General features: G+C 36.1%; 54 protein-coding genes and 1 riboswitch. Of the genes, 24 read left to right on the top strand and 30 right to left on the bottom strand.

The features are described 5' to 3' along the window. Positions 1-254: 254 nt before the first annotated feature. The 4 genes from ACODR7_RS00270 to dnaA all read right to left on the bottom strand — a co-directional run bounded on the left by ACODR7_RS00270 (position 255) and on the right by dnaA (position 5285). Positions 255-2057 (bottom strand): lytic polysaccharide monooxygenase, encoded by a 1803-nt coding sequence (locus ACODR7_RS00270; RefSeq protein WP_488836310.1) that lies wholly within the window; start codon positions 2055-2057, stop codon positions 255-257. 460 nt (positions 2058-2517) lie between these two features. Beyond that, positions 2518-3216 carry an SAM-dependent methyltransferase gene (locus tag ACODR7_RS00265; protein WP_488836309.1) on the bottom strand — a complete coding sequence of 233 codons (699 nt, stop codon included), beginning with the start codon at positions 3214-3216 and terminating at the stop codon, positions 2518-2520. 63 nt (positions 3217-3279) lie between these two features. After that, entirely contained in the window at positions 3280-3729 is a 450-nt protein-coding gene (locus ACODR7_RS00260) for a low molecular weight protein-tyrosine-phosphatase (RefSeq protein ID WP_488836307.1), read from the bottom strand. A 101-nt stretch (positions 3730-3830) separates the two neighbouring features. Continuing rightward, positions 3831-5285, bottom strand: a complete 1455-nt coding sequence (gene dnaA, locus ACODR7_RS00255) for a chromosomal replication initiator protein DnaA (protein WP_076594230.1) — start codon at positions 5283-5285, stop codon at positions 3831-3833. Positions 5286-5421: 136 nt separating this feature from the next. Between dnaA and ACODR7_RS00250 the strand changes: the two genes are divergently transcribed. The 5 genes from ACODR7_RS00250 to ACODR7_RS00230 all read left to right on the top strand — a co-directional run bounded on the left by ACODR7_RS00250 (position 5422) and on the right by ACODR7_RS00230 (position 10820). After that, positions 5422-5835 (top strand): acyl-CoA thioesterase, encoded by a 414-nt coding sequence (locus ACODR7_RS00250; protein WP_488836730.1) that lies wholly within the window; start codon positions 5422-5424, stop codon positions 5833-5835. A gap of 142 nt (positions 5836-5977) precedes the next feature. After that, on the top strand, positions 5978-6826 hold the full coding sequence (pheA, locus tag ACODR7_RS00245; RefSeq protein ID WP_488836305.1) for a prephenate dehydratase: 849 nt from the start codon (positions 5978-5980) through the stop codon (positions 6824-6826). Between the two features lie 383 nt (positions 6827-7209). Further along, complete coding sequence (locus tag ACODR7_RS00240; RefSeq protein WP_488836303.1) at positions 7210-7920, top strand: hypothetical protein; 711 nt, start codon at positions 7210-7212, stop codon at positions 7918-7920. Between the two features lie 111 nt (positions 7921-8031). Further along, positions 8032-10266 carry a DUF2339 domain-containing protein gene (locus tag ACODR7_RS00235; RefSeq protein ID WP_488836301.1) on the top strand — a complete coding sequence of 745 codons (2235 nt, stop codon included), beginning with the start codon at positions 8032-8034 and terminating at the stop codon, positions 10264-10266. A 116-nt stretch (positions 10267-10382) separates the two neighbouring features. Beyond that, a complete protein-coding gene (locus ACODR7_RS00230) occupies positions 10383-10820 on the top strand; it encodes a hypothetical protein (protein ID WP_488836299.1) in 438 nt (145 codons plus the stop codon). Positions 10821-10865: 45 nt separating this feature from the next. On the opposite strand, the gene ACODR7_RS00225 is transcribed toward ACODR7_RS00230, so the two are convergent. Further along, complete coding sequence (locus tag ACODR7_RS00225; RefSeq protein WP_488836297.1) at positions 10866-12143, bottom strand: replication-associated recombination protein A; 1278 nt, start codon at positions 12141-12143, stop codon at positions 10866-10868. Positions 12144-12243: 100 nt separating this feature from the next. Here ACODR7_RS00225 and yidD point away from each other — a divergent pair, with 100 nt between their 5' ends. Together yidD and lgt are read left to right on the top strand one after the other, a co-directional pair. Next, on the top strand, positions 12244-12492 hold the full coding sequence (gene yidD / locus ACODR7_RS00220; protein ID WP_062670874.1) for a membrane protein insertion efficiency factor YidD: 249 nt from the start codon (positions 12244-12246) through the stop codon (positions 12490-12492). Positions 12493-12945: 453 nt separating this feature from the next. Beyond that, positions 12946-13794: a prolipoprotein diacylglyceryl transferase gene (gene lgt / locus ACODR7_RS00215; protein WP_488836728.1), complete on the top strand. Its 849-nt coding sequence runs from the start codon at positions 12946-12948 to the stop codon at positions 13792-13794. 71 nt (positions 13795-13865) lie between these two features. Here the strand turns inward: lgt and ACODR7_RS00210 are convergent, their stop codons facing one another. After that, positions 13866-15383 (bottom strand): NAD(P)H-hydrate dehydratase, encoded by a 1518-nt coding sequence (locus ACODR7_RS00210; RefSeq protein ID WP_488836295.1) that lies wholly within the window; start codon positions 15381-15383, stop codon positions 13866-13868. Between the two features lie 247 nt (positions 15384-15630). Here ACODR7_RS00210 and mscL point away from each other — a divergent pair, with 247 nt between their 5' ends. Continuing rightward, positions 15631-16008, top strand: coding sequence for a large conductance mechanosensitive channel protein MscL (mscL, locus tag ACODR7_RS00205; RefSeq protein WP_488836293.1), 378 nt, complete (start codon positions 15631-15633; stop codon positions 16006-16008). 77 nt (positions 16009-16085) lie between these two features. Here the strand turns inward: mscL and ACODR7_RS00200 are convergent, their stop codons facing one another. Together ACODR7_RS00200 and ACODR7_RS00195 are read right to left on the bottom strand one after the other, a co-directional pair. Then, positions 16086-17045 carry a D-2-hydroxyacid dehydrogenase gene (locus ACODR7_RS00200; RefSeq protein WP_488836291.1) on the bottom strand — a complete coding sequence of 320 codons (960 nt, stop codon included), beginning with the start codon at positions 17043-17045 and terminating at the stop codon, positions 16086-16088. Between the two features lie 86 nt (positions 17046-17131). After that, positions 17132-17542: an LNS2 domain-containing protein gene (locus ACODR7_RS00195; RefSeq protein ID WP_002980498.1), complete on the bottom strand. Its 411-nt coding sequence runs from the start codon at positions 17540-17542 to the stop codon at positions 17132-17134. A 502-nt stretch (positions 17543-18044) separates the two neighbouring features. On the opposite strand from ACODR7_RS00195, the gene idi reads away from it, so the two are divergent. From idi to gcvT, 3 genes are read left to right on the top strand one after another with little or no spacing between them, the layout of a single operon-like run. Then, on the top strand, positions 18045-18554 hold the full coding sequence (idi, locus tag ACODR7_RS00190) for an isopentenyl-diphosphate Delta-isomerase (protein ID WP_110367290.1): 510 nt from the start codon (positions 18045-18047) through the stop codon (positions 18552-18554). Continuing rightward, entirely contained in the window at positions 18554-19027 is a 474-nt protein-coding gene (locus ACODR7_RS00185; RefSeq protein ID WP_076594219.1) for a hypothetical protein, read from the top strand. Before idi ends, ACODR7_RS00185 begins: the two co-directional genes overlap by 1 nt. A 9-nt stretch (positions 19028-19036) precedes the next feature. Beyond that, positions 19037-20113 (top strand): glycine cleavage system aminomethyltransferase GcvT, encoded by a 1077-nt coding sequence (gene gcvT, locus ACODR7_RS00180; RefSeq protein ID WP_488836288.1) that lies wholly within the window; start codon positions 19037-19039, stop codon positions 20111-20113. A 123-nt stretch (positions 20114-20236) separates the two neighbouring features. Here the strand turns inward: gcvT and ACODR7_RS00175 are convergent, their stop codons facing one another. Then, positions 20237-20593, bottom strand: coding sequence for an arsenate reductase family protein (locus ACODR7_RS00175; RefSeq protein WP_076594217.1), 357 nt, complete (start codon positions 20591-20593; stop codon positions 20237-20239). Between the two features lie 121 nt (positions 20594-20714). Here ACODR7_RS00175 and ACODR7_RS00170 point away from each other — a divergent pair, with 121 nt between their 5' ends. The 5 genes from ACODR7_RS00170 to ACODR7_RS00150 all read left to right on the top strand — a co-directional run bounded on the left by ACODR7_RS00170 (position 20715) and on the right by ACODR7_RS00150 (position 25673). Further along, the gene (locus tag ACODR7_RS00170; protein ID WP_047432118.1) at positions 20715-21182 is read left to right on the top strand and encodes an acyl-CoA thioesterase; all 468 of its coding nucleotides are present in this window, start codon (positions 20715-20717) and stop codon (positions 21180-21182) included. A gap of 139 nt (positions 21183-21321) precedes the next feature. Beyond that, positions 21322-21389: riboswitch (Fluoride riboswitch) on the top strand. Between the two features lie 31 nt (positions 21390-21420). Continuing rightward, entirely contained in the window at positions 21421-22728 is a 1308-nt protein-coding gene (locus ACODR7_RS00165; RefSeq protein WP_488836285.1) for a voltage-gated chloride channel family protein, read from the top strand. A 180-nt stretch (positions 22729-22908) separates the two neighbouring features. After that, positions 22909-23784, top strand: a complete 876-nt coding sequence (locus ACODR7_RS00160) for a LysR family transcriptional regulator (protein ID WP_488836283.1) — start codon at positions 22909-22911, stop codon at positions 23782-23784. Positions 23785-23913: 129 nt separating this feature from the next. After that, on the top strand, positions 23914-24849 hold the full coding sequence (locus ACODR7_RS00155; protein WP_488836282.1) for a YeiH family protein: 936 nt from the start codon (positions 23914-23916) through the stop codon (positions 24847-24849). 191 nt (positions 24850-25040) lie between these two features. Beyond that, positions 25041-25673 (top strand): hypothetical protein, encoded by a 633-nt coding sequence (locus ACODR7_RS00150; protein ID WP_488836280.1) that lies wholly within the window; start codon positions 25041-25043, stop codon positions 25671-25673. 111 nt (positions 25674-25784) lie between these two features. Here ACODR7_RS00150 and ACODR7_RS00145 read toward each other — a convergent pair whose 3' ends face one another. The 8 genes from ACODR7_RS00145 to ACODR7_RS00110 all read right to left on the bottom strand — a co-directional run bounded on the left by ACODR7_RS00145 (position 25785) and on the right by ACODR7_RS00110 (position 32069). Next, complete coding sequence (locus ACODR7_RS00145) at positions 25785-25967, bottom strand: hypothetical protein (RefSeq protein ID WP_089695591.1); 183 nt, start codon at positions 25965-25967, stop codon at positions 25785-25787. 168 nt (positions 25968-26135) lie between these two features. Beyond that, positions 26136-27377, bottom strand: coding sequence for an MFS transporter (locus ACODR7_RS00140; protein ID WP_488836278.1), 1242 nt, complete (start codon positions 27375-27377; stop codon positions 26136-26138). Positions 27378-27450: 73 nt separating this feature from the next. Beyond that, complete coding sequence (gene rny, locus ACODR7_RS00135; RefSeq protein WP_076597039.1) at positions 27451-29016, bottom strand: ribonuclease Y; 1566 nt, start codon at positions 29014-29016, stop codon at positions 27451-27453. Between the two features lie 233 nt (positions 29017-29249). Beyond that, positions 29250-29537 (bottom strand): cell division protein ZapA, encoded by a 288-nt coding sequence (locus tag ACODR7_RS00130; RefSeq protein ID WP_034695967.1) that lies wholly within the window; start codon positions 29535-29537, stop codon positions 29250-29252. Further along, positions 29537-29986 carry a hypothetical protein gene (locus ACODR7_RS00125; RefSeq protein WP_488836275.1) on the bottom strand — a complete coding sequence of 150 codons (450 nt, stop codon included), beginning with the start codon at positions 29984-29986 and terminating at the stop codon, positions 29537-29539. Before ACODR7_RS00125 ends, ACODR7_RS00130 begins: the two co-directional genes overlap by 1 nt. Further along, complete coding sequence (gene porT / locus ACODR7_RS00120) at positions 29979-30761, bottom strand: type IX secretion/gliding motility protein PorT/SprT (RefSeq protein ID WP_034695972.1); 783 nt, start codon at positions 30759-30761, stop codon at positions 29979-29981. Before porT ends, ACODR7_RS00125 begins: the two co-directional genes overlap by 8 nt. Before the next feature lie 3 nt (positions 30762-30764). After that, the gene (gene ubiE, locus ACODR7_RS00115) at positions 30765-31496 is read right to left on the bottom strand and encodes a bifunctional demethylmenaquinone methyltransferase/2-methoxy-6-polyprenyl-1,4-benzoquinol methylase UbiE (protein ID WP_488836273.1); all 732 of its coding nucleotides are present in this window, start codon (positions 31494-31496) and stop codon (positions 30765-30767) included. 3 nt (positions 31497-31499) lie between these two features. Next, a complete protein-coding gene (locus tag ACODR7_RS00110) occupies positions 31500-32069 on the bottom strand; it encodes a hypothetical protein (protein WP_114820567.1) in 570 nt (189 codons plus the stop codon). 101 nt (positions 32070-32170) lie between these two features. On the opposite strand from ACODR7_RS00110, the gene ACODR7_RS00105 reads away from it, so the two are divergent. Further along, complete coding sequence (locus ACODR7_RS00105; protein ID WP_488836271.1) at positions 32171-33244, top strand: 3-oxoacyl-ACP synthase III family protein; 1074 nt, start codon at positions 32171-32173, stop codon at positions 33242-33244. Between the two features lie 64 nt (positions 33245-33308). Next, the gene (locus ACODR7_RS00100; protein ID WP_488836269.1) at positions 33309-34514 is read left to right on the top strand and encodes a metallophosphoesterase; all 1206 of its coding nucleotides are present in this window, start codon (positions 33309-33311) and stop codon (positions 34512-34514) included. 99 nt (positions 34515-34613) lie between these two features. Here the strand turns inward: ACODR7_RS00100 and ACODR7_RS00095 are convergent, their stop codons facing one another. Both ACODR7_RS00095 and ACODR7_RS00090 read right to left on the bottom strand, forming a co-directional pair. Beyond that, positions 34614-35366 carry a polysaccharide deacetylase family protein gene (locus ACODR7_RS00095; RefSeq protein ID WP_488836267.1) on the bottom strand — a complete coding sequence of 251 codons (753 nt, stop codon included), beginning with the start codon at positions 35364-35366 and terminating at the stop codon, positions 34614-34616. A gap of 84 nt (positions 35367-35450) precedes the next feature. Continuing rightward, positions 35451-36416: an NAD-dependent epimerase/dehydratase family protein gene (locus ACODR7_RS00090; RefSeq protein WP_488836265.1), complete on the bottom strand. Its 966-nt coding sequence runs from the start codon at positions 36414-36416 to the stop codon at positions 35451-35453. A gap of 203 nt (positions 36417-36619) precedes the next feature. Here ACODR7_RS00090 and ggt point away from each other — a divergent pair, with 203 nt between their 5' ends. Both ggt and ACODR7_RS00080 read left to right on the top strand, forming a co-directional pair. Further along, positions 36620-38308: a gamma-glutamyltransferase gene (ggt, locus tag ACODR7_RS00085; RefSeq protein WP_488836263.1), complete on the top strand. Its 1689-nt coding sequence runs from the start codon at positions 36620-36622 to the stop codon at positions 38306-38308. A 170-nt stretch (positions 38309-38478) separates the two neighbouring features. Continuing rightward, complete coding sequence (locus ACODR7_RS00080; protein WP_488836262.1) at positions 38479-39759, top strand: dicarboxylate/amino acid:cation symporter; 1281 nt, start codon at positions 38479-38481, stop codon at positions 39757-39759. 119 nt (positions 39760-39878) lie between these two features. Here the strand turns inward: ACODR7_RS00080 and ACODR7_RS00075 are convergent, their stop codons facing one another. The 6 genes from ACODR7_RS00075 to gyrB form a co-directional block, all read right to left on the bottom strand. Next, positions 39879-40730 (bottom strand): diacylglycerol/lipid kinase family protein, encoded by an 852-nt coding sequence (locus ACODR7_RS00075; RefSeq protein ID WP_488836727.1) that lies wholly within the window; start codon positions 40728-40730, stop codon positions 39879-39881. A 43-nt stretch (positions 40731-40773) separates the two neighbouring features. Further along, complete coding sequence (locus ACODR7_RS00070) at positions 40774-41598, bottom strand: RsiV family protein (RefSeq protein ID WP_488836260.1); 825 nt, start codon at positions 41596-41598, stop codon at positions 40774-40776. A 92-nt stretch (positions 41599-41690) separates the two neighbouring features. After that, positions 41691-43625: a transglutaminase family protein gene (locus ACODR7_RS00065; protein WP_488836258.1), complete on the bottom strand. Its 1935-nt coding sequence runs from the start codon at positions 43623-43625 to the stop codon at positions 41691-41693. 2 nt (positions 43626-43627) lie between these two features. Further along, positions 43628-45520: a DUF3858 domain-containing protein gene (locus ACODR7_RS00060; protein ID WP_488836256.1), complete on the bottom strand. Its 1893-nt coding sequence runs from the start codon at positions 45518-45520 to the stop codon at positions 43628-43630. 399 nt (positions 45521-45919) lie between these two features. Beyond that, positions 45920-46342: a DUF5684 domain-containing protein gene (locus ACODR7_RS00055; RefSeq protein WP_488836254.1), complete on the bottom strand. Its 423-nt coding sequence runs from the start codon at positions 46340-46342 to the stop codon at positions 45920-45922. Positions 46343-46423: 81 nt separating this feature from the next. Next, positions 46424-48358: a DNA topoisomerase (ATP-hydrolyzing) subunit B gene (gene gyrB, locus ACODR7_RS00050; protein WP_047432174.1), complete on the bottom strand. Its 1935-nt coding sequence runs from the start codon at positions 48356-48358 to the stop codon at positions 46424-46426. A gap of 234 nt (positions 48359-48592) precedes the next feature. Here gyrB and ACODR7_RS00045 point away from each other — a divergent pair, with 234 nt between their 5' ends. From ACODR7_RS00045 to ACODR7_RS00035, 3 genes are read left to right on the top strand one after another with little or no spacing between them, the layout of a single operon-like run. After that, positions 48593-49936 (top strand): cytochrome ubiquinol oxidase subunit I, encoded by a 1344-nt coding sequence (locus tag ACODR7_RS00045; RefSeq protein WP_488836252.1) that lies wholly within the window; start codon positions 48593-48595, stop codon positions 49934-49936. Then, entirely contained in the window at positions 49933-50937 is a 1005-nt protein-coding gene (locus ACODR7_RS00040) for a cytochrome d ubiquinol oxidase subunit II (RefSeq protein WP_488836250.1), read from the top strand. The genes ACODR7_RS00045 and ACODR7_RS00040 overlap by 4 nt, the downstream gene beginning before the upstream one ends. 5 nt (positions 50938-50942) lie before the next feature. Then, positions 50943-51458, top strand: coding sequence for a ClbS/DfsB family four-helix bundle protein (locus tag ACODR7_RS00035; protein WP_488836249.1), 516 nt, complete (start codon positions 50943-50945; stop codon positions 51456-51458). A gap of 21 nt (positions 51459-51479) precedes the next feature. Here ACODR7_RS00035 and ACODR7_RS00030 read toward each other — a convergent pair whose 3' ends face one another. From ACODR7_RS00030 to ACODR7_RS00010, 5 genes are all read right to left on the bottom strand, one after another. After that, positions 51480-52835 (bottom strand): T9SS type A sorting domain-containing protein, encoded by a 1356-nt coding sequence (locus ACODR7_RS00030; protein WP_488836247.1) that lies wholly within the window; start codon positions 52833-52835, stop codon positions 51480-51482. Positions 52836-52957: 122 nt separating this feature from the next. Continuing rightward, a complete protein-coding gene (gene lysS / locus ACODR7_RS00025) occupies positions 52958-54655 on the bottom strand; it encodes a lysine--tRNA ligase (protein WP_488836245.1) in 1698 nt (565 codons plus the stop codon). Positions 54656-54937: 282 nt separating this feature from the next. Further along, entirely contained in the window at positions 54938-55867 is a 930-nt protein-coding gene (gene rlmF, locus ACODR7_RS00020) for a 23S rRNA (adenine(1618)-N(6))-methyltransferase RlmF (RefSeq protein ID WP_488836244.1), read from the bottom strand. Between the two features lie 3 nt (positions 55868-55870). Further along, the gene (locus ACODR7_RS00015) at positions 55871-56245 is read right to left on the bottom strand and encodes a c-type cytochrome (protein WP_488836242.1); all 375 of its coding nucleotides are present in this window, start codon (positions 56243-56245) and stop codon (positions 55871-55873) included. Beyond that, positions 56245-56463 carry a hypothetical protein gene (locus ACODR7_RS00010; protein WP_431608951.1) on the bottom strand — a complete coding sequence of 73 codons (219 nt, stop codon included), beginning with the start codon at positions 56461-56463 and terminating at the stop codon, positions 56245-56247. The genes ACODR7_RS00015 and ACODR7_RS00010 overlap by 1 nt, the downstream gene beginning before the upstream one ends. A gap of 198 nt (positions 56464-56661) precedes the next feature. Between ACODR7_RS00010 and ACODR7_RS00005 the strand changes: the two genes are divergently transcribed. After that, the gene (locus tag ACODR7_RS00005) at positions 56662-57114 is read left to right on the top strand and encodes a cupin domain-containing protein (RefSeq protein WP_488836240.1); all 453 of its coding nucleotides are present in this window, start codon (positions 56662-56664) and stop codon (positions 57112-57114) included. Positions 57115-57671 lie beyond the last annotated feature (557 nt).

Below are 57671 nucleotides of genomic sequence, written 5' to 3'. Positions count from 1 at the left end.
ACTGCATTATCAACATCTTATTCCGTTTCCAGTGTTTGTTTAAAATCAATAACAATGCAATAGTCTTGTTAACGGCTGTTAAATATTTTTGAAAAAAGAAATTGTCTCCTATGTTTGCAAAGTCAAACTATTTGCATTTTGCCATTCTGACGAAGGAAGAATCTTATTCACAATTTGTAATATGAGATTCTTCACTATATTTCATTTCATTCAGAATGACACTTTTGAGACCACCTTTTTGTTTATTCTTTTTACTATTTTCTGATGGTTTTGGTCATATTTCTTCCATCTTTATACTGGATCTTTATAAAATAGATTCCAGGCTGAAGACGGCTGATATTCATATTTTCTTTTCCCGGGTTCATAAAGCTAATGATCTGAATTCCCTGAGGAGTAATGACATCTGCTCTGCTTATTTTAGCATAAAGGCTTTCCGGTGCAAAATTGATCAAATGCTCAGATACTATGATTGAAAAATCATTTTCTTTACTGGCAAGAACTGATGTTTTACAACCCTGCCCTTCACTGCAGTCGCTTACAAGTTTCCAGACAGCATTACTTCCCGGCGCTTCTCCCGGATTCGCGTACCATTTGTTTTCCCAGATTTTACAGGCATTGAATACTTTTGTTCCTGCTGTTGAATACGTTTTTGCCGGATTATATTCCTGTGCACCACAATACGCAACCGGACCGCCTGATTCACAGCCAGGACCTTCTGTGCATACACTTACTTCCTCCCACACCATATTCGCTCCCGGAAGTTCTCCCGGATTTGCATACCATTTATTTTTCCATATTTTACAGGAGTAAAAAACTTTCGTTCCGGCTGTAGGATAAGCATTGGCAGCATTATACTGCTCTGCTCCGCAATAGGATTGGCCATTCCCTGGTAAAACTTTTTTTGTTCTGACTTTTAATTCATTACCCGCATCCGAAAGCTGATCGTTCATTGCAACAGATCTTACGGTATAGGTATATTCTGTGTCTTGTGATAATCCTGTCCGTAAAAAGCTTGTTTGCACAGTCTCTCCTACTTTGATTCCGTTTTCAAAGACCTGATAATTTTTAATTCCCTGTGTATGAGTGGATGCCATCCACATTAGGGAAACGGAGTTTTCGGTAACTCCCATTGAATGAAGGTTTGAGGGTGCTGTAGGTTTTTCAGGAATACCTTCACTGTTTGTCTTTACATTGAGTGGTGAACTTTTCGGTGAAGTAAGTCCGGAAGAGCCTTTTGCCTGTATTTCATATATATAAACTGTATTGGCAGTTAAACCTGTATCCTGAAAAGTAGGTGTACTTACCTGCTGAATATTTTGTCCGTTGCGGAAAACGTTATAGGACACTGCATCTGATTGTGCATTCCAGCTTATTTTAGCCGAAGAGCTTGTTACTCCTACTTGTGTTAATCCTGTAGGAGTAGCGGGTGCAGAAACTCCTGTTCCGGAGGTTACGTTCACATCAATTACATTATAGAATGCATTGGTGGTATCTGCTACATCCCAGACCGCTAAAATAATATGGTAGCCTGTACGGTTTGCAGGAACGGTAATCTGATGAGAAACATTGTCCTGTGGTGGTGTTCCATTATGCGTAACTGTACCTATAAGTTCAAGATCCTGACGGGAAAGCGGCTGATTGGGATTCCAGCCCTGCTTTGTCATATAATAATGCCATTTCGCTGTCGCATGATACGCCGAGTATTTCCAGATAAAGGCATTCACACCCGTGGAGATATTTGTTTTCTTCCATCTGTCGGCAGTCTGGATATCCAGTGTGGTGTCTCCTCCTATACTTCCATTAGCGGAGGCAATCTTTCCGTCGGCAGGGCCCAACGCAGGAAACCCTTTCGGAGCTTCCAAAGATCCCGGTTCATTAATGACAGATCCATAGATTCCAAAAGCTGCAGAATAACCGAGTGTGGCCTTGTCCAGGCTTCCCTGATATCCTCTTGAGGCAGGACTCAGTACATATCCGTGTGCGGACAGATGAATTAAAGATGGTACCAGCATAGCCAGCATCAGCAATACCGGAAAAAAAATTTTACGTGTCATCATATTTTAATATTTTGGTGTTGATTGGTTTGATCGCTTTTAAGCAAAACTGAATTTAAATGATCTGTAATTCAATAAATGCAAACGAAATTAACTTACATCATTAAAAATGATTAAATTATAATATGTATAATAAAAATTAAACGAAATAGAAAAATTATAATCAATATTATTTATTTTATTAAAAAATACAAATCCATAATGCATTATATCTAGATATAAAATTAGAAATTTTTATATTATAAAACCATATAAACTCCATGATATTTATCACTAATTATTGAAATATCATTATTTAAAACTCCTATTGAATAGCTGAAAGGGAGAGAAAATAGAAGTTTAGAAAGCATATTTACAACATTCAAACCTCATTTTAAATAAAACAAAGGCTGCGATCAATAATCACAGCCTTTTTCTAGTCTTCTAAAAAATGCCTATCTATTATAAGCTATAAGAGCAGATTCTACTTCCCAAGTACAAATACTGCGGGAATTTTATGAAGTTCCGGCTTTTGTTTCTGCCAGTCTTTTATGGTTTTTGTTTTGATAAACTCATGTTCCGGATCGTTGATATTGGCAGCGATACAAAGTTTTGTATTGGGTGACAAAAACTTACATAAATCCTCCAACAGCTGGTTATTTCTGTATGGTGTTTCCATGAAAATCTGCGAATATCCGGTTTTTTGAACAAGGCTTTCAAGGTTCATGATCTGTTTCTTTTTCTCCCCTTTATCAATAGGAAGATAGCCGTGAAAAGTAAATTCCTGCCCGTTGAATCCACTTGAGATCAAGGCAAGGATAATGGATGAAGGCCCTGAAATGGGAATCACTCTGATATTTTTCTCATGACACCATTTCACCATCAGATTTCCCGGGTCTGCAATACATGGCAACCCTGCTTCTGACAGCAGTCCGAAGTCCTGCCCTTTCAGCATCATCTCCTGAGCTTCCTTGATATCTGCGCTTTCCGTGTATTTATCCAACAAAAACAATTTCAGATCAGCCTGCTTTTTTTCCGGAGCAAAAAATTTAACGACCTTTCGGGCAGTTTTTTCATTTTCTACAAAGAAATAATCGGTCTGCATGATATAATCCTTCAGAACAGGTGAAAAATGGTTGATAGAAGTGTTTTCTGATAAATAAGCAGGGAGTAAAAAAAGCATTGTATTATTTTTAGTTCTTTCGTTGAGTGATGTTTAGGGAAATATTTTACATTTTCATGTTTATTATTTTGACAGCTGGCTTTTGATAGCTTCACATCCTTTATCCAAAAGTTGGAAAACCGCTTCAAAATCTTGCATATCTCCCCAATAAGGATCCGGAACCTCAGTATTTTTGTGATCTCCCAGTACTTCTAAAAACAAAGATACTTTCTGACGTTCTTCTTCATTTTTGGTTTTAGAAACAACATCATCCAACACATCAATATCCATACAGTAGATCTTATCAAAGGTTTCAAAATCTTTCCTGGTGATAGGTCTTGATTTTTGCTGCGATATATCTATATCATGATTAGCGGCAGTTTTAACAGCTCTTTTGTCCGGATGCTCACCTTCGTGCAAGGAAATGGTTCCGGCTGAATCTACCATATAATCCTCCGGCAGTTTTGCTTTCATAATTCCTTCTGCCAATGGGCTTCTGCATATATTCCCCAGACAAACCATTAATATTTTCATGTTCCGTTTTATTTAAAAAGAGTCTTTTGTTATAACAAAACTAAATAAAAAATGAAGAATACAACTATCCTTCATTTTAATTTATGTAAACTCACCCTTACTTATTGTTTGATTCTTTCAGTAAGATCTTTTACGTATTTCTTGATTTCTTTATCAATTTTCGAAACGTCTTTGATGGTATCACAAGCATACATTACTGTTGAGTGATCTTTTCCTCCCATTTCTTCACCGATTTTAGTAAATGTAGAATTGGTGAATTCTTTGGAGAAGTACATGGCAAGCTGTCTTGGTAATGCGATCTCTCTTTTTCTTGTTTTTGAAAGCAGCTGCTCTTTTTTGATTCCAAAATAATCACAAACCACTTCCTGAATGTAAGGAATATTGATCACCTTTTTCTGGTTAGCCGCAATTCTGTTGATGGTTTCCTTAAGCAACTCAAGACTAAGATCTCTCTTGTATACAGTAGAGTAAGCGATCACAGAGTTAATAACCCCGATAAGCTCTCTTACATTGGTTTTCGTTTCAACAGCAAGGAAGTCAAGCATATCATCGGGAAGAACGATTCCATCCCTACTTAGCTTATCCTCGATAATTTGTCTTCTTGTGGATAAATCAGGAGATTTTATTTCTGCAGAAAGTCCCCATTTGAAACGGGAAACAATTCTGTCCTGAATATCCATAATATCTGCAGGCGCTTTATCTGAGGTAAGGATAATCTGTTTTCCATTCTGATGCAGGTGATCAAAAATATGGAAGAAACTATCCTGAGTAGCAGATTTTCCAGACAGGAACTGAATATCATCAATAATCAGCACATCTACCATTTGATAGAAGTTCGCAAATTCAGTCTGTTTATGAGCTTTAGCAGCAGAGATAAACTGCTGGATAAATTTTTCAGAAGACAGATAAAGAACTACTTTATCTGGAAACTGATTTTTTACTTCAAGTCCAACAGCCTGTCCAAGGTGGGTTTTTCCAACTCCGTAACCTCCATATAAGAATAATGGGTTAAAAGCTGTTGCTCCAGGTCTTTTTGCAATGGATCTGGCTACAGTGGCTGCAAATTTATTGCTTTCTCCTTCCACATAACTATCAAATGAATAGTCAGGCTTCAGGTTAGAATCTATATTTACTTTTCTAATTCCAGGAACTACAAACGGATTTACAATATTAGCAGAGAATCCTTGTGGCATAGTTTCCTGTGTTTTTGGAGTAGGAACGCTTTGTCCTTTGATGTTCATGGTAACAGGTTTTTCTTCACCTTTTGGTCTGTTTTCCATCACAGAATACCATAATTTCACTCCTTTTCCAATATTTTTCTTCAGGGCAGCAGAAAGTAAGGACAGGTAATTGTCCTCTATATATTCCTTGTAAAAATCGCTCGGCACGATCAACGTAAGGTTGTTGGCCACCAGTGAAAGCGGCTGAACCTTATCGAATAGCATATCGAAAGATTTTTCAAGTTTTTTAAGGTCAGAATTGTCTTCAGCAGCGTTCAGGTTATCGCGCATAAACTGAAGGCATTTCTGCCATATCATCATTAAATTGTCATCCATTTTTTAAGCCCCGATTATTCTTTGTTTGTACTGTGTTTAGAAGGAAGACAAAGGTCCAATATTTTCTTTTCAAAAAAAAATATTGCAGGTATTGATTATTTAAAAATATATTTGTATGTATAATTTAACATCTAAAATGATACACACAACACACTCAATACGAGTACGTTACGCAGAGACAGACCCGATGAAATATGTATACTATGGCAATTACGCAACGTACTTCGAAGTAGCGAGAGTTGAGCTCTTCAGAAGCATAGGAATTTCATACGATGAAATTGAAAACCAAGGAATTTGGCTGCCTGTTTCGGACTACAAAATTAAATATATCCGACCTGCTTTGTACGATCAAAAATTAGAAATTCATACTTATGTAAAAAAAATTCCTGGGGTGAAATTTGAATTTGAATATGAAATTTACAATGAAGAACATATTAAAATCACTGAAGCTTCCACTACTCTATTCTTCTTAGATGCAAAAACCAACAAAATCATCAAGTGTCCGGATTTTCTGATGGAACTGATTGAGAAGAACTGGAAAGAAAAGTAGCAGGCTTTAGAGATTCGAGGGTTTAAAGTTCTGGATAAGCCACATCGCGTATCCCAGTAAACTTTAGACATACTTTGAACCTTATTTATGAATTAATTCGCACCTTTGTACCTTTATTTTAACCTCCTTTATATAATATATTATGAAGATTGCATTTTTGGGACCTCATGCCAGTTTTACCCAGCTTGCTGCAGCACAGCTTTTCCCTGATGACGAAATATTACCACAGGCCAGCATTCTGGATTGTTTTAATGCTGTTGAAAACGGAGAAGCAGTAAAGGCCGTTGTACCTTTGGAAAACTCTATTGAAGGAACCGTCTCTATGACGCTGGATTATTTATATAAAACTCCGTCTATTAAGATAGAAGCAGAAGCCGTAATGCCTATTGCCCATCACCTGATGATTCATCCGGAAAATTCTGTTGAGCATATGGAAAGAATATATTCTCACCCACAGGCTCTCGCACAGAGTTTTCATTTTCTGGACACTCATTATAAAGAAATTCCAAAACAGGACTTTTCCTCCACGGCAGCGGCGGCAAAATTTGTTTCTGAGAATCCCGAAACTCCAATTGCGGCAGTAGCCAATCAGTTTGCAGCCAATTTATATGGTTTGAAAATCATAAACCGAAATATTCAGGATTTTGAACAGAACCATACCCGATTTATTATCATTTCTAAGGAGCAGAATAAATACCAAAATGAAAAATTGGAAACACTGGGTGAAAAATCAGGAATGCTGATTACTCTTCCGGAAGATCATCCCGGTGGATTACATCAGGTTTTATCAGTTTTTGCATGGAGAAAGATGAATCTCAGTAAGATTGAATCCAGAACATTAAAAACAGGACTGGGAAATTACTTCTTCTTCATCAATGTTCAAGGGCCATGGAAAAAAGTCTTACATGAAAACGCCTTAAAAGAACTTGAATCTATCAATGCCAATGTAGATTTCCTTGGAAACTATAAGGAATTTCTTCTTGAAAGCTAGAAAAAATCCATAAATCCATAAATCCATAAATCCATAAAAAGCACTGCCTTAACAGCAGTGTTTTTTCATTCATACTAAACAAAAGAAATAAAATTCAAAAAACTTTTATAATAAATTATTTCACAAACAGTACATTCTGTCTGACTAAAAAAAATAACCCACACAACAGAGAGAATTATATTTTGTTAAAACACTGACAAACAGTTAATTATTTAGAAAACAAATATAATAAGTCGTAATCAAATTATACAGAAATATTAATCAAAATATAAACATATGTTTAAAAATATTGCACTATATTAATGTAAAAATTACAAATATCACAACATTGAGTGTAATTTTTATTGTATATTTGCTTAGCAACTAATTTAAAAATCTTGATCATGAAAACTAACCTTTACAGCTTAATGTTAGCATGTGCAGCGTTACCATTATTCTCACAGGTGGGTATCAATACAGCCAACCCATCTGCAACTCTAGATGTTAATGGAACTATGAAAGTTCGTGATATCCCAGCCGCCACAGCACTACCCGGATATCAGATTTTAGCTGTTAACCAGGGAACCACTCAGGTATTCTCAATAGATCCACCCATGTTAATTGCAGCTGCAGGAATCAACACGTCCGTATATTCTGCAAAAAAAACAACAGGTATAACGCTTTTGAATCTAGGAGTTTTACCTTCTGATTTTCAACCTGTAAGCTTTGTACAAACTGATAGAACTATAGGAAGTGCTGCTTTGTTTACCAATGCTGACGGTTCTTATAATATTCCATCCACTGGAGTATATGCTGTCGGGTTCGCATTCAGATATGGAACAGGATTACAAGCTTCTTTATTATCAGGAGCTCCTGGTATCGCAATTGCAAGAACCAGATCTGGAATAACAACTCTTATAGACACACGTCCGTTCAGCGGTGTTAATCTTGCATTAGCAGTTAACTTAACACTTTCCGATTCCAGTATTAATTCTTTGTATTCATTTCAAGCAGGTGACAAAGTATCTTTTGGACTTGTAGATTCCGGTGTTATTACTGCAGGATTATTAGGATCCAGTATCGCATCCTTCTACATTTATAAAGTATCAAACTAGTAAAACATATTGTTAGTTATCTATACCATTTAGCCCATCGTTTATACCACGATGGGTTAATTTTTTAAATAGCATACAAAACATTTCTTTATATTTGATAAAACTAATGAAATGAATGAATTTGTTGCGGTCATCATCTTTATAATTATCTTCATTATTTTCAATAATCTGAATACCAAAATCAGAAAATTGGAGAAGGAGATTTCAGATCTTAATCATAAAATCAACAATATCCCTCCGGCTCAGACTGAAGCAATCGCTAAGAAAACTTCAACGGAAGAGACATTTATCCCACAACAAGGAAAGCCTCAACAGGTTCATTATGAAAACATAAAACACGGTGAAGAAAGTGAAAAACTTCCAACAACAGGTCAAAAAGACCGGCTCACTCCTGTTTTTGATTTTTTAAAACAAAATGCACTTACCATTATTGGTATTTTCACACTTGTTCTCGGAATCGGTTATTTTGTAAAATATGCTATTGATAAAAACTGGATTGGTGAAGCAGCAAGAGCAGGAATTGGTTTTTGTACCGGGGCAGGAATTATCATAACCGGCCATTTTCTCAGAAAAAATTACCAGGCCTTTTCTTCCATCATTACAGGAGGCGGTGTTGCTGTTCTGTATTTCACAGCCACCATTGCCTTCCGTGAATACCATCTGTTTACCCAGAATACGGCATTTATCATCACGGCACTGATTACCGCAGCCTCTATCATTCTATCCTATTATTATAAAAGTGAAGTACTGATTATCTTTTCGCTCATAGGAGGTTTTGCAGCTCCTCTCATGATAAGCACAGGACAAAGTAACTATCTTTTCCTTTTTATTTATATTACTCTTTTAAATACGGGAATGCTGGCAGCCTCTTTTCTGCAGCACCGGAAAAGCGTGGGATGGACAGCTTATATCTTTACCACAGGTTATCTTCTATCCTGGACTCATGAAAGCCCTGAACTTTTAAGCATTACTTTTTATCTGATCAGTTATGCGATTTTCTACATTTTTGCCCTGCATGACTATTTCAAAAGAAATATACTTTCCCCCTCAGATATTTTAATACTTGCTCTCGCCAATTTTTCAAGTATTCTGGGGCTGCTTTATATTTTTGATACATTAAAATACGAACCTCCTATTATTTTCCCTCTTATCTTTACTGCTGTCAACTCTGTTCTGCTGTTTAGAGAATATAAACGGAAAGATTCCGGAGTTGCCTATTCTGTATTCGCAGGGCTTGTTACCAGTCTTATTACAATTGCAGTTGCTATTCAGTTTAAAACCCACCTCATTACCAGCATTTGGGCAATAGAAACTACTCTGCTTCTTTTTATCTGGAAAAAAACTAGTCAGAAGATTTTCAAAATTTTCTTTTACATCCTGTTTCCATTAGTGATGATCGCCCAGCTTGTAACCTGGACTGATTATTTTGGAACAAAAGACCTCAATATCATATTTAATCCTCCGTTTATCACCAGTTCGTTTACCATTGTTTCCATAATAATTAATTTGTATTTATTAAGGAACTTCTCCAAAGAGTCCAATGGAAAAGACAGTAACTTTTTTGAAGATCTTATTACGGTAATTAGCTATGGGGTTATCTACATTACTTTTCTTCTTGAGATTACGTATCATGTTTCAGAAATGCCCTGGTCAGCCGTTACCAGCACAGGACTTTTATTCAGTATTTATTATATTTTTGTTTTATTGCTTTTCAGAAAACTACTGAACATCAGAAACGACATCCAAAATATACTGATGTATCTGTTTTTTTTCCTGATTGTAATAAACACCTCTGTTTCTACGCTTCCCGTTGTGACGGCTATCTTAACAAAGACACTCCATTTAAGTTTTTATTTTCTTCATCTGCTTCAATGGATTCCTTTTATATATGTATGGTACAGGATTATTCCTTCTTCAGCATTCCACAAACAACAGGTTTCTTACTGGATGCTATCTTTAGCACTCATTATCTCTGTAAGTTGCGAACTTCATCATGCTTATATTTTAATGACCTCCAATGACCTTCCTCATTCTTACAAAGCAAGTGAACATTTCAATATTCTTTATCTTCCTATTATATGGACAATTCTTGCCAGCATCTTTATTTATACCGGCTTGAAAAAGAATATTCAGGAATATAACAAGATTGGCTTTGCATTGGTAGGCCTGATGGTATTAAAACTTTATGGTTACGATGTGTGGCAGATGGATAATATTTCAAGAATCAGCGCCTTTATTGTTCTCGGAATTATTTTATTACTAAGCTCTTTCACTTTTCAGCGCCTGAAAAACATGATCAGAAATATGGTGGATAAAAAAGATAAAAAGGAAGAAAGCAAAGACTAACAATCAGGGTAAAAGTTTTTATTCCTAAATAATATTTAAAACAATTCAATATTTTATTCAAATTTTATAAAAAATAACTATATTTATCACGTTTTTAACAGTTACATATTCCGATTATGAAAAAATTACTCTATTCTTTTTTACTCCTGTCCTCTGCTACTCTATTGGCCCAGCAAAAAAATCCTGCTGTGAAATTCGCAGTGGCAGATAACGCCATTGGTACAGTAGAATTATTCAATACAAAAAAGAACGCATTACAGGTTTTAAAAGTATACAATACTCCCTCAAGCTTTCCCCAAAGTTTAAAAAAATATGGTTCTGTTTTTACAAAAGGAGTTACCGAATATAAGTTCAAAAACGGAGAAAATATACTGGACAGAATGCCATTATCGTCCATCAATGCACAATACAATATTCCGGCAGACAATCCGGTATTTATTGAAGGATATGAATTTACGGATACCAACACTATGATCTATCCTGAAATCAAAAAAAGGACAGAAACAAAAGATTACAACGGTAAGAAAACATTATTTATTTATACTACCGAATAATTGAATACTATAAAAAAGGATGCTAAAAACAGCATCCTTTTTATTTTAATATTTATTGTTCCATTTTTTCTTGAGTTCCTCATAGATTTTCTTCTCCGTAGCATTATTTCCCGGTTCGTACAGCTTGACATTTCTTATTTCTTCCGGAAGAAAATCCTGTTCTACAAAGTTTCCTTCGTAGGAATGGGCATATTTATATTCTTTTCCATAATCCAGATCTTTCATTAGTTTAGTAGGCGCATTTCTCAAATGAAGCGGCACTGGCAGATTTCCTGTCTGTTTTACCAAAGCTAAAGCTTCATTGATAGCCATATATGCAGAATTACTTTTAGGTGAAACCGCAAGATACACCGCTGTTTCACTTAATATAATCCTTGCTTCAGGATTCCCGATTACATTAATCGCCTGAAAACAGTTGTTGGCAACCACCAAAGCATTGGGATTAGCCAAACCCACATCTTCAGCTGCCAAAATAAGCATTCTCCTTGCAATAAACTTAATATCTTCTCCTCCGGCAATCATTCTGGCCAGCCAATACACCGCTCCGTTCGGATCACCTCCACGCATAGATTTGATAAAGGCTGAAATGATATCATAATGCTGCTCTCCGTTCTTATCATAAAGAGCCATTGTCTCCTGAAGAACTTCCAGTACATCAGAATTAATAATTTCCGTTGTACCCGAATTTTTATATTGATTCAAAACCAGTTCTACAGAATTGATCAGTTTTCTGGCGTCACCACCTGAATATTGAATAAAAGCTTCTTTTTCAAGGATTTTAAAATCCGTTCCTTCATCTTTATTGTATCTTTCCGAAGCGATATCAATTAATTCCTCCAGCTTTTCATAGCTCAAAGCCTTTAAAATATAAACCTGACTTCTTGATAGGAGTGCCGAGACCACCTCAAAACTTGGATTCTCGGTAGTTGCTCCAATCAAAACAATCCATCCTTTCTCTACTGCATGTAATAATGAATCCTGCTGCGACTTATTAAACCGGTGAATCTCATCAATAAATAAGATAGGTGACTTCCCAGAGAACAGATTCTGTTTTTTGGCATCTTCAATTACATCCCTTACGTCTTTTACCCCGGAAGAAACTGCCGAAAGTTTATAAAACTTTCTCCCCGACTGTTCTGAGATAATTTCAGCCAGCGTAGTTTTTCCTGTTCCCGGAGGTCCCCATAAAATCAACGAATTCAAGGCATTATTTTCAATCATTTTTCTGATTGTTCCTTTATCGCCGGTAAGGTGTTCCTGCCCCAACACATCATTCAGGGTTTTAGGTCTTAATTTTTCAGCTAATGGAATATTTTGATTCAAAGTAATTCTTTTTTTAAGATCAATGTCCGGATTTCTGATCTCCGAAACTTATAACAAATTTAAACTAATTTTCATTTTTTTACCCTATTTTTGCATTGTTTTGAAACTTACATTCAATAAAATCATTACATTTCCGCTGGTAATTTTGATCAAATTTTACCAATGGTTCATCTCGCCCTTACTTCCTAAAAACTGCCGTTACGAACCTACCTGTTCTCATTATATGATTGAGTCTCTTCAGGTACATGGTGTTTTTAAAGGTTTCTGGCTGGGATTTAAAAGAATTTTAAGATGCCATCCTTGGGGAGGAAGCGGTTATGATCCTGTTCCACCCAAACATAAATGTTAATAATCAAACTATTAAATCAATAGAAAAATGAATACTATCTTTTTCAGAATTTATCTTGTGCTGTTTGCGTTCACAACGCAGCTTCTTTTTGCACAGGAATACCCTGGGGGTTTATCTGACGGAACTTTAGATATCAACGGAAGCAATGTTCCTGTAAAAATCTATTCTACTACAGAGATGGGAGACCTTACGGCTTTTCCGGACAGAGAATCAGATAAGAACCAGTCTTTTGTTGTCATCCTTAATGAATCTAGTTTTGAACCTGCTTATTATAATTATGGAGCTTCCACTTTAGCAAAGTACAAGGATTCAAAATATCAGTTTTTCGATAAAAATTTTAAACTGATTGATACTGGTGTTACCAAAGAAAACATCACCACTTTTAAATATGCAGTAAAATCTGTAAAACCCATCACAGATTCTGATAAAGTAGAACTTAAAACTTCCTTTAAAATATGGGATCCTTCAAAAGGTATTCACATTGGATCATTTACGCTTCACTTTTATAGTTTGATGTTTGTTTTTGCATTTGGTTTCGGGTATGTTTTAATGATGAGAATCTTTAAGATTGATAATGTGAATCAAAAATATCTGGAGCCTCTGTTCACATGGACATTGATCGGGACTATTCTGGGAGCAAGATTAGGACATGTTATCTTTTATCAGCCGGAATTATTTAAAGAAGATTTCTGGAGTGTATTCCTACCGATAAGCACAAAAAACGGTTTTAAATTTACTGGATTTTCGGGACTAGCGAGCCATGGAGCTACCATTGCTTTGATTTTCACTACGCTGTATTATTCATTTAAAATTATTAAGAAAAATCCTTTCTGGGTATATGACAGATTGGGTATTGTAGTCGCTTTAGGAGGAGCATTTGTAAGAATGGGGAACTTTTTCAACTCTGAAATTGTTGGTAAACCAGCTGATCCCAACTCTCCGTTTGCTCTTCTTTTCCCGCAGCAAAGCAGTGAGTATGGTCTTACTGTACCCCGCTATCCAAGCCAGTTATTTGAAGCGGCAGGATATGTTCTTCTCTTCATTTTACTATGGATATTGTACAGAAAAACAGATAAAAAATACCAGCAGGGATGGTTATTCGGTCTGTTTTTCATCATTCTTTGGGCGATCAGGTTCTTTGTTGAGTTCCTTAAAGAGCCGCAGGGAGATGAGTTTATCCAGATTGGCGGTCTGAATACAGGTCAGGTTCTTTCCATTCCTTTTATGATTGCAGGTGTTGTCATCATGATCGTTTCCAAGAAATTTAAGATCACTCAGGCAGAAAACGAGAAACCGGAATAAATGGCTTAAGCTGAAAAAATAAAAGGCAAATTTGTAGAAATACAGATTTGCCTTTTTTATTAGCTGTTTACTTACAGATTTCTCTCTGCTTTCCTGTTCAGTTCTTCAAAAACAGATCCAAAGGCATCAATGACATCAGTGGGCAGCATCGATTCTTTTGAATGTTTTTCTGAAGCAATATCGGCAGCTCTGCCATGCAGCCATACTCCCAGAATACAGGTTTCCTCTTCAGAATATTTCTGAGCCAGAAGAGAAGTAAGAATTCCGGTAAGAATATCTCCGCTTCCTCCTTTCGCAAGACCTGCATTTCCGGTTATATTATAGAATACTTTTCCCTCCGGAGTAACAACCTGGGTATGGTGGTCTTTGAGAACAATATAAAGATCAAGCTCTTTTGTCTTTTTCCTTGCCAGTTCAAGTCTTTTAAAAGAATTGTCTGTATTTCCGAAAAGTCTCTCAAACTCTTTCGGATGAGGGGTTATGATTGATTTCTTGGGAATCAGTTTCAAATTCTTCTGATCTTTTGAAATAATATTCAACGCATCTGCATCCAGAATCAACGGCTGAGAATAGTTTTTCAGAAAACTCAAAAAGCTTTTCTCTGTACCGGAATGAGTTCCTAATCCAGGGCCTGCACCACAGGTAACATCTTTGTCCATCTCAAAATTTGTGATAAAATGCTCCCCTCCTTGTATAAACATGGCTTCAGGACATGAGGTCTGCAAAATATTGTATCCGCATTCCGGAGCGAGTGTAAAGGTAAGCCCTGCCCCTGTTTTCAACGCTGATCGTGTTGCCAGCACTGCTGCTCCTATTTTTCCGTAGCTGCCTCCTATGATGGCTGCCTTACCATAACTGCTTTTATGAGAAAATTCCTGTCTCGGAATGAATATCGAACCAATCAGCTGATCATCAATTACAGAGTAATCAGAAACGGTTGTTTCTGCGTATGTTTTACTTAAATCAATATCCAGCAGTACTACTTTTCCTGTATATTTTCCGGTTTCAGGATGAAGAAAGGTTCTTTTCCAACATTGGAAAGTCAGCGTATAATCAGCTTTCAGAATAACAGAACTATCATCAAATATTCCATCTGCAGACAATCCTGAAGGGATATCGATGGATATTTTACTATTTTTTTTATTATTCAATTGTTCAACAAGCTTTTTATAATCTCCTTCCAATGGTCTGGATAATCCTGTTCCAAAAAGAGCATCTACAATAATTGTTTTCTCATCGAAATTATTGTGTTCACCCGGACTCAATTTTCTGACCGAAATTCCCGACAAATCGCGAAGTCTTTTCAGATTTACAGAAGCATCTTCTGAAAATTTCCTTTTGGAATCACCTACAAATACATCCACATCAAAACCTTTCAGATAAAGTATTCTTGCGACAGCCAGGCCATCACCTCCGTTATTTCCGTTACCACAGAATACAGCCAGTCTCTTATGGTTTTTACAGTGCTCCGAAATCCAATGAGCTGCAGCCATTGAAGCTCTTTCCATTAATTGAATAGAAGAAACAGGCTCATGGGAGATGGTAAACTGATCCCAGCTGCGTATCTGTTCTGCGGTGAAAATTTTCATAGGTAAAACAAACTTTTAAGCAAATTACAAAAGATTTTTTATTATGATATCACGTCATTAATAAAAATAAAAAGTCATCATTAATGAAATAATGTATTGATATAATATTGACATATTCATTAAAAACAGATGATAGAAATTCTGCATAAAATTCAATGTTTTGGGAACAAAAAACTATAAAAACGTAGTGTTTTTTACATTTTTTAATTATATTTTTGTGTTTATGCTAATTAAAAAAATATAAATTATGGGATTTGTAAAAGAATTTAAAGAGTTTGCCTTTAAGGGTAATGTTCTCGATCTTGCTGTCGGTGTGATCATTGGGGCAGCATTTGGTAAAATTGTTTCCTCTTTAGTGGAAGATGTAATCACTCCTCTGATACTCAACCCGGCATTAAAAGCAGCCGGTGCAGAAAACATTTCAAAACTTTCATGGAATGGTGTTGCTTACGGAAATTTTATTTCCGCAGTAATCAGTTTCCTTTGTATTGCGATGGTTCTTTTCTGGATCATTAAATTCGCCAATAAAGTAAACAAAAAAGAGGCTGCAGCTCCTGCCGGACCTACAGAAGATCAAAAATTACTGATGGAGATCAGAGATTTGCTGAAAAGCAAAAATATCTAGTCTGCAAACAACAGTTTAAAATAAAAAAGCACCTCGGTTAGTAGACCGAGGTGCTTTTATTTATGATCCATTTCAAATTATTGAATCTGTAAGATACTTGAAATCTGCTCTGCAAGGGAAAGCCCTATTCTATCCTGTGCTTCAAGAGTAGAGGCTCCTGTGTGCGGGGTAAGAGAGATTTTAGAATGAGTAAGAATTTCTTTGGATGGTGTTGGCTCATTAATGAAAACATCTAATCCGGCAAATCTTACTTTACCTGAGTCCAAAGCCTCAATTAAAGCCGCTTCATCGATAACTCCACCTCTTGAACAGTTTACAATAGCCACTCCGTCTTTCATGATTTCAAATTCATTCTTTCCAATCATGTAACCGTCCTTCTGTGCAGGAACGTGTAAAGTAATGAAATCTGAATGTTTTAAAACATCCTGTAACGGCTCTGTTTCTATATCAACATTGATGAACTGATTGTTGTAAAATTTCACTTTGATACTTGCTCTTCCGACATTATTATCAGCGGCAACCACTCTCATCCCAAGTCCTAAAGCAATTCTTGCCACTTCCTGGCCAATCCTTCCCATTCCTACAATTCCAATGGTTTTTCCTCTCAATTCGATACCTGCAGCATATGCTTTTTTAAGACCTGCAAATTCAGTATCCCCTGCAACAGGCATTCTTCTGTTCGAATCCTGAAGAAATCTTGCCCCGGAAAACAAATGGGCGAAAACAAGCTCCGCCACAGATTCCGAAGAAGCTGAAGGGGTATTGATCACATGGATTCCTTTTTCTCTTGCATAATCTACGTCAATATTATCCATACCAACACCTCCTCTCCCAATAATGTCGATGGACGGACATCCGTCAATAATATCTTTTCTTACCTGTGTAGCACTTCTTACCAATAATGTGCGGATTTTGTGCTCATTAATATAATCTACTAAAAACTCCTGTGGAACTTTTGTAGTGATCACTTCAAAGCCTTTTTCTGTCAATGCATCTATTCCAGATTGATCCAGGCCGTCGTTTGCTAAAACTTTCATAAAATATCAAGTATATTAAAAAATGAAAGATTTAAAAATTAAAGGAACAGGTTCGCATTTAATCTTTAAATCTTTGAATTATATTTTTATTCTCCGTCTTCTTTGAATACTTCAATGGTTACTTGTTTTTCTACCAAATCCGTAAATCTTCCTTTGTATCGTGTAGCTCTTACCAGGTGGTTGTCTATCCAGTGATAATTTCCTCCTCTTGGTTTTCCGCAAAGCACGCTATGGTATTTGAAGCCATGCTTATCCAGCCAGTCGATTGTAATTTGTTTCAGATTTTCGGTTCTTGAAGTAAAAAAGCAAATTTGATGTCCTTCGTCATACCATCTGTTGATCGTTTCCAGAGCGTCAGGATATGGTTCGCAGGTAACCATTCTTTCCGGCTCTTCATTGGGAACGTCATCAGTAATGGTTCCGTCGATATCTATTAAGTAATTTTTTATTCCATCCTTTAGAATAGGACTAATGTGTTCAATGTATTCTAATTCCATTACTAAATATTAAGTAACAAAGTTAGCGTTTTTACAATTATCAGGCATGTTAATCTTAGTTTAAGTTAAAATTTTACTATAGAAAATAGTATCCAGAGAATAATATCAATAATTTATTCGTTATTTCACGCAAAATAGTTAAAATTTTTCGTTTTTAATTTTTCTTAAAACACTTGAGTTTACTTAAGTAAGTTTAAATTTAAAATGATACCGCAGAAAAGTTTACACAAGATGAAAATCAAAGATTTTCACAAAACTTAGGTGTACTTGTTACGCATAAGGCTTGGTTCTGAAAACTTTTGTGCCTTTTGTGATTAAAATAATGAACATAAAGTTTAAACAACCTCAAAGTAAATCAGGATTGCAGATAAAACAAATCGGAGAATGATAATTTTACCCTTTACTTTTTGTGTTTCCTTTTATCTTGTTATCATTATTATAAAAAGCATGATGTTTATCTAAAAATTTCCAAAATACATTTATTACTCTTACATTTGTAGGAATGGAAGAATTTGTCGTTTTAGTAAACCCTGAAGATGAAGTTTTAGGACTGATGGAAAAACAGCAGGCTCACATCAATGGCCTGTTACACCGTGCTTTTTCTGTATTTCTTTTCAACAGTAAAGGAGAAATGCTTCTTCAGAAACGGGCGTCAGGAAAGTATCATTCTCCCAACCAATGGACCAATGCGGTTTGCTCACACCCGCGAGAAGGGGAAACTTATCAGGAAGGAGCAGTACGCAGACTGAAGGAAGAACTGGGAATTGAAGCAGAACTTTCAGAAAAATTCAATTTTATTTATAAAGCAGATGTAGGCGGTGGTCTGTGGGAACACGAGCTGGATCATGTGTTTGTGGGAAGTCATGAAGCTGATTTCAATTTAAATAAAGAAGAAGTGGAAGAAGTAAGATTCATTTCCATGGAAGAGCTGGACAAGGAAATTTCCGAACATCCTGAAAATTTTACGGAATGGTTTAAAATCATCCTCGAAGAATATAAACACCATTTTTAATGATGAAAAAAATATTGTTCTTTTCTGCTCTTTTGACAGGAAGTCTGTTTTTTGCCCAAAAAGCAGGTGTATTTGACACTCCGAATTACTCTATCAATGTTCCTGAAGGCTGGAAATCCACTAATGACAGTGAGATTATCAACATTTTCCCTACCAGCCAGATTGGAGCTATTACCATTTCGGAATATCATGACCTTCCCCTGCCCAAGGAAGAAGTAAAAAAATTCATTCTGGCCCTTTATCAATCCCATGATGAAGAGAAAAAAGTAAAAGAAAAGAAGAGCCAGAAAGGGTATACAGAATATTTCTATGAACATTTCGATGAAAAAGAGAAGCTGTTCTGGATCACCAAAGCTTTTCAGAAAGACAAAAACTTATATTTAGTTTCCATCAATTGTGGCCAGAAGTTCTGGAACGGAAACTATATGACCTTATTCAATGAGACTTTTAACAGTTTTAAAATAAAGAAATAAAAATTAAATATGAAGAAAACAGCCTTGTACGACAAACATGTTTCTTTGGGAGCTAAGATCGTACCTTTCGCAGGTTTTGAAATGCCTGTTCAATACTCAGGGGTTACAGAAGAGCACTTTGCCGTAAGAGAAAAAGCAGGATTATTTGATGTTTCCCACATGGGACAGTTTTTCATCGAAGGACCAGGTTCAAAAGATCTTTTGCAGTATGTAACTACTAATAATGTAGATGCACTTGAAAACGGAAAAGCACAGTATTCTTGTCTTCCGAACGAAAACGGAGGAATTGTAGATGACCTTATCGTTTACAAAATGGAAGATGACAAATATTTTGTGGTAGTAAATGCATCCAACATCGACAAAGACTGGAATCATATTTCAAAATACAACACTTTCGGAGCTAAAATGACCAACGCTTCTGATGAGATGTCTTTATTGGCAGTTCAGGGGCCTAAAGCTACTGAAATCCTTCAAAAGCTTACAGATGTAAACCTTTCAGAAATTCCTTACTACCACTTTACAGTAGGAACTGTGGCCGGAGAAAATAATGTGATCATTTCAAATACAGGATACACAGGAAGCGGAGGCTTTGAGATTTATTTCAACAATGCCAGTGCTGAAAAACTTTGGGATGCTGTAATGGAAGCTGGTAAAGAAGAAGGGATCATTCCTTGCGGATTGGCTGCCAGAGATACTTTAAGATTAGAAAAAGGATTCTGCCTGTACGGAAATGATATCGATGATACTACCTCTCCTATTGAAGCTGGTTTAGGATGGATCACTAAGTTTGATAAAGACTTCGTTTCTAAAGATGTTTTCGCAAAACAGAAAGAAGAAGGTATTACAAGAAAATTAGTTGGTTTTGAGCTTACAGATAAAGGAGTTCCAAGACACGACTATCCTGTAGTGGATGCAGAAGGAAATGTAATCGGAAAAGTAACTTCCGGAACACAGTCTCCAATGAAAAAAGTAGGTTTGGGCCTTGCTTATGTGGACAAACCTCACTTCAAATTAGGGTCTGAAATCTTTATTCAGGTAAGAAACAAGAACATTCCTGCAAAAGTGGTGAAAGCACCTTTTGTATAATTGAAAAAAATAACCAAAAGAGGCTGTGAACAAATCACAGCCTCTTTTGGGTTTATACCCAAACCTTATAGGTTTTAAAAACCTGTAAGGTTTATTATTTGCAAAATCAGTTTCCAGTTAAATTTATTCATTTACACCAAAGAACTTTTGCAATTCTTCCACATTCTTTTTATCATTTCCAACAAAAATCTCTTTGTCTGTTATAAAGACAGGTCTTTTAAGGAATGTATAGTGATCCAGCAATAATTCTTTAAAATCTTTTTCTGTCAATGATTTCACATCCAGCCCTCTCAATTTGATCTGAGTAGATTTTTTGCTGAACAATGCTTCGTATGATTTTGTTTTCTTATGCATTTCTGCCAATTCCTCTTTCGTGACAGGCTCTTTTTTTATTTCGCGAAGTTCCCAGTCTGTAAGATCAAATTGGGCTAAAATTTTTCTGCAGGTATCACAGGTGTTGAGATAAAATACTTTCTTCATTACTGTTTCTAAATCTGTTATTGGTTAAAATTCTCTTTCATTAAAAGTTTCGTCTATCAAAAGTAGGATTTAATCTAAAACTTTGGAAATTATTAAATAACTTTATTCAAATTTTATAAAGATGCAGAACAAGCCTATTACCTTTCAGTTTATTTCGGAACCTTCAGATGTTAATTACGGAGGAAATGTACATGGAGGAAGTGTCATGAAATGGATTGACCAGGCCGGTTATGCATGCGCGACAACCTGGAGCGGTAATTATTCTGTCACAGTATATGTAGGTGGAATCCGTTTTTATGATCCCATTAAAATTGGTGAAGTTGTAAAAGTAGACGCACAGGTGATCTATACCGGAACTTCAAGCATGCATATCGCCATCAATGTTTTTTCAAGAAATTTAAAACAGCCCAACTTCGAGAAGAAAACGCATTGTATAATCGTATTTGTTGCCGTAGATGAAAATGGAAAAAAGCTGCCTGTACCGAAATGGATACCGGAAACAGAAGAAGAGAAACAACAAGAAATATATGCAAAACGCCTGATGGAGCTGAGAACACAGATTGAAGATGAGATGAAGCCTTTTTTGTAAGGCGTGAGATGCGGAGTTTGGGTTTAAGAGTTAAATGTTCAAAGTTTAAGATTTAAAGTTTGTGGGTAATCAGCAGCCCGAAAACAACCAGCAACCAAGAAATTCTTTTTGAAAAACAAATTCTTCTTTTTATATTTGCACTATCAAAGGAAATGGTGTTCTTCCTTACCCAACCGCTTTACAAAAGCTGATGACGCCTGATTAAAAGATTATTAACAAATAACTAATCAGGAGTATTATGTCAAAAAATCAACGAACACTTGTTAAAAAAGCAGTTTTTCATACTCATTTTTTCTTCAGAAAATTTCCGGCGCTTCCTTATATTTTAAAATGGCTGTGTATCAGTATCATTATTGGTGCTTTGGTAGGAACAGCTTCTGCAGGGTTTCTTCAATCTTTAGAATGGGCAACTAATTTCAGAGAAAATCACCTCTGGCTGATTGCTTTACTTCCTGTTGCAGGATTTCTGATAGGACTTCTTTATTATTACTTCGGGAAAGATGTTGAGGCCGGAAACAATTTGCTGATTGATACAATCCATGAGCCTAAGGGAATCATTCCTTTCAAAATGGCACCTTTTGTTTATCTGGGGACAATTGCAACTCATTTTTTCGGAGGTTCAGCAGGCCGTGAAGGAACCGCACTTCAAATGGCAGGGGCTATTGCCGATCAGCTTACCAGACCTTTTAAACTTGACAGAAACGAAAGAAAAATATTGATTATTGCAGCTATTGCAGCTGGATTTGGTTCTGTTTTTGGAACACCACTGGCCGGCGCTGTTTTTGGTCTTGAGGTTTTTCTGATGGGAAGAATTCGCTACAATGCGATCTTTCCGGCATTTGCTTCTGCAATTCTGGCGGACTGGGCTACCAAACTCTGGAATGTGCAACATACCCATTATCATATTGATTTTATTCCTAAACTTGAGTTTTTACCAATTTTATATAGTATTCTGGCGGGAATAGCTTTTGGAATCAGCGCTGCTTCTTTCAGTAAAATCATCCACTGGATGGGTTCACTTTTCAAATCAAAAATCAAATATCCTCCGTTTCGTCCTGTTGTGGGAGGAACTATTATTGCACTTGCCGTTTTTGCAATGGGTACAACCCGCTATATTGGATTAGGAATCCCTGTGATTGCAGAATCTTTTGAAAAGCAGCTTCCGTTGTATGATTTTGCTTTAAAAATGATCTTTACCATTGTGACGCTTTCAGCCGGATTCAAAGGTGGGGAAGTTACTCCTTTGTTCTTTATCGGAGCTACATTAGGCAGTGCTTTGTCTCTGTTTATTCCTCTGCCTTTCGGATTATTGGCAGGAATGGGATTTGTAGCTGTATTTGCCGGAGCAACCAATACTCCATTGGCCTGTATGCTGATGGGAATTGAATTGTTCGGAGCAGAATCTGGTGTGTATGTAGCCATCGCCTGTGTAGTTTCTTATCTTCTCTCAGGACATAACAGTATTTATACAAAACAGAAGATTGGAGAGGCAAAAAACAGGAGGTTTGAAAACCAGCAGGACAGATCTATTTCGGATTTTTTATAAAGGTTTCGGGATGCGAAATGTGAGGTATGGATTTCGTATCCCGAAACCCTAAAACTCTCGAATTCTCCAACTCTCAAACTTAAAATCCCGAAGCTCATAATCCGCATCTCATTACTCTCAAATTCCCCAACTCCCCAACTCCCTCACTCCATTTCCAACTTTAATTCGTAATTTTACCCCATGTTCGATTACAGATTAAAAGTTTTCCACACGGTGGCTACCCGATTAAGCTTCACGAAGGCTTCAGAAGAGCTACACATCTCACAACCCGCTGTTACTAAGCATATTAAAGAGATTGAAACTCAGATAGGCGCTAAATTATTTGACCGTAAAGGAACTTCTATCCAACTGACTCAAAGCGGAAGAATTTTGTTTGAGCATGCAGAGAAGATCAGAAATATCTACCGTGACATGGAATTTGAGATCAGCCAGATCAGTCAGCAGCATAAAGGAAAATTGATTATCGGGGCAAGTACAACTGTAGCACAGTATATTTTACCGGAAATTTTAGCCAAATTCAATTCTTATTATAAAGATATTAAGATTGAACTTATTACAGGAAATACAGAAACAATCTCAACGCTTTTAAAAGAAGAAAAAATTGATGTAGGAATTATTGAAGGTGAATCACAGTCTTCTTATTTCGAGTATAAAACTTTTAAGCCCGATGAAATTGTTCTTGTCGCAAAGTCAGATCATCCTCTTGCTCATAAGACATTGCATTTAAAAGATCTCTATCAAGTGGATCTTATCTTCAGAGAGCAAGGTTCCGGGACTTTAGAGTTTATACAAAACAGACTCAGAGAAAAAGAAATTAATATCCATGAGCTGAATACCGTCATGCAGCTGGGAAGCAGTGAAAGCATTAAAAATTACCTTCTTCACTCGGAATGTATGGCATTTCTTTCCATCAGCACCATCCTGAATGAGCTTAAAAACAATATATTGACCGTTATTGATATTAAAAATTTCAGTATTGAAAGAGATTTTCATTTTATCTTACCTAAAGGAGACCAGTCTGAATTGATCAAACTTTTCCTGAGATTTGCAGAATGACAGGTGATAAGTGATAAGTGATAAGTGATAAGCAAAGATATAACTTTTAGTTATCCGACATAACGAAATACAATTTACTTTGTAATACTATTTTCCGGAATTTTGGTGCAGATTTTAAAAGTTCGCATTATGAAAGATTTCATTCAAAATGAAACGACACGGAAAGTTTTTTTTATTGTATTGGCAGTTTTATGTCTTACACCATTTATATCTTCACCTATAGCCCTGACTTTAGGATTTGTGCTGGCTGTTCTCATAGGAAATCCTTTTGAAAAACATCTGCATCATTATATCCATTTGCTGTTGCAGATTTCAATTGTTGGGCTGGGATTCGGGCTGAAACTGGATGAAGCACTTCACGCAGGAAAAACAGGTTTACTATTAACGGTTGTAAGTATTTTTACAGTCATGATTCTGGGGTATTTTCTGGGAAAAGTATTTAAACTGGAAAGACCTTTATCCTATCTTCTCTCTGCTGGAACAGCTATTTGTGGAGGGAGCGCTATTGCAGCAGTATCTCCTATTATTAAACCAAGCACCAAGCAGATCTCTCTTGCCCTGGCGATCGTCTTTACCCTAAATTCTATTGCATTATTCATTTACCCTGCCGTAGGACATCTTCTGAATCTTTCCCAGGAGCAGTTTGGACTTTGGTGTGCAGTAGGAATTCATGATACAAGTTCTGTAGTAGGTGCCGCCAGTAAGTATGGAGATGAAGCTTTGAAAATTGCAACTACTGTAAAACTGGCCCGTGCTTTATGGATCATACCTATCTCGTTGATTACCATGTTTATTTTTAAAAGTAAAGATTCCAAAATAAAGATTCCGTGGTTTATTGGTTATTTTATTGTAGCGATTCTTTTGAATACTTACTTCCCGTTTCTTGACCGTTTCAGTGCCTCCATTACAGTTTTGGCAAAATCAGGATTGAATCTGACCTTATTTTTCATTGGTTCTACCCTTTCTATTCAAACGTTGAGATCAATAGGATTAAAACCTTTATTAGTCGCAGTAATTCTATGGGTTGTTATCAGTACAGGAAGTCTGGTCTATATTATAGGATAATTATCTCTGTCGTTTATATTTTTTTCTTGATCTAGTTGTTTCGCTTCATGTACATCATTATTCAAAAAAAGCACCTATTAATAAATCATAGATAAGTGATGTATATTTGATGTATGTTTTTATTATTACGTTTTCGAAGGTATTATATAAATTCGCAATCAGAATGATTTTTATTTCTAAAAAAACAACAAATGAAAAAAACAATTGTAAACCTGTCATTTATATTACTACCTGGACTTGCCTTTTCACAGATAGGTATAAAGACAGCACAGCCTACAGAATCTGTAGATGTAGCCAGTGGAAATATCAGAATAAGGGATATCAATTCAAACATCAGTACTGATTCTACAGACAAATTGGTCGTTACAGATCCCAACGGGGTATTAAAAGTAAACAGCAGTTTATTTATTCCCAGCACTTCGGTAATAGGAAGTAAAACAACAAAAAGCTCTAATATTGCTGCGAACTTACAAGCAACTGTTATTTTTAATACCAATCCGCTTCTTAATAATTTTACTTATGCCTCAGCTACCGGTGTATATACAGCTTTAAAACAGGGATATTATCAAATTACAGCAACCGTAAACAAAGATATCAGTATGAATAATCCAACTGACGGATCATCGGCTGTTAGCCTATTAGTCAACAACATTGTCGTAAATATTATATTCAACGGATATCTTCCTGGAACACAATCAACTAATCAGAATTTCACCTATGTAGTATATTTAAACCCTGGTGATACTTTCAAACTTACTACTGATTACACCAGAACTTCTTCCATTACCTCAGCTCAGATTTCTGTAGTGGCTTTGGGGGGATAAGGAAATAATAAGATCCAGCCTAAACCTTTGAATAACAAAAGCCTTTTGAAACTCCAAAAGGCTTTTGCATATTAAATGTGGAAATGTTTATTTCGTATTGAAAATAATTTCTTAGATCTCCCCACAAGTATAAACCTGTGGACAGCCTATGTATATTGAGCAATAATCAGGACCAGTTACAGCACCAGAGCAGCTGCATCCGCAAAGAGATAAATCCGGCTTACCGCTTACTCCTCCAGTAATATTTTTCAAGTCTTGTTTTCTCAGTTTTTTAGCATTTTTCATAATGTTCATGTAGTTTAGTTTTGATTAAAAATAAAGTTTTAGTTACTTCCCAAAGTTAAACAAATATTAATTACTCGCAACAAAAATCAATATAAAAATTAATAAATTATTGATTATAACTTAATTATTACATCCAAAACAAGGATTATCAATATATTATTTATTAAACAATTTAAATTATTCTGTAAATTCAAGATCTCTGTCGTGGGTTTCTGAAATGGTAAGTGAAGAATAAAATGCCAGCCCGAATACTACCACTCCTACTATGGCAGCACTTTCCACCACCGCGAAATGACCTTTAAGGGAATCAAAAGCAAATATCATTACCGGCACCAATCCTCTTACCATATTGGGAACAGTGGTGGTTGCTGTATTTCTGATATTCGTTCCGAACTGTTCTGCCGCCAGGGTCACAAACATGGCCCAATATCCTGTTCCAAATCCCAGCCATACACAAAACAGGTAATATTTTGTTTCCGTATTGGTATTTCCGAATAACATGAATACCACTCCAATCAGGGTAAAAATCAGCATATAAAAGATGGCCATTTTCCTTGATTTTAAAGCATGGGAAATAAAACCACTCAAGAGATCACCCACAGAAATACCTATATAAGCCCACATAATTGCTTTTCCGGGGTTAATATCCTTTATTCCTAATTCAGGACCAAACTGATTGGCTAACACAGCCAGAATCCCTATGCAGTACCATGTAGGTAATCCTACCGCAATACATTTTAAATATCTTACCAACCGGTCTTTATTGGTAAAAAAAGATAGAAAATTCCCCTTGGAAACATTTTTATGTACAATATTTTTATAAATTCCGGATTCGGATACGCTGATTCTTAACAGCAAAAGTAAGATTCCCATTATTCCGCCAATGATGTAAGAGATATTCCAACCTCCGGCCAGTTCTACGGTAAGCTGGGCTACCACAGCCCCCATTAATCCGAACCCTGCAACAACCGAGGTTCCGATTGCCCTTAAGTTCTTCGGCAGACTTTCAGAAACCAACGTAATTCCCGCTCCAAGCTCTCCGGCAAGCCCTATACCTGCAATGAATCTTAACCCGGCATATTGGTACACCAAATGCTCTTTTGGAAAATAAGGAAGAAAGCCACAGGCGATGTTGGCTAATGAATACACTAAAATAGATCCAAAAAGAACAGAAAGTCTCCCTTTTTTATCTCCGAAAATCCCCCAGAAAACACCTCCTATGAGCAGCCCAACCATCTGGCAGTTCAGAATAAAGGTTCCGTCTGCATCAGGATTAAGCCCCAATGCCTTTAAACTGGGAATCCTAACAATTCCGAACAAAAGGAGGTCATAAATATCTACAAAATAGCCTAAGGCGGAAATAATAACGGGAATAGAAAAAATGTACTTCAGTTTTGAAGACAGGGACAGTTCTTGCATTTTTAAGTTTTGATAAAAATAAAAAACCTTTCAATTTCTTGAAAGGTTTTTATCAAATATCTTTTTCTGATTATTATCTGGCAATATTCACAGCTCTCGTTTCTCTGATTACTGTTACTTTTACCTGTCCCGGATACGTCAGTTCATTCTGGATTTTCTCGGAGATGTCGTAAGAAAGCTGAGAAGCTACTTCATCATTTACTTTTCCGCTCTCAACCATTACTCTCAGTTCTCTACCTGCCTGGATTGCGTAAGCACTGGATACTCCATCAAAGCTTAACGCAGCAGATTCAAGGTCTTTTAATCTCTGAATATAAGATTCCAATACCTGTCTTCTTGCTCCCGGTCTTGCTCCTGAGATCGCATCGGCTACCTGGATAATCGGAGATAATAATGACTTCATTTCAATTTCGTCGTGGTGAGCTCCAATCGCATTTACTACTTCTGGGTTTTCACCGTATTTCTCAGCCCACTGCATTCCTAAAAGAGCGTGTGGTAATTCTGATTCCTGCTCAGGAACTTTACCTATATCGTGTAAAAGACCTGCTCTTTTTGCCAGTTTTACGTTTAATCCTAGCTCAGCAGCCATTGTTGCAGCGATGTTGGCTACTTCTCTTGAGTGCTGCAGTAAATTTTGTCCGTAAGAAGAACGGTATTTCATTCTACCAACGATTTTGATCAGTTCAGGGTGCAATCCGTGGATTCCTAAATCAATGATCGTTCTCTTACCCACTTCAATGATTTCCTCCTCGATCTGTTTTCTTGTTTTTTCTACTACTTCTTCAATTCTTGCCGGGTGAATTCTACCATCGGTAACCAATCTGTGAAGGGACAGTCTTGCAATTTCTCTTCTTACAGGGTCAAAACATGAAAGAAGAATAGCTTCCGGAGTATCATCAACAATAATTTCTACTCCTGTTACTGCTTCTAAAGCACGAATATTTCTACCTTCTCTACCGATAATTCTACCTTTTACCTCATCAGACTCAATGTTGAAAACTGACACTGAATTTTCGATAGCCTGCTCGGTTCCAATTCTCTGAATCGTTTGAATAACAATTTTTCTTGCTTCATTCTTGGCATTCAGCTGAGCTTCTTCCATGATACTCTGAACATGTGCCTGCGCTCTTGTTTTCGCTTCTGCTCTCATGGTTTCCACTAATTCAGCTTTAGCTTCTTCAGCAGTATAATTAGAGATTTTTTCAAGTATTTCTACTTTCTTCGCAGTTGCGATATCCAATTCCTGCTGTTTTCTTTCCAGAATTTCGTTTTTCTTAGCGTAATCTGCAATCTGCTTATCTAAATCTTTTTCAAGTTTGCCCGTCTTGCTAAGTTCGTCATTCAGCTTGTGTTCCTTGTCTTTCGTTCTCTTTTCAACTTCCTGCATTTTCTTTTCGCGGGCTTGAATATCAGCATCATGCTGTGATTTCAGTTCCAGGAATTTTTCTTTAGCCTGAAGGTTCTTTTCTTTCTTTATGGATTCAGCTTGTACGTTAGCTTTTTCTATAAGGTTTTCGGCATTTTTCTTTGCATCATCTATGATGAATTTTGCTTTAGTATTCAGAGAACTTTTGGAAAAAAATATTCCCACTACAGCTCCAATTACTAAACAAACAACACCGACTATAACTTCTATCATAATTTATATTGAGTTTTAATTGTATTCATATCCTTTGTTAAATAAAAAAGCCCACAATAATCCAGAGATTGAGAGTAAACTCCTAATCAACACGATTTGAACTGATTTCCACTGTCTGTAATCCGGAAATCCGGCACGCCATTCGATGGACATTTGTTCGGTATTTGTTTAGCGTTGAGTTTACCTTTAATGTGTTAGAATTATTGTAGGCAGTAACTTTTCAGGAAAAAAATCTATTTCCCGATTTCATTCAACGACTGATTAATCTGCGTTAATCTTTCGTTGGTTGAATTAATATTTTTTTCGTAATTCAGAGAAACTACTTCTGCATTGGTTCCCAGTTTAAGGGCGCACATTGCCAAAGCATCCTGTTTATCTCTTACATCGAAATTTTGTTCAAAATCTTTAATCATATTCTCGATCTGCTTCCCTACTTTACGCAAAGTTTCTTCCTCTGCTGCCGGTACGTTCAGCGGATACACTCTTCCTGCAATGTTGACGGTTATTCTCCTTACCTCCATTATAATCCACTGTTTTGAAGCTGAGCAATACAGAAATCAATTTCTTTCACCAATCGGTTGATATGGTTTTTCATTAACCTATTGTGTTCAGGATTTCCTGATATTGCTGAATAAAGTTTTATATTTTTTTGTTCTTCTGCTAATACCTGATTCTTTCTTCTTTCCTCATCATACTTCTTCTTCAACTCTTGATGCTCAATATTTAATTCTTTTAAATTTTCCGTAAGATTTTTATAGTTCTTTTGCAGAGTCGAAATCTTTCTCTCTAATTCTGAAAAATTGTTTTCTAAATCTTGAAGCATTTCAGGTTTGTATATTCTAACTAAAAGCAAAAATAAAAAAATAATAACACTAACAAAAATAAAACACTCTATATTTTGATATAACAATAAAAAAGGAGGCGCCAGCGCACCTCCAGTGTATTTTTCTATACATAATTTTTTATTCAAATTTCAGAACGAACATTACCGCTCTTGTCTGCAGTGTAGAAATTGCAGATGACCAGTAAGGAGGTGTAGTAGCATTATCTGCCACTTTCTCATTGTTCATGAAGAATGTTCCTCTTACAGCAGGAGTCAGTTTAAATTTGTTGAAATAAAACTGAATTCCCATTTCTGCAGACCATGCAAAATTATGTGTTGTAGATCTGTAGATTCCCTGCATATTGTCATCTGTAGAACTTGAATTAGACTGAAGGTTTACAACATAGTTCACCCCTGCAGCAACGTAAGGTCTTGAATTGTACCATCTTTGACCATGAAGTTCCAGAAGTACCGGAATATCAATCAAGGTAGATTTAATTTCTCTTACTTTATCCTTTTCCTGTAAAGGGAATGGCATAAAAGGAGGATTGGTTAAAGATCCACCCGCATAAATGTCATTGGATTGAGTATTAAAAGTCAACTGTCTTTGTGCAAACTGTAACCCCGGCTCTACTCTTACATCAAGATAGTCATTCAGTCTCCATTTTGCAATAAGCCCGGCACCGAAACTATAACTTTCCTTAGAGGTAACAAGGTTTTCATTATCATTCATCCCATATTTCGGATGCAAAACAATGCGGTAATCCAGTCTGTTCCCGTTCAAATAAAAACCCCAACTGAATTTCTGTTCGTCGAAATCTTCCAACTTGTCCATTCTGTTTCGGGTTCTGAATTGCGCGTTCGCAAAAACGGCAACATTTACTGAGGTTAAAACCAGTGCTTTTAATAGAAATTTATTCATAGGTTACTTTGTTGCTTTATAAATTGTGGCTATACCTAAACTTAATTTTTTATATTCAACTTTCTTAAATCCCGTATCTAAAAGAATTTGCTTCATCTTCTCCCCGAAAGGAAAAGCATTTACAGAATCCGGAAGGTATGTATACGCCCTATTATCCTTAGAAACCAATCTGCCGATGGCAGGCAATATATTTTTGAAATAAAACATATACAATGGTCCCATGAAACCCTCAACCTTTGAAAACTCCAGTATATAAACACTCTTGTTATCTTTAACTACTCTTCTTAACTCTGCCAAACCTTTGGTAAGGTTTTCAAAATTCCTTACTCCAAATGCAACGGAAACAGCATCAAATCTATTGTCCTCGAAAGGTAAATTTTCTGCATCTCCTTTTTGCATGGAAATTTTGCCGTCTAATTTAAGTTTTTTTATTTTAATAACGCCAACATTCAGCATTTGTTGTGATAAATCTAATCCAACTACTTTAGAACCGGTTCCTTTTTCAATGGTAATTGCCAGATCTCCTGTTCCTGTAGCCACATCCAGCACTTCCTGCGGATTATCATTTTTCATCCATCTTACCAGTTTATTCCTCCACAAAACATCAATTTTCATGGATAAAACATGGTTCAGAAGGTCATACTTCGGTGCAATATTGTCGAACATATCCTCTACCTGGCTCTTTTTTGTAGCCTCTGAATTGTAGGGAGTTACTTTGGTGATATCTTTTGTCAAAACTTAAAACTTGTAATATTCTTTGTAATAATTTAGGTAATCCTGCTTTCTGAAGATTTTAGATCGTGATTCCACTTTCTGGATATTTTTGATCACTTTGTCATAATCTTCATCTACATTGTAATAAAAATCTTCTGTGTAAAGCTTATTGAAGCGTCTTGCTCCTCCGTAATAATCCTTTCCGTCAATAACAGTTTTATCAAGATGAGCCAGTAATGAATCCTTTTTAAGGTTATATCCATAATACTGATCATTTACATAGTAATCCTGATGAGTAATATTAATCAGACCACGAAGTTTATTCACTTCAAATGCCGAATCGTAAAGCATTTTTTTGTTCTGATCAAAAACCTGAATAGAGTTTTTCCCTTTATTCAGATCCACATGCACATACTGCCCCGCGGAAATAATTCCTTCAGATCCGTTATTGATCTTAAAGTAATACGTATTCGGGGTAGGATTATCTACCACATAATAATTCTTCTTGGCTAAAAAAAGGAAGTAGATCCCAAAGGCAACGATAAATGCCACAGCTGCAATAAGTAAGCCTTTTAAGGACGAGTTGTTTTTCATAGATTGTAAAGTACAATTTTTGCAAATTTAATAATATTTTTAATTCTCCGTTATTAATATTAATTATTAACTTTGCATCTTTAAAAAAATCATATAAACGAATGCCGAATACGATCATTATTGGCTCTGGATCTTATATTCCGAACAGAGTTATTGGTAGAGATTACTTCATGAATTCCGAGTTTTATACTGAAGACGGGGTAAAGATTGAAAAGCCTGTGGAAGAGACCATTGCGAAATTTGTAGAGATTACAGAAATCGAAAACAGGAGATTCATTGAGGATGATCTTTCCAACTCACAAATCGGTTATGAAGCTGCAAAAATCGCCCTTGAGGATGCAAAAGTAGACGGCGAAGAACTGGATTATATCATCTATGCAAGCAATTTCGGGGAAGTTACAGAACACGGATATGCTGATTTTATGCCTACAATGGCAGCCAGAGTGAAGAATAAACTGGGAATCAAAAACAGAAAATGCGTAACGTACGATATGCTTTTCGGATGTCCGGGATGGGTAGAAGCAATGATTTTGGCGGATAACCTTATTAAAGCTAAAGTAGCCAAAACAATTCTTGTTATCGGAGGAGAAACTTTAAGCAGAGTAACAGATCCACATGACAGAAACAGAATGATCTTTGCAGACGGCGCAGGAGCTGTAGTAGTAAAAGCAACGGATGAAGAGAATGTAGGGATTATTGCTCACAACACTATTTGTGACAACGGACCGGAATTAAACTATCTTGAAAACCAGCCTTCCATCAATAAAGAAGTAGATCAGAGACGTCTTTATGTAAGAATGTTAGGAAGAAAAATCTATGAGTACGCGCTTAAAAATGTACCGGTTGCGATTAAAGATACCATTACAGATGCAGACCTTTCTATTGAAGATATAGATAAAATCTTAATTCACCAGGCGAATGCCAAAATGGATTATGCAATGATTGAGAGACTTCACAGGCTTTATGATGTGAAAGAATATGATCATGCCATCTCTCCTATGACGATCCAGGATCTTGGAAACACGTCTGTAGCAACAATTCCTACCATGTATGATTTAATAATTAAAGGAAAAATGGAGGGTCAATCGTTTAAAGATAATGGTAACATTGTGATGACTTCGGTAGGTGCCGGAATGAACATCAATGCTATTGTTTATAGATTTCCTAAAAAGTAATATTTAAAACATTAAAAATATAAAGCACAGGGAAGTTTATTCTTTGTGCTTTTTTTATCAGAACATGCAAAAGAATTTTTTAATCATCGCCGGAATCTTCCTCTTTCTGGAAGTGTATATTTATCAGGCTATCAGAACACTTACCGATAATTCCTGGATCAGAATCGGATATTGGATCATATCTTTAATTGTGTATGGAATTTTCGCATATGAAGTTACCCACTACCAAAGATCAGACAAAAGCATGGTAAGGGCTCAGATCATGATTTCATTATTTTTGATTTTCATTCTTCCGAAAATTTTTGTGGTTCTGTTTTTATTAATTGATGATATTATCAGAACCGGAGGCTACCTGATAGGCTTTGCCAAACCATCGGAAAATTTCTTCCCGGAAAGACGAAAGTTCCTGAGCCTGGTTGGATTGGGAATGAGCGGTGTTCTGTCAGCTCTTTTTATCGATGGAATTACATTTGGAAAGTACAGACATAAAGTGAGAAGAGTAAGAGTTAATTTTGCTAACCTTCCGAAAAGCTTCAAAGGCTACAAAATCATTCAGATCTCTGATGTTCACAGCGGAAGTTTCTCTGATCCCGGCAAATTAGAGCATGCCATTGAGCTGATCAACGAACAAAATCCCGACCTTGTACTCTTTACCGGAGACATGGTAAATAACGTTGCGGACGAGTTTAAACCTTTTATCCCTTTGTTTTCAAAAATAAAGGCTAAAGATGGCAAATTTGCAGTATTGGGAAACCATGATTACGGAGATTACGTAACCTGGGAATCACCAGCTGCCAAAAAAGAAAATCTTGACACCTTAATTGGTTATGAAAAACAAGCAGGTTTTGATCTGCTGAGAAACGAACACAGAATCATCGAAAGAAACGGAGAAAAGTTATACATTCTAGGCGTTGAGAACTGGGGATTAAAACCCTTTCCTCAGTTTGGAAAAATTGATGATGCTTTAAAAAGCATACCTGAATCTGCCACTAAGATTTTAATGAGCCACGACCCTACCCACTTTGATTATGTGGTAAAAAAACATCCTGCCAATATCCACCTGACTCTTTCGGGACACACCCATGGAATGCAGTTTGGTCTGGATCTTAAAAACGTAAAATGGTCACCGGTACAATACAAATATCCAAAATGGGCAGATTTATACGAAAGTGAAGGAAAGCTGCTGTATGTCAACAGAGGATTCGGGGTATTGGGTTATCCGGGAAGAGTGGGTGTATTACCAGAGATTACACTTTTTGAGTTGAGTTAATAAGGGATGCCGGTTGTTTTGGTTCCTGGTTATCTACCATGTTAAACTCTCAAACACAAAATCCCTAATTCCGGCAACCTAATATCTGCCTACTAACACCTAAAAAATATAATCTTTCATACGGGAAGTAGCCATTTCCCTATTATTGAGAAAAGTGAGGAGGGCATCTAATTTGTCCTCCATTTTTTTGCCCGAAAATATGCTTCGGTAAAAAGGAATATCAAAACGGTATTTCCTGAAATCTGTAAACTGCCATGTGTTCAGATAGATCAGTACAAATTCTTCATTCTGCAAAGTTTCCAGCACCATATTCTGATAATACTTCATCGGCAGAATCTGAAATACAAAATCATTATAAGGCAGCTGACTGTATGGAGAGATACTTTCCGGAACAATACTCAATCCGTCCTCTTCTGTAATTTCGGTATCTCTTTTGAGTCTTTTGAAGGGGAAAAGAATATTGGCATTGTCGATATTGGAAACATAATTAAATTCCATAAGCTTCAAAATTTCCTGAGAAACTTTTACATCTTTCTGACGGATTCCCCTGATCTGTTTTTCCAAAAGATCCTGAATATTCTTCTTGGCATTTTCTATTTCTTTCGGATTTGACCCTTTATTGTAAAAAGCAATTTCATGCCCTTTGGATGAAATTGCTTTTATTAAATTCTGAAGTTTTTCGGTAAGAGAAACCTCTATAAAAAAACTTGATTTGACATCATGAATATCTAAAATTCTAAGAATCGCTTTGGTATTATCTTCTGTAATTTTCAGTCTCTCATCAGCAGTAATCTGGAAGCCGTTTTTCACTTCAGCTTCGATACATGTGATGTTAAAAGTCAATAATATCATTTAAATTAAAATTTATATAAATTCTATAAAATATTAAAAATCAGATGTTAAAACAATTATTAATTAAAGCGTTACTTTACATTATTAATCCTTACCTAATTTCACTCTCAGATTCTTGATCATATCTTTTGTCATTTCAGAAATCCCGAAATCATAAGTAAGATCCCAGTCTTTTTTAGCGACTGAATCATCAATAGAAGCCGGCCATGAATCTGCAATTGCCTGTCTGAAATCCGGCTTATAATCGATCGTAAAATCCGGAATTTCTTTTGTGATTTCTTCTGCCAGTTCTTTTGGAGTAAATGACATTCCACCCAAATTATAGGAAGAACGAACTGTTACACTTTCTTTGGGAGCATCCATTAATTTCAAAGTTGCGTTGATGGCATCATCCATATACAACATCGGCATTCCTGTATTCTCTGAAATGAAACTGGTATACTTTCCGTCTTCAATTGCTTTATAGAAAATCTCAACGGCATAGTCGGTAGTTCCACCTCCTGCCGGAGTTTTCCAGGAGATCAATCCAGGATATCTGATACTTCTTACATCTACACCATATTTGTCGAAATAGTATTCACACCACTTCTCCCCTGCCATTTTAGAGATCCCGTAAACAGTTGTTGGATTCAACACTACATCCTGTCCTACATCATGCTTTGGAATTCCTTTCCCAAATACAGCAATTGAACTTGGCCAGAAGATCTTTTTAAGAAGCCCTTCTTTTGCCATTTCACAAAAATGAAGCAATGGTTCAAGATTCAGTTTCCACGCAAAAATCGGCTGCTTTTCCGAAGTTCCGGATAAAAGCGATGCCAGATGGTACACTGTAGTAATATCGTAATCTTTGATCACCTGTCTTACCAATTGGGTGTTGGTAACATCCATTCTTTCATAGTGTCCGGCAGAAGTAATTCCTTCCTGCCATCTGTCCAATCCTGAAGCAACAACATTTTCCGCTCCGTGGATTTCAACAAGTCTGTTCGTCAATTCGGTACCAATTTGTCCCAAGGCACCTGTAATCAGTATTCTTTCCGTATAGGATTCCATTTTTCAGATTTTTTAGAATTCTACAAAAGTAAAAAAAACATGTCAACCATAATAAAAAAGGTGCATTTAAAAACATTTCTCTGCTAAAAAATACTGATAGCCAGTGAAAATTTTCCTGAACAATAGAAATAATCAAATGCAATCATCACAAGCTGACATTAACTTAAAATTCAATAATTTTGCTGTAAGAAAAAAACAATCATATGAAGAAGATTTTAATTGCTTCGATGCTTTTGGCGGCACAGCTCAGCTGGGCTCAATTTACTGACATCAATATCATCAAAGAAGTACAGGTAAAGAACAAAGGTGTTGTGGTCTCCGCACATCCATTAGCCAGTGAAGCCGGAGCCAAAATCTTAAAAATGGGCGGAAATGCATATGACGCTGTTACCGCAACACAATACGCCCTTGCTGTTGTGTATCCGCAAGCTGGAAATATCGGAGGAGGAGGATTTTTGGTAGGTGTGAAAAATAACGGTGAAAAATTTACACTGGATTACAGGGAAACGGCTCCGAAAAAAGCTTCCAGGGACATGTACATTGATAAAAAAGGAAAAGCAGATACAGATCTTTCCCAAAACGGAAGGCTGGCAGTAGGAATCCCGGGAAGCGTAGCAGGATTTTTTGCGACACTGAAATACTGCAAACTTCCTATGGAAAAAATTATCCAGCCTGCGATTGATCTTGCTGAAAAAGGATTTGCCATCACCGACAAGGAAGCAGACATGCTGAACAGCCAAAGGGAAAAATTCCAGAAACATAATAAATCTTCTATTCTCTTTGTAAAAGATACTCCATGGAAAGCAGGGGATCTTCTGGTTCAAAAAGATTTAGCAGAAACACTAAAGCTGATCCAAAAACTAGGTGCTAAAGGTTTCTACGAAGGAAAAACAGCTGATCTTCTGGTTGCTGAAATGAAAAGAGGCAACGGAATTATCACCCTGGAAGATCTTAAAAATTATAAAGTTGCTGAGAGAAAAGCACTGGAATTTGATTATAAAGGAAATAATGTTGTTACCATGCCTTTACCTTCAAGCGGTGGAGTTCTTCTTGCGCAAATGCTCAAAATGGCTGGTTTTGAAAATCTTGAAAAGTACCAGCAAAACTCTGCAAAAGCCGTTCAGATTATGACGGAAGCAGAACGAAGAGCATACGCAGACAGAGCAGAATATATGGGTGATCCGGATTTTATTCAGGATAAAACCTCTTATCTGATCTCGGATGAATATCTGAAAGGAAGATGGAAAAGCTTCAGTTTTGATAAGGCAACTCCAAGCGCAGAAGTCGGTAAGATTATAGAACAACCTAAAGAATCTATGCAGACTACTCATATTTCCGTATTGGATAAAGATGGAAATGCCGCTTCTGTAACCACCACACTTAATGGATACTATGGAAGTAAAGTTCTTGTTTCGGGAGCCGGATTCTTTTTAAATAATGAAATGGATGATTTCTCTATCAAACCAGGTGTACCGAATATGTTTGGAGCAGTAGGCGGTGAAGCCAATTCAATACAACCTAACAAGAGAATGCTTTCTTCTATGACTCCCACCATTATTCTTAAGAAAGGAAAGCCTTATATGGTAGTGGGAACACCGGGAGGAACTACAATCCCGACTTCAGTGTATCAATCCATTGTGAATGTGGTAGATTTTAAACTGAATGCGAATATGTCTGTCAATGCACCAAAATTCCACCACCAGTGGCTTCCGGAAACCATAACGGTTGAAAACAACTTTCCGGAAAGTACTATTTCTGAACTGAAAAGTAAAAATTACATCATCGAAAAGACAAAGTATATTGGAAAAACGGAAATGATTGTTCTTGATGAAAACGGAAATATCCATGCTGTTGCAGACGGCCGTGGAGATGATTCTGTTGCAGTGGAATAATTTATACAAACTAATAAAAACTGTGACTTGGGCTTCATTCTTTGAATGAAGCCCAAGCTTTTTTAAGCATTTTAGAAAACAAGCTCTACAGATTCTTTTCAGTGACTTTTGTCATGTTTCTAGATAAATTTTCTTAATTTTCCCTCTTAAAAAAACAAAACGACTGTTCTTTGAAAGCAAAAAAAATATACAATCAGCTTTATTTCCAGGTGATTATAGCCATTATTGCGGGTATTCTTCTTGGAAAATTTCATCCTGAACTAGGTGAAAAAATGAAACCGTTGGGAGACGGATTTATCAAATTGGTAAAAATGATTATCGCTCCGGTCATTTTCATTACGCTTACTTTGGGAATCGCCCACATGACCGATTTGAAAAAAGTGGGCAGAATTGCAATCAAAGCAATGATCTACTTTTTCACCTTTTCAACTCTGGCTCTTATCATCGGATTATTAGTAGGAAATATTCTACAGCCGGGTCATGGTTTACATATTGATCCTTCTACTCTTTCGGGTGATGTTTCACAGTATCAGGCAAAAGCGCATGAATCTACTCTTACGGGTTTCATTATGAATATTATTCCGGAGACATTATTCAGTCCGTTGGTGGGCGAAAATATCCTTCAGGTTCTTTTGGTGGCTATTTTAATGGGAGTTGCTTTGGTTTTAACAAAAGAAAAGAGCCAGAAAGTAACTGATTTTCTACAGGACCTGTCAACTCCGGTATTTAAAATTGTTCATATGCTGATGAAACTGGCCCCAATCGGAGCTTTTGGCGCAATGGCATTTACCATCGGAAAATATGGCCTTCATTCTGTTCTGAATCTTATATTCCTGGTAGGTACATTTTATATTACGTCTATCCTTTTTGTCGTTCTGGTATTGGGAGCAGTTTCATGGTATAACGGATTTAATATTTTTAAACTCCTTTTCTATCTTAAAGAAGAGCTTCTTCTGGTTTTGGGTACAAGCTCATCAGAGTCTGCTCTTCCCGGAATTATGGAAAAACTTGAAAAAGCTGGCTGTTCAAGGGCTATTGTAGGTCTTGTAGTTCCTACCGGATATTCTTTCAATCTTGACGGAACGAATATCTATATGACGCTGGCTTCTCTCTTTATTGCGCAGGCATTAAATATTCATCTTCCTATTGAAAAGCAACTGATGCTTCTTTTGGTGGCTATGTTAAGTTCAAAAGGGGCAGCTGGCGTTACAGGTGCAGGATTTGTTACCCTTGCAGCAACACTGGCCGTAGTTCCTGAAATTCCGATTGCAGGAATGACCTTAATTCTTGGAATTGATAAGTTCATGAGCGAATGCAGAGCTTTGACCAACGTAATTGGAAATTCCGTAGCTACTGTAGTAGTGGCCAACTGGGAAAAACAGCTTGATAAAAAACAGCTTCAATACTGCCTGGATCATCCTGCTGAAGTAGAGAAAAAGCTCGAAGTTTAGATAGGCTGCAGATAACAGGTTTTAGGTTGCAGGAATTGAATAAATAATGTCAATAGTCAATTTAGAAAATCAGAATATTCCTCAATCATTAACCAACCCAAAACTTTAAACCTTGAACTTTAAATCAAAATATTCAAACTCGCCGGCTGTACTTTAACATGAATTGGTGATTTGATCTTATTGAACTCACCATCAAGATGCCAGTTTTTGGTATTGACTTTAAAAGATATTTCAGAAACTGGAAGATAGGTAACATATTCATCATCTTTCAGTCTTTTGGTAAACATACGGAAAGCAAAAAGTGCAGAATAAGTTAACGGAAACTTTTTTACCAGAACCATATCGACCAAACCATCACTTTTACTGGCCTTCGGAGCAATATAGGCGTTGTTACCAAACTGGCGGGTATTGGCGATATTCATCATCAGATACCTTCCATTATACTGCTGATATTCATCATCAAAAAATTTCACCTTGATGGGTTTGTAATTGAAAAAGGTTTTCAGGGAAACTTTGATATAGTTTTTGAATCCACGGCTTGTTTTCTCAAACTCTTTAACCACTTTACCATCAAATCCCGTTCCCGATACATTAATGGAAAGCCTTTCGTTCACAGTAAATGTGTCAATCTTTCGGGAGTTTTTGGCTTTTATTTTTTCTAAAAGTTCATCCAGATTTTTACTGAATTGTGTTTCATTGGAAAATCCGTTTCCAGAACCTGCGGGAAAAATTGCCAGAATTTTATCTGTATAAATAAGATTTTTAGCCACCGTAGAAATAGTACCATCCCCTCCTATTGCCACAAAAATATCTACCTCTTCAAAATGAGACTTAATAAATTCCTCTGTTCCGGGAATAGATTCTGACACATAATACAATGGGTTATTAACCTTTGTTTTAAGTTCGTTTAAAAACGGCTGATAGTTTTTTTTGGCCGAAAAAGGATTGATAATAAAAGCAACGTTGTCCATTACCACAAAATTAAAAAATGCTTCCAAAACTGGAAGCATTAATTTATTTAATTTTCATTCTTTCTTTAAATTCTGTATTTAATGTACCTTTCAGGTCTTCCCATGAAACCGGAATTGTAATGTCTCCGGCGGCAAAAGCAGCAATTTCATAGGGGCTGTAGTGAAAATACAGGTTTTTATCATCAAAGTAAAAGTTATCAGATGCCGGAATTTTATCCACTAAAAGCATTTCAGAGTTCTTCACTTCTCCCTCTCCATCCATCGTACCGCTATTCATTTTATCAATATTTTTCATCAGAATGGCTTCAATTTTATTTTTAGGCATTGAAGTAATATCTTTCAATTCTAATTTTTTATTGTTTTTAAGGTCAAAAACCCTTTCGGAAAATCCGTAGTTATCATGTGCTCCTCCTTCATACCCGCTCCCCAAATACTGAATATGCATATAACCATTGGTATTAGAAACAAGATTCATATGTGAGCTTGAATACCAGTTTTGAGCATAAGTAACATCTGATGCCCAATCTTTATTATCATTTTTTACAGAATTGAAATAATTATTTTTTTCATTATCCAGATAAGCCTGAAGACCGGCTTTGGAAAAATCTTTAATCTTTTCATTCTGGAAATAGATGCTGTCTAACAGTTTTTTATCTTTTAAAGTAGGGAAAACAAGGAGTTTTGAAGTAAAGCTCACTTTTAAAGAGTCTGTAATTTTTGTAGAATCGTTGACTTTTACGGAGTCTACCACAAATTCTTCAGTGGCTTTGTTTTCTGTTTTTTCTGCTGATCCCGCTGTTTCATTTTTTTTACAGGCCGTAACTGCCAGGAAAGAAGATAATACTATAACAGCAATCGTATTTTTCATAATTCTATTTTTTTGGTATTAAATGCAAAAACCATTCAAAAGATGAATGGTTTTTGAAAAAGTTTTATTTTTTTTTAAAATCACGTTAAACATTACTTTTTTACAAGACTGATTACCTGATTTTCAAATTTCGAAGCAACACTCCAGATTTGCTTAAATGCAGGGTAATATTCTTTCGGATAATCTGAACTGCCAATTTTTGTAGTCGTAGTCACCTCCAGCATATTTCCTTTTTGTTCTACAGAATAGGTATATGCTATTTCTTTATCTTCAGTAACAATTCTTTTTTCTTTAGGCATTTCCTCTATCACGTATCCTTCAGGAATTTCAAGAGAGACTTTTTTTATCCTGGTTATAGGGGATCCGAAATCAATAGGATATTTTCTTACTTCAGTTTGATCAAATTCATTAGAATTTTTACTTAAAAACAACATCGGATTGATAATCATTTTCTTCCCAACTCTGTCAATAAGGTTAGATGAAGAGAATTTCATACTGCTTTCAAAATCTCCATTTTCCAGCACTTTTGAATTGATATCCGTGAAATCTATTGAGAAATTTTCCTTATACTGTTTTTTATATTTTTCTGCGTTATCATCGTAGTTATCTTTAGCATGCATTGCGTATGCGCCAGTATCTTTATCCGAATAGGTACCGGAAATACTTCCGTCATCATTGATCCTGGCATTCGCGGTAAGATAAGTATTACTGGATTTCAAATTGGACATTTGAATCTGCAGCGCTTTATCTTTCGTCACAAGAATTCCATATTGATTCCAGTTTTTAAGAGGTATTTCATCTAATGAAGACTGTTTAGAGGTAGCATCATAAATATGCAGCTGCTTATCTATATTAATTGCACACAAAACAAAGTTCATATTGGAAATATTAGGTGATACCAGATTGATCAATCCGTTCTCTACTGTAGAAATAACCAACGGATCTGCTTTAAGACCAGCTTCGCGAAGCATCATAACCAGAAAAAGATTGATTTCTGCAGCGTTCCCCGTTTTAGTTTCCAACAGCTTTTTAATTCCATCTTCGGTATAAATACCTTTATCTTTGTTCCAGGTAAAAGTCTTTTGAACATATGAAAAGATAGCATTTGCTTTTTCAAGGTCAGTTTTCATTTCCAAAACTCCTGCCGGCATATTTTCTTTTGCCAGTTTTGTTCTTTTTATTTCACCTCCAAAATCCTCACTATCGTACAATCTCTTTGCAATCTGATCCCATGAAGATGAATACAGTTTAAGCTCGCCGAAATTAGTAGAATTTAACTCAGCGCTGATTTTTGTTCTGAAATTTCTATCGTTTCTTACAAATTTTTCAGTTTTAAAACCATTCAGATTTTCATAAGCAAACCTAAAGGTTTTGTATTGAGCTCCGTACAGATATCTTTCTTCCATTTCTCTATACTTGGGGCTGATTCCTCCCGTATAGTTTACATTATAAGACATATTGATGGGCGTATCAAAAACATATTCCGTATTCAGTGAAGGAGTATCAGATTCTATCAATACTTCTGGAATCATAAATCGAAACGGAGATATTATTTCATATTGATATTCTATGACTGATCCGTTTTTCACGCTTGGAAAAGCAAATTTTGTTAAAGTAACATATTTATTCTCTTTACTTTTATATTGAGAACTTTTTTCCACTTTTACAGGAATCGTAGTTCCATTTTCAAGATTATAGGTAAAAGCTTTGAATTTCCCTAGTGATTCTCTGTTGGTTCCAACATTATAAATAGGAATTTCAAGATTCAACCAGTCTTCAGCTTTATCTTTATTATAAATCTTAACTCTGTAAAAATATCTTTTGTGCAGATTGCCTGTATTGGCATCCACCATAAAATAAGCAGATTTGTATAAAATTTCGGCCGGAGCATTTTCATCTAATAAAGATTTTGCTTTAGATAAATCTGCATCATTAAATTTAGGAGGATTCAGAAATTCATATTTCTTCTGAGCATTGATCAATATTGTATTAGCAGAGCAAAGAAGCAATACTATAATTTTTTTCATGGTTATATTTTTGTTATTAAAATTTTTGAGTTGTCCATATTCAGAATTTTCTTTCTGAAACTGATGTAATCATTGTACTTTTCTTTTGGATATAATCCCTTATTAATCTGCATCTTCCTGGTTACTTTTACCTGTCCCTCACTTGTAGCAAAACTTAGTTTATAAGATCCGAATTCAGAAGTGATGGTTGAGTTATCCGGAGTTTCATCCACTTTATAACCTAAAGGAAGGACAAACGCAATTTCGTATTCGTCCTCATAAGACATACCGACTTCAAAAGGAAGCTCGCGGCTTTCATCAGTTTTAAAGACAGCATCAGTAAAAATAGGCACAGATCTGAAAAGAAGGCTGTTTCCCGCTTTTTTGGAAAAATTATTGGTTTTAAAATCAATGTCATAGGTAATAACAGCATTATCTCTGTCATTATTAAAGTTTTTCATTTCAACTTTTTCAAAGTTTAAAACATCAAATATTCCTTTCAGTGCATCATTTTTTTCCTTAGGACTAAGATTGACAAATCTTAAATTATAATCATATTGGTTGCCTGTATAAGAAAAATTTCCTGTTCCAATTATGCTGTTATCTTCATTAAGGTTAACTCTCAATATTTGTTTTTCTTTGTTCTGTTCGGCTTTATAAACAGGGGTATTAATAAGCTCAATTCCTTTTGGAGTTACCGCAAGCACATTCCTGTCCGTAGTGCCGTAACTTAAATGATTAAAAGCAATTTGCTGAGAAGTATTTTCAAGCCAGATATTTCCCTTTTCCGTCGGAACCATCAGAATAATATGATTCCCGCCCATGGACGGAAATTCCGGATCAAAGGAAACCTGTGAACGACTGGAATTGATAATACAATAATGGGAAGGAATTCCTGCTTCGTTCAAAAGGATTTTCATATAGTTTGTGAGTCCTTTACAATCTCCGTATCCTTTTTTCTGAACTTCATCCGGCAACATGGGCTGCCAGCCTCCTATTCCTAATGAAACGGCTATATATCGGGTCTTGTTCTGCATGTACTGATAAATTTTCTTTACTTTATCTTCTACAGACCCTTGTAATTGTAAAGAAGCTACTTCAGCTTTAATGGCAGGAGTAGATGCTGAAACAGGTACCAAAAGATCATTGTAAATCCATGTCCCGAAATCTGTCCAGTTATTTAAAGTTCCCTGCTTTCCTGCCAGGCTGAATTTTGCTAAAGCAAAATTAACTGCAGGTAAAATTTTAACAGGCTGTGGAATCATAAAAGCATCATCTATAGCAGGTACATTTTTATACGAATAGGTTTTATCATTTGCACTACCGCTTTCTGTTACAGATGCATAATTATATTTTGAAGGATAAATCTTAGATCGAAGTTCGATTCCCGAAGTGTTAATGATTTTGAACTGTGCTTCTTCCAGAGATATCTTAGTAGAAGTAAACGGTACAAAATCCGGGATGAAAACAGTATCTTCATCTTCCGCTTCATACGAAAAATCAACAGTATAAGGGTATTGAACCGGCGTATATGAATAAACCAGTATCCTGTTATCAGAATAAAAAACACCCTGAGGATTGTTGGCTACATCTTTAAAATCAGATTTTGAAATACTTTTAATTTTTTTTCCGGCTTCATCATAAATCGTAACTTTTATGTTCGAAATACTTTTTGACTTATCATAAGAAATATAAGCTACTGCTTCACTATCACCATCTTTATTTAAAACTGTAGTTACCTTATTTTTCTGATATTTTATTTCATCAATTTTATGGATCTGGACTGTTGTAAAATCCTTTCGAATAACAACATCAGCATTTTTCTTTAAATTCTCCGGAATAGCAGAGGCAGGATAGCTCTGTGCGAAATATAATGAGGCAGTAGATAAAGCCCCAAAGACTAATATTTTCATCATAGTTATTAAGATTGTACAAAAATAATAAAATCCTAATAACTGTTAAAAAAATATAAAAGACTTCAACATATAAAGCCTCAACCTCATACTTAAAAAAGCATTATTATAAATATAACTATAATAAAATGAAAACGTTACATCTTTCCATTATTAAATTTTGAAAAGTTAAAAACAGGATATTTATACGCATTCTATATTGGGTGAAGGTTGTATCTATTCTGTCCTATGAAGGGATAAACTTCATCTTGTCTGCATTTCAAATTTAAAATAAATCACAATTCGTGCAATTTAAATAATGTAGAATTAATAATAAGAAGAAATACCATAAATTCTACAATTGAAAAATTATTTATAAAAAAGACTTCATTTCTGAAGTCTTTAAGCTTTTTGTGTTACTTTTTAATCATTTGGAACCAGTTTACTATCGTACTGATCGTTTCCAAGTCCTAATACAGGAATAAAAATAAATCCGAAAAGGAGAATCAGAATTGTGTATAGAGGAGTCTCTTTGGCAAAACCTTTGGCAAGCCTGTCATATACAACCCAGCATGCATAGATATTCACCAATGGAATAAAGAAAAGAATAATCCACCAAATTGGTTTTTTAACAATTTCCAGTAATACGATGGTATTATAAATAGGAATAAAGGCAGCCCAGGCATCTTGTCTTCCTGCTTTCTGGAAGATTTTGTACATGCAGTATCCATAGAATATATAGCAAAGTAAGCCGAAGAACATGGTTCCGATTCCTAATCCTGCAGCCACTGCTCCAGAAGCTGCATCCATCCCGTTGTAAGGATCTGTTTGTAAAAGAGTTAACATATTATTATTTTTTTGGTTTATCCAAATATAAAAAAAGCCTCTAAATAATTAGAAGCTTTTTTATTATATTTTTAAAAACGTTTATGCATCAATTTTTGCATATTTCGCATTTTTCTCGATGAACTCTCTTCTTGGCGGAACCTCATCTCCCATCAACATGGAGAAAATACTGTCTGCTTCCACTGCATTATCAATGGTTACCTGTTTCAGGATTCTATGCTCCGGATTAAGGGTAGTTTCCCAAAGCTGTTCAGGGTTCATTTCTCCAAGACCTTTGTAACGCTGTACTTCTACGCCTTTACCGTCCGGAGCCATTTCTAAAGTAAACTCTTCACGTTCTTTTTCATTATATGCATATACTTTTTTGTTTCCTTTCTTTAATAGGTATAAAGGAGGTTGGGCAATATAAATATATCCGTTCTCAATAAGTTCTTTCATATACCTGAAGAAGAAAGTAAGGATCAATGTAGAAATGTGAGATCCGTCAATATCGGCATCGGTCATGATAACGATCTTATGGTATCTTAGCTTAGCCATGTTCAATGCTTTACTATCTTCTTCTGTACCTACAGAAACTCCAAGAGCAGTGTAGATATTTCTGATTTCTTCATTGTCATAAACTTTATGAAGCATAGATTTTTCTACATTCAAAATTTTACCTCTCAATGGAAGGATAGCCTGGAAGTGTCTGTCTCTTCCCTGCTTAGCTGTTCCACCTGCGGAATCTCCCTCTACAAGGAAAATTTCAGATTCTGCCGGGTCTTTTGATGAACAGTCAGATAGTTTTCCAGGAAGACCAGAACCTCCCATCGGAGATTTTCTCTGAACCATCTCACGGGCTTTTTTAGCAGCCTGTCTTGCTTTTGCGGCCAAAACAACTTTCTGAACAATCAGCTTAGCTTCAGAAGGGTTTTCTTCAAGGAAATTGGTAAGCATTTCCCCAACAATTTTATCTACCGCTCCGGAAACTTCAGAGTTTCCTAGTTTTGTTTTAGTCTGTCCTTCAAACTGAGGTTCCATTACTTTTACAGAAATCACAGCTGTTAATCCTTCACGGAAATCATCTCCTGTAACTTCTACTTTCTCTTTCTGTGGAATCCCCAGATCATCAGCATATTTTTTAAGGGTTCTCGTCAAAGCACGTCTGAAACCTGCTAAGTGAGTTCCTCCCTCATGAGTGTTGATGTTGTTTACGTAAGAGTGAAGATTTTCGTTGAAAGAAGTATTGTAACGCATTGCTACTTCTACAGGAATATCATCTCTTTCTCCTTCCATGAAGATTACATGTTCCATGATAGACTCACGGTTTCCGTCAATGTAAGCAACGAATTCTTTTAATCCCCCTTCAGAATGAAAAACTTCTGAACGGAAAGATCCGTCTTCCAATTTTTCTCTTTCATCCGTTAATGTAATGGTAATTCCTTTATTAAGGTAAGAAAGCTCTCTTAAACGGCTTGCTAATGTATCGTAATTATAAATTAATTCTGTGAAGATGGAATCATCCGGCTGGAAAAACTGCTTGGTTCCTCTTTTTTCACTGTGACCAATCTCCTCAACACCTGTTTGAGCTTTTCCTCTTGAATAAATCTGCTGGTAAACGTTTCCGTCTCTGTAAACCGTAGTGATCATCTCGTTGGAAAGTGCATTCACACAAGAAACCCCAACTCCGTGCAGACCTCCTGAAACCTTATAAGAGTCTTTGTCAAACTTACCTCCGGCTCCAATTTTTGTCATTACAACTTCAAGGGCAGATTTCTGTTCTTTTTCGTGGAAATCAACCGGAATACCTCTACCGTTATCACTTACTTCAATTCCGTTTCCTTCCTTGATGCTAACGAAGATCGTGTCGCAGTATCCTGCCAATGCCTCGTCAATAGAGTTATCTACTACTTCATAAACCAAGTGGTGAAGTCCTCTGACTCCTACATCACCAATGTACATTGAAGGACGCATACGAACGTGCTCCATTCCTTCCAATGCCTGAATACTACTAGCTGTATATTGTTTTTGACTCATATTAAAAATTAAAAATCCTGCTATATGCAAAGACTTACAAATATCGTGATTTTTTTCGAGGTATGAAAGTTAAAAAGTGTCAAAAAAATGTAGAGTTTTCTTTAGAAAAACATAAGGATTGGTGAGCCGGTAAAAGAATCAAAATTAAAATGTATTGTTGAGATAGCAACTGTTGTAAATCATATTCAACATCAATAATTTATGCGTAAATTTATTTACTGAAAAGTTGATATTATGGATGATTTTATAGCAGCACGCGCTCAGATGGCACTTTCTCTGGGCTTTCATATCATATTCTCCTGTGTGGGTATGGTGATGCCTTTTCTGATGGCTTTTGCCCATTGGAAATATCTTAAAACCAATAATGAAGTATATAAAGGATTAACAAAAGCATGGAGCAAAGGGGTTGCCATCCTTTTTGCTACAGGAGCAGTTTCGGGAACGATGCTTTCCTTTGAACTGGGGCTTTTATGGCCTGGATTTATGAAACATGCCGGTCCTATTTTCGGAATGCCTTTCTCTCTGGAAGGAACAGCCTTTTTCATTGAAGCAATTGCTATCGGTTTCTTTTTATATGGCTGGGAAAGATTCAATAAATGGTTTCACTGGTTCTGCGGATTCCTTGTAGGAGTAAGCGGACTTGCTTCCGGAATTCTTGTGGTAGCAGCCAACTCGTGGATGAACTCTCCCACCGGTTTCGATTATATTAATGGACAGTATCTTAATATAGATCCTATCAAAGCGATGTTCAATGATGCGTGGTTTCCGCAGGCTCTTCACATGACGGTTGCGGCATTTTGTGCAACAGGATTTGCTGTAGCTGGAGTACATGCTTTTATGATTATGAGAAAAAGAAATGTTGAATTTCACACCAAAGCTTTTAGAATTGCCGTAGGTTTTGCTTTGATCGGTGCATTCGGAGCACCTTTAAGTGGCGATGTTGCTGCAAAATCGGTAGCAGAAAGACAACCTATCAAACTGGCGGCTATGGAAGCTCACTTTGAAACTGAAAAAGGGGCCTCATTTGTAATCGGGGGAATTCCTGATGAGGAAAAAGAAGAAGTGAAATATGCGGTAAAAATTCCAAAAGTGTTAAGTTTTCTGGTGAGCAATGATTTCAATGCTGAAGTAAAAGGTCTTAAAGATTTTCCGAGAGATGAATGGCCTCCGGTTGCAGTTGTTCATTATGCTTTTCAGATCATGATCTTCTTTGGAGTGGTGATGATTGGTATTGGCGCTATTTATTTGTATGCCTTCTTCTTCAAAAAAGAATGGCTGAGTAAAAACTGGTTATTAAAAACCTTTTTAATTGCAACACCTTTCGGATATATTGCTTTAGAAGCGGGATGGACAGTAACAGAAGTCGGAAGACAGCCTTGGATTATTTATGGAATCATGAGGACAGCAGACGCTGTAACTCCTATGCCGGGAATACAGTATTCATTCTATTTCTTTACTGTTATTTTCGTATCATTATCATTGATCCTTGTTTTCCTTTTAAAGAGACAGATTCAAATGGTACCGAAGCTTTACGATCCTACCGATGCTCAGTTTAACGATAAAAACAAAAAATCATGATTTACATTGTAATAGGTTTTCTCTGGCTATCCATCTGTCTTTATATTATTCTGGGCGGAGCTGATTTCGGAGCTGGAATTGTGGAGCTTTTCACCCATAAAAAAGCCCGCCATAAGACCCAGGAAATCATGTATGAATCTATTGCCCCTGTTTGGGAAGCCAATCATATGTGGCTTATCATTGCGATTGTAATTCTCTTCGTTGGTTTTCCTGAGATTTATACCACCATGTCTACCTACCTTCATATTCCTTTAGTACTGATGCTTTTGGGAATTATTGCAAGGGGAACAGCCTTTACCTTCAGACATTATGATGCTGTAAAGGATAACTGGCAGGTTTTATATACCCAGATTTTCTATTATGCGAGTCTTTTAACTCCTTTCTTTTTGGGATTAATTGCTGCTGCTACGGTTTCACATTCTATCAATCCTGATGCTGTAGGTTTTCTGGATTTGTATGTGTTCAGCTGGCTGAACTGGTTTGGAGTTTCCGTAGGTTTATTTACGGTAGCCCTTTGTGCTTATCTTGCTTCTATCTTTTCATTAAGAGAAACCCGTGATAAGGCCGATCTTTTGTTAATGATCAGAAAATCCAAGCAGACGATGATCTTTGTTGTGATAACCGGAATACTGGTATTCGTAACCGCTTATATTTCCGATATTCCACTTTTAATGTGGGTATTTTCAAAGCCTTTGGGTATTATGGCGATTGCTTTTGCCACCATTGCCTTGTTGCTTATTCTAAGAGCGATGAACCGTCAGAAACTGCTTCCGGTGCGTGCTTTGGCAGGATTCCAGATGGTGATGATTTTAGTAGCGGCAACGTATCAGCATAATCCGGATATTATTTTATTAGGAAACGGACAGCATCTTTCATTACTGGAACATATGGCTCCTGAGAAAACCATTGCGGCATTGGGATGGGCACTGATGCTGGGTTCATTATTTATTCTTCCGTTTTTATTTTATCTGATGGCTTCTTTCAGTAAGTTGAGAAAATAGTGAGTATGCAGGGTTATAAGCATAAGGCAGAACTTATTGAAGAGCTTAGGAAAAGATTCCGGCTTTACGATCAGGAATTTGATGATATTACAGAAAACGATAAAGATCTTGTTCAACCGGGAGTTGACAAAACGCCATCGCAAAATATCTCCTATCAGCTGGGCTGGACTCACCTACTCTTACAATGGGAATCTGACGAAAGCAAAGGATTAGAAGTAAAAACTCCCACTCCTGAATACAAATGGAATAATTTAAAAGGTCTCTACCAATCTTTTTATGATCAATATAGCTCTCATACCTTACAACAGCAAAGAGGACTTCTGCGAAATCAGGTTGATGAAATTATCAACTGGATAGAAAGCCTCAATGATGACACATTATTTACTCCCGGACAGAGAAAATGGGCAACTACACCCGCACTATGGCCGGTCTGGAAATGGATTCATATCAATACCATAGCTCCGTTTAAAAATTTCAGGGTACAGCTTCGGAAATGGAAAAAAGAAAAAGGTACAGAATAGTTCTGTACCTTTTTTATATAATTATTCCTTTATTAGCTTAGTTTGGTAATTTTTTTTATTTGTTTTAGTTTTTAAAAAGTAGATTCCTTTTTCAAGATTTGAAATATTACTTTTCTCAGAAGAAATCTTTTTTAATAATCTACCACTTGTATCAAAAAGCTCAGCATATTCTAATTTCTCATTAGGATTTAAAGTAATACTAAGAATATCTTTTACAGGATTTGGGTAAACCAGATAGTTATCACCTTTATTCTGTTCACTAGTTCCTAAAACACCTAATGTTCTAATATATTGAGTTGTTCCCAAAGAAATATTGTTCATATGTCCTATGTGCCATGTATTAAAGCACAAATAGGTACTATCGTTTAGGAGCTTCATACTAATAATCTCGGGACCCTGTCGGTAATAAAGGTTCTCACCATTGTTAAAGCTGAGATCTGCTGTTCCATTTGAAGTAAATCTTACTATAAAAGCAGTCTTATAGAAACCATCAACTCCAGCATCACTTCCTCCATATATATAAATGTTATTATTAGAATCAAATTCCATTCCCATAACAGTCCCTCCTTGATAAAATAACGGAGTGGACGGATAACTATAAGTTACTACACCTGCATTACCAAAAGATGTTACTAAAGTCCCATTGAACGAATATTTAGTAACCTTTATAGGATAATTAGTAGAATATGTAAAAATTTCTCCGGTATTTTTATTAACACTTATATCATCCCCCGTAAAATTAGCTATACCTCCAGTACCAAATGTTATGTCCTGTACACCTGTAGCAAGATTATATTTTTTATATTCTGTAACTGTAGACGAACTTTTTACAATGATATCTGAATTGGTACATTTATATGAATAAACAGGAATTTCCGGGAAACTAGTAACTATTTGACCCGCAAAAGTAATTTTCTTCAATACATTATTTACTTGCACCAATAAAGTAGAGTCATCATTTATAGAAACCTTCTGAACATGATAATATAAATCCAAATAACCCCCAATCCCAAATGAAGAATCCAAATTTCCATTAGTATCATATTTAGCAATTCTATCACCATTAACTAAAAAAATTGCCTGATCATTTGCTTGTATATATGGAGATCCACCAGATAACACAGAATCAAGCGTTCCATTATTGCCAAAACTCGTATCAAGAAAGCCAGTAGGTAAATACTTTCTTAAATAAATATATGTACTTACTGTATTATATCCATAGAAATATGCATATCCTTGTGGAGTTGCCGAGCTACTTACACGCCTAAACTGAAGACTTTCACCTAAACCAGCTTGATAAGAAGGATCTATGCCTACGGTATATTGTGAATGAACATTAATGAACAATAGTATAAAAAATGTAATTATTATTTTCATGATATTAATTTTAACAAATGTAAAAAAAATTAATACCAAAATGATGATAAATTGACACCTAAATCAAAAAAATAGGCTGTCTATTTTTAGACAGCCTCCCAATATTTTTAATTTTGGTAATCTTAAGCCAATTTCATCAAAAGATTTTCGTCAATTTTCTCTACTTTCACAATATTATTCTTTGTTAAAGTTTTGGAAGCTTTATCCCATTTTTTACCGGATAACTGGCTTCTTTCTTTTACTTCCGCTAAAGACATTGCTTCTTCCTGAGAATTAAGGATTTCAAGGATTACTTTTTCATCCTCCCCTAATTCAATTTGTGGAACTGCTTTTTCAGGTCTCATCTGAGGGAAGAATAACACTTCCTGGATAGACGCATTGTTCGTTAAGAACATGATTAATCTGTCCATACCGATTCCTAATCCTGAAGTTGGAGGCATACCATATTCCAGCGCTCTTAAGAAGTCCTGATCGATGAACATGGCTTCATCATCTCCTCTTTCGGATAAAGCCATCTGTGCTTCAAAACGTTCTCTCTGATCAATAGGATCATTAAGCTCCGAATAGGCATTCGCGATTTCTTTACCGCATACCATTAATTCAAAACGTTCTGTTAAGCCTTCTTTACTTCTGTGTTTCTTTGTTAATGGAGACATTTCGATCGGATAATCTGTAATGAAAGTCGGCTGAATGAAGTTTCCTTCACATTTCTCACCGAAGATCTCATCAATTAATTTTCCTTTACCCATCGTCTCATTCACTTCAATACCGATAGACTTGGCAAAATCGTATAATTCCTTCTCAGTTTTTCCAGTAATATCGAATCCTGTAAATTTAAGGATCGCTTCTGTCATGGAAACTCTTGGATAAGGAGCTTTGAAGTCTACATTGTGTTCTCCAAACGTCGCCGTTGTAGTTCCGTTTACCTGGATAGCACAGAATTCCAGTAATTTTTCCGTGAAATCCATCATCCAGTTGTAATCTTTGTAGGCTACATAGATTTCCATGGCGGTAAACTCAGGGTTGTGTGTTCTGTCCATCCCTTCATTTCTGAAGTTTTTAGAGAACTCATATACACCATCAAAACCACCTACGATCAGTCTTTTCAGATACAATTCATTGGCAATTCTTAAATATAATGGAATATCCAATGCATTGTGGTGCGTGATAAACGGTTTTGCTGCTGCTCCACCAGGAATTGACTGTAAAATAGGTGTTTCCACTTCAAAATATCCAGCGTCATTAAAGAATGTTCTCATGGCATTGAACAGTTTTGTTCTCTTCACGAAAATTTCTTTTACCTGTGGATTTACCGTTAAATCTACATAACGCTGTCTGTATCTTAATTCAGGATCTGTAAAACCATCGTGTACTACTCCGTTCTCATCAGTTTTAGCCTGAGGCAGCGGACGTAAAGCCTTTGTAAGAAGGGTAAAGTTTTTTACTAAAACGGTCTTCTCTCCTACCTGAGTGGTAAACAATTCTCCCTCGATACCGATAATATCACCAATATCCAATAGGTGTTTGTATACTTCATTATATAGTTCTTTATCTTCACCCGGACAGATCTCGTCTCTGTTGAAGTAAACCTGGATTTTTCCTTTAGAATCCTGCAATTCTGCGAAAGAAGCCTTCCCCTGAATTCTGCGGGACATTAATCTACCAGCAACCTTTACCTGTTTACTTTCAGAAAAGTCCTGTTTTATAGATTCTGTAGTATCTGTGATTGTATACTCATCCGCAGGGAACGCATTAATCCCCATTTCAGTAAGCTTATTCAGCTTTTCTCTTCTAATGATTTCTTGTTCTGATAATTGCATTTCTTATTTTTCTAAAAGCGTACAAATTTAGGCATTTTTGACCTGACCATCAATGCCTTTTTTCAGAAATTTTAAAAAGTGAACAGGGAATCGATTTGAGATAAGGGCTATAAAGTATTGAAATCAACAATTGAGGTATTTAAACGCTGGGGGTCGCAAAGATTATTATTATAATGGTAAAAAAACGGTCGCAAAGCAGTTTCATTTAGCAAGGCACCCTATTATTAGTTAATTTAGTTTCATAATTTGAGCTATCATGCTAGAAACTTTAAACTTTGAACTTTAAACAAACCAGGGTTTTCTGTCCTTTTGAGGAATAAACGTCCAGGCTAGCATTCTGCTTACCTTTTGTCCCTGAGCCATATCAATCGTTTTGACTTCTACAGCTTTGACTTTTTTCAAAAGGTTAGTAAGCTTATTGAGATTGTCTTTTTTAGAAACCAGACACGTGAACCAAAGAACCTGCGATGAAAATAATGAACTTTCATTGATCATTTTGGTGATAAAAGCCAGTTCACCGCCCTCACACCATAATTCCGACTGCTGACCGCCAAAATTCAGTAAAGGCTGTTTGGATTTTGAGATTTTAAGGTTCTTTGTTTTTCGGATATTTCCTTTTACAAAGGACTCTTCAGAATCATGAAAAGGAGGATTGCACATTGTAAAAATGAATCTGTCTTCAGGTTTGATGATATTGACAAAGATATGATCTGCATCAGGCTGGCTTTTCAGTTGAATAACGGAAGACAGATCCGGATTTTGATCTAAAATATTCTGAGCATTTTTCAAAGAATCCTGATTGATATCTGTTCCCGTCATCATCCATTCATAAGATCTGTGGCTGATTAAAGGGTACACAAGATTGGCTCCTGTTCCTATGTCAAGTCCTTTTACAGAGTTTCCTGCCGGAATTGTATCAAGCTGTTCTCCTAAAAGATCCGCAATATAATGTACATAATCTGCTCTTCCAGGGATCGGTGGACAAAGATTAGTGTCGGGAATATCCCAGCCTTTAATATTATAGAAATGTAAGAGTAAGGCTTTATTGAGCAGTTTGACTGCTTTTGGAATGCTGAAATTAATGGTTACCGTCTGATAAGCATTTGTAAAAACATAGTGTTTCAGTTCCGGCACACAAGAAATAAGCTGATCAAAATCATAAGGATTACGATGCAGATTTCTTGTGTGCAGACTGGATTTTTCAGCGGACATATTTTATTTCTTCTGACTTAAAATATATTCCACCATTTTTTTGGCATCTTCTTTAGATACCTGTGGATGGGCAGCCATAGGCACACTTCCCCATACTCCACTTCCGCCTTCTATAATTTTGGAAGCCAGCAGCTCCGTATCCTTTTCAGAGTACTTTCCTGCAATTTCCTTATAAGAAGGTCCTATCATTCTCTCATTAACAGAATGGCATCCTGAGCAATCCAATGTTTCCATGATCTGCTCACCTGAAAGATTAGATTGAGCAGGTTCTGAAACAGCAACTGCTTCAGAAGAAGACGCCAATTCTGCTGTATTTTCTTTTTTAGAACAGGAAATGATCATAAGACCCAAAGTTCCTGCTAAAAGTATTTTTTTCATTATTTCTTTGCTGTAGAATCTGTTTTAGCAGCTTCTGGTGCTGGAGCAGCCGGAGTTGCAGCAGCTGGAGCAGCAGTTTTAGCAGTAGAATCCACAACAGTAGTTGCTGCTGGCTCTTCAAGCATTGTGTTGCTGTCCTGTAAAGAGTGATCTACTTTTTTTGAACAGCTTGCTAATAATAAACCTCCGATAAATGCGATTGCTAATACTTTTTTCATTTTTTTCTAATTTGGAAGCAAAAATATAAAAAATAAACTTTTAAACTTATGACAAATGTTTTCTTTGAGAAATATTTTTTACAGACTGAGTTTTAATCCAATCAATAAAAAAAAATAATTCAAACATTAGAGAAATTAAATAAGCTTAGTTATTTTTGTATAACGGATTATCCAAACCAAAATATAAATATGAAGCTTATGACTAAAAAAAATTTGTTTGCTGCAACTTTCTTTGTTGTTTCCTCTTGCCTCTTTATTTCATGTGACAATTCCTCCAACGAACCACAGTCAGAATATTCTGATAAAATAGAATCGGTGACACTTTTAAAAACAACCCAATCATGGGATGGAACCGTATATCCTGCCTATCCTACTACACAGCCGGAAATTTCGGTTCTTAAAATTGCCGTACCTCCCAACAAAGCTTTAGACTGGCATAAGCATCCTGTTATTAACGCTGCTTATGTAGAAAAAGGAGAAATTCAGGTGGAGAGAAAAGAAGACGGCAAAACACAATGGATTCGTAAAGGTGAGGTGCTGCCCGAGATGGTGAATGTGGGCCACAGAGGAAAAACGGGAGATAAAGGAGTGACTTTAATTGTTTTCTACAGCGGAACTCCTGCTACACCTTTGTCTGAACCAGCACAATAAATAGTTTAAACGCCGGGCTCGCAAAGGATTAATGATACTACTCTATTTTTCTTTCGCAAGGCCACTTCGTTCAGCGAATGACAGCGTATTTTGCTGAGTGAAACGCCCTTGCGATCGTTTTAAATTTTTGTAGTCATTATATCTTTGCGAACCCAGCGTTTAATATTCACAAATCAATCTATCTTAATGATTATTGCGTAATAAAGACTTCGGATAGTTTTAAACGCTGGGGTCGCAAAGTAATTATGATAAAAATCTATTTTTTTGTTCGCAAAGCCACTTCGTTTAGCGAATGATAGTACTTTATATACTCACTGTTTCATTTATACATGGATAAATTAGTTCACTAATAATATAATCTCGCTGAGTGAAACGCCCTTGCGATCGTTTTAAATTTTCGTAGTCATTATATCTTTGCGAACCCAGCGTTTAATATTCACAAATCAATCTATCTTAATGATTATTGCGTAATAAAGACTTCGGATAGTTTTAAACGTTAGGTTCGCAAAGTAATTATGATAAAAATCTATTTTTTTGTTCGCAAAGCCACTTCGTTT

This window comes from Chryseobacterium sp. FG46 (assembly GCF_057809135.1).
Note: the sequence above shows the minus strand (reverse complement) of the source record. Positions and strands in the feature narration are given on the sequence as shown.

Coding starts and splice junctions, on each gene's coding strand:
- ACODR7_RS00270 (WP_488836310.1), bottom strand. CDS start 2,057: ATGATGACACGTAAAATTTTTTTTCCGGTATTGCTGATGCTGGCTATG.
- ACODR7_RS00265 (WP_488836309.1), bottom strand. CDS start 3,216: ATGCTTTTTTTACTCCCTGCTTATTTATCAGAAAACACTTCTATCAAC.
- ACODR7_RS00260 (WP_488836307.1), bottom strand. CDS start 3,729: ATGAAAATATTAATGGTTTGTCTGGGGAATATATGCAGAAGCCCATTG.
- dnaA (WP_076594230.1), bottom strand. CDS start 5,285: ATGGATGACAATTTAATGATGATATGGCAGAAATGCCTTCAGTTTATG.
- ACODR7_RS00250 (WP_488836730.1), top strand. CDS start 5,422: ATGATACACACAACACACTCAATACGAGTACGTTACGCAGAGACAGAC.
- pheA (WP_488836305.1), top strand. CDS start 5,978: ATGAAGATTGCATTTTTGGGACCTCATGCCAGTTTTACCCAGCTTGCT.
- ACODR7_RS00240 (WP_488836303.1), top strand. CDS start 7,210: ATGAAAACTAACCTTTACAGCTTAATGTTAGCATGTGCAGCGTTACCA.
- ACODR7_RS00235 (WP_488836301.1), top strand. CDS start 8,032: ATGAATGAATTTGTTGCGGTCATCATCTTTATAATTATCTTCATTATT.
- ACODR7_RS00230 (WP_488836299.1), top strand. CDS start 10,383: ATGAAAAAATTACTCTATTCTTTTTTACTCCTGTCCTCTGCTACTCTA.
- ACODR7_RS00210 (WP_488836295.1), bottom strand. CDS start 15,383: ATGAAAATTTTCACCGCAGAACAGATACGCAGCTGGGATCAGTTTACC.
- mscL (WP_488836293.1), top strand. CDS start 15,631: ATGGGATTTGTAAAAGAATTTAAAGAGTTTGCCTTTAAGGGTAATGTT.
- ACODR7_RS00200 (WP_488836291.1), bottom strand. CDS start 17,045: ATGAAAGTTTTAGCAAACGACGGCCTGGATCAATCTGGAATAGATGCA.
- ACODR7_RS00195 (WP_002980498.1), bottom strand. CDS start 17,542: ATGGAATTAGAATACATTGAACACATTAGTCCTATTCTAAAGGATGGA.
- idi (WP_110367290.1), top strand. CDS start 18,045: ATGGAAGAATTTGTCGTTTTAGTAAACCCTGAAGATGAAGTTTTAGGA.
- ACODR7_RS00185 (WP_076594219.1), top strand. CDS start 18,554: ATGATGAAAAAAATATTGTTCTTTTCTGCTCTTTTGACAGGAAGTCTG.
- gcvT (WP_488836288.1), top strand. CDS start 19,037: ATGAAGAAAACAGCCTTGTACGACAAACATGTTTCTTTGGGAGCTAAG.
- ACODR7_RS00175 (WP_076594217.1), bottom strand. CDS start 20,593: ATGAAGAAAGTATTTTATCTCAACACCTGTGATACCTGCAGAAAAATT.
- ACODR7_RS00170 (WP_047432118.1), top strand. CDS start 20,715: ATGCAGAACAAGCCTATTACCTTTCAGTTTATTTCGGAACCTTCAGAT.
- ACODR7_RS00165 (WP_488836285.1), top strand. CDS start 21,421: ATGTCAAAAAATCAACGAACACTTGTTAAAAAAGCAGTTTTTCATACT.
- ACODR7_RS00160 (WP_488836283.1), top strand. CDS start 22,909: ATGTTCGATTACAGATTAAAAGTTTTCCACACGGTGGCTACCCGATTA.
- ACODR7_RS00155 (WP_488836282.1), top strand. CDS start 23,914: ATGAAAGATTTCATTCAAAATGAAACGACACGGAAAGTTTTTTTTATT.
- ACODR7_RS00150 (WP_488836280.1), top strand. CDS start 25,041: ATGAAAAAAACAATTGTAAACCTGTCATTTATATTACTACCTGGACTT.
- ACODR7_RS00145 (WP_089695591.1), bottom strand. CDS start 25,967: ATGAACATTATGAAAAATGCTAAAAAACTGAGAAAACAAGACTTGAAA.
- ACODR7_RS00140 (WP_488836278.1), bottom strand. CDS start 27,377: ATGCAAGAACTGTCCCTGTCTTCAAAACTGAAGTACATTTTTTCTATT.
- rny (WP_076597039.1), bottom strand. CDS start 29,016: ATGATAGAAGTTATAGTCGGTGTTGTTTGTTTAGTAATTGGAGCTGTA.
- ACODR7_RS00130 (WP_034695967.1), bottom strand. CDS start 29,537: ATGGAGGTAAGGAGAATAACCGTCAACATTGCAGGAAGAGTGTATCCG.
- porT (WP_034695972.1), bottom strand. CDS start 30,761: ATGAATAAATTTCTATTAAAAGCACTGGTTTTAACCTCAGTAAATGTT.
- ACODR7_RS00110 (WP_114820567.1), bottom strand. CDS start 32,069: ATGAAAAACAACTCGTCCTTAAAAGGCTTACTTATTGCAGCTGTGGCA.
- ACODR7_RS00105 (WP_488836271.1), top strand. CDS start 32,171: ATGCCGAATACGATCATTATTGGCTCTGGATCTTATATTCCGAACAGA.
- ACODR7_RS00100 (WP_488836269.1), top strand. CDS start 33,309: ATGCAAAAGAATTTTTTAATCATCGCCGGAATCTTCCTCTTTCTGGAA.
- ACODR7_RS00095 (WP_488836267.1), bottom strand. CDS start 35,366: ATGATATTATTGACTTTTAACATCACATGTATCGAAGCTGAAGTGAAA.
- ACODR7_RS00090 (WP_488836265.1), bottom strand. CDS start 36,416: ATGGAATCCTATACGGAAAGAATACTGATTACAGGTGCCTTGGGACAA.
- ggt (WP_488836263.1), top strand. CDS start 36,620: ATGAAGAAGATTTTAATTGCTTCGATGCTTTTGGCGGCACAGCTCAGC.
- ACODR7_RS00075 (WP_488836727.1), bottom strand. CDS start 40,730: ATGGACAACGTTGCTTTTATTATCAATCCTTTTTCGGCCAAAAAAAAC.
- ACODR7_RS00070 (WP_488836260.1), bottom strand. CDS start 41,598: ATGAAAAATACGATTGCTGTTATAGTATTATCTTCTTTCCTGGCAGTT.
- ACODR7_RS00065 (WP_488836258.1), bottom strand. CDS start 43,625: ATGAAAAAAATTATAGTATTGCTTCTTTGCTCTGCTAATACAATATTG.
- ACODR7_RS00060 (WP_488836256.1), bottom strand. CDS start 45,520: ATGATGAAAATATTAGTCTTTGGGGCTTTATCTACTGCCTCATTATAT.
- ACODR7_RS00055 (WP_488836254.1), bottom strand. CDS start 46,342: ATGTTAACTCTTTTACAAACAGATCCTTACAACGGGATGGATGCAGCT.
- gyrB (WP_047432174.1), bottom strand. CDS start 48,358: ATGAGTCAAAAACAATATACAGCTAGTAGTATTCAGGCATTGGAAGGA.
- ACODR7_RS00045 (WP_488836252.1), top strand. CDS start 48,593: ATGGATGATTTTATAGCAGCACGCGCTCAGATGGCACTTTCTCTGGGC.
- ACODR7_RS00040 (WP_488836250.1), top strand. CDS start 49,933: ATGATTTACATTGTAATAGGTTTTCTCTGGCTATCCATCTGTCTTTAT.
- ACODR7_RS00035 (WP_488836249.1), top strand. CDS start 50,943: ATGCAGGGTTATAAGCATAAGGCAGAACTTATTGAAGAGCTTAGGAAA.
- ACODR7_RS00030 (WP_488836247.1), bottom strand. CDS start 52,835: ATGAAAATAATAATTACATTTTTTATACTATTGTTCATTAATGTTCAT.
- lysS (WP_488836245.1), bottom strand. CDS start 54,655: ATGCAATTATCAGAACAAGAAATCATTAGAAGAGAAAAGCTGAATAAG.
- rlmF (WP_488836244.1), bottom strand. CDS start 55,867: ATGTCCGCTGAAAAATCCAGTCTGCACACAAGAAATCTGCATCGTAAT.
- ACODR7_RS00015 (WP_488836242.1), bottom strand. CDS start 56,245: ATGAAAAAAATACTTTTAGCAGGAACTTTGGGTCTTATGATCATTTCC.
- ACODR7_RS00010 (WP_431608951.1), bottom strand. CDS start 56,463: ATGAAAAAAGTATTAGCAATCGCATTTATCGGAGGTTTATTATTAGCA.
- ACODR7_RS00005 (WP_488836240.1), top strand. CDS start 56,662: ATGACTAAAAAAAATTTGTTTGCTGCAACTTTCTTTGTTGTTTCCTCT.